The following is a 41,790-nucleotide window of genomic DNA, read 5'->3' on the forward strand; positions in this document are numbered from 1 at the left end:
TGCTCATTTAAAGCGCGATGAGTCAGTTTCGCTTCCCATGGTTCAGGGCTTTGCCAACCGATAGGTGCAAGCTCGACTCGTACCTCCGCACCAACAGGATTAATCGACAAGACCTCACAAGGTAAGTACGCTTGACTGTTCTCTTTGAGAGAAATACTCAACTCATGACTACGAACGTAAAGTGTTCCAGTTTGTTGAATCGCCCTCTGCTGAGGCGGCAAAATAAAAGCCTGATCATTTTGCCAATGGGGAGCCTGCCACTGAGCAGGAAAAACATTCACATTACCAAAAAAGTCGAACACAAAACGACTGTTCGGCTCAGCGTACAGCTGAACAGGGGTATCGACTTGTTCAATACGACCATTACTCATCACCACCACACGATCAGAAAGCTCTAAGGCCTCATCTTGATCGTGCGTAACAAAAACACTGGTAAAGCCGAGTTCATCATGCAAACTGCGTAACCAGCGACGTAACTCTTTACGTACTTTGGCATCGAGTGCACCAAACGGCTCATCCAACAACAATACTTCTGGTTGAGTGGCCAATGCTCTCGCCAATGCAATACGCTGTTTTTGTCCACCCGATAACTGCTCTGGATAGCGATCCGCCAAGTGACCAAGTTGAACGATTTCAAGCAGTTGCTTGACTCGTCGAGCGATTTCAGTCGATGTTGGCCGTTGGCGACGCTCCATCACTTGTAAACCAAAGGCTACGTTATCTGCAACGGTCATGTGCCGAAACAGAGCGTAATTTTGAAACACGAATCCAACTCGACGATCACGAACATGAACATGGGTCACGTCGCGGTCACGAAAATGAATGTGTCCCGTATCCGCACCTTCTAAACCAGCGATAATACGTAGTAAGGTAGTTTTTCCAGATCCAGAAGGGCCCAGTAAACCAATCATTTCTCCGTCATCAATATGTAAAGAGAGCGGTGATAAAGCCTGAAATGCTCCAAAGTTTTTGGAAATATTATCTAAACGAATACTCATACCGTCTCTTGCTCACTATTTGTTTTGCTTTGATTATGTTCTTGTCGCCATTCAACAATCGCTTTTAACACTAACGTCAACAAGGCGATAAATGCCAGTAATGAAGCGCTCGCGAACGCCGCTTGCGATTGATAATCTTCATATAATACTTGGACATGCAAAGGGAGTGTGTTGGTCTCACCGCGAATATTGCCAGAGACCACCGCTACCGCACCAAATTCACCAATCGCCCTAGCATTGGTTAAGATCACCCCGTAGATAAGAGCCCATTTGATATTCGGTAACGTCACTCGACGAAACAATTGCCACCACGAAGCCCCTAAAATTACCGCAGCTTCTTCATCCGAGCGGCCTTGCTGCTGCATCAGTGGGATCAGCTCTCGGGCAACAAACGGGCAAGTCACAAACACCGTGACCAATACGATCCCCGGCCAAGCAAACATCACCTGTAAATCACGGTCAAATAGCCACTGACCTAACCAGCCATTACTGCCATAGAGCAGTAAGTACAACAGACCAGCAACAACAGGTGAAACTGCAAAGGGAATATCTATGATTGTGGTCAGTACCTTACGTCCCGGAAATTCAAAACGCGTCACCGCCCAAGCGAGCAACACCCCGAAAACCAAATTAATAGGCACCGTTAATAGAGCAACGAATAACGTCAAACTGATCGCATGACGTGTATCGGGTTCGAGTAAATGACCAATATAAGCCGATAGCCCGCTCGCAAACGCTTGCTGAAAAATACTGACTAATGGGATCACTAAAAGTAAAGTAACCCAGAATAGCGCTAATCCTATCAAGCTCCATTTCACCCAAGGCGTTTCACCGACTCGTCTCGGCTGTAATCCTTTCATCGCCTTCTCCTTAACGCCCATGAATACGGCGTAAATAAGCACCTTGCCATAGATTAATCATCAGCAGTAACAACAAAGAAGCCACTAGCACCACAGAAGCAATCGCGCTCGCCGCAGGAAAATCAAACTCTTGTAAGCGTACAAAAATCATTAATGATGTGATTTCACTGACATAAGGCATGTTACCTGCGATGAAGATCACCGCACCAAACTCTCCCAAACTGCGCGTAAATGAAAGCGCGACGCCAATCAATAGAGCGGGCTTTAACGAGGGCATGATCACTCGCCAAAATACCGCTCGATCCGTCGCACCAAGGGTCATGCCAGCTTCTTCTTCCTCTTTGGAAATCTCTTCTAACACTGGCTGAACCGTACGAACGACAAAAGGCAAACTGGTAAATACCATCGCCAATACAATCCCTAAAGGGGTGTAAGCAACCTTGATACCGAGCTCACTAAGCACACTTCCTACCCATCCGTTGGTTGAGTACAGCGTCGCTAAGGTTATTCCTGCCACTGCCGTGGGGAGCGCAAAGGGTAAGTCGACTAACGCATCCAAGACCCGTTTGCCATAAAAATCATAACGAACCAAAACCCACGCCAATAAAAGCCCCAATAAACCGTTAAATAATGAGGCAATCAAAGCCGCTCCGACAGTGACTTTATAACTGGCGACGACTCTGGGATCGGCGATAACCTGCCAATACTCTGTCCAAGACATATTGCTGGTTTGAATGATTAAACCACTCGCTGGCAGCAATAAAATTAAACTAATAAAAAATAGCGAGGTCCCGAGACTAACCCCAAAGCCGGGCAATACTCTTTTATGACGTGGTCGCGTGAGAGAACGGCTCATAAACCCTCTGCAAAAAACTTAAGCGTAAGATAGCCACTTATCGAAATAAGTGGCGAATAATCGGTTAACGACGTTGTAATTGATCCAATTTTGCGCCATTGGCAAAATGATCTTGCATGGCTTTTTCCCAACCACCTGCGATAGTCTCTACCGTTAATAGTTCGACATCAGGAAAACGATCGGCAAACTCGGCTTTCACTTTTTCATCATGAATTCGATAGCTAAAACCAGCCAGTAAACGCTGCGCTTCTTCACTGTACAAATAAGAAAGGTATTCGTGAGCAACTTCATAAGTGCCTTTACGTTTAGCGGTACGCTCGACAACCGCTACCGGAAATTCAGCCAAAATAGAAATTTTAGGCACCACGACTTGGTAATCATCCATGCCGTACTGCTGACGAATATTATTAACTTCAGATTCAAAGGTAATCAAGACGTCCCCAAGACCACGCTCAACAAAAGAAGTGGTTGCCCCTCGACCTCCGGTATCAAATACCGCAACATTGGCGAGAAACTGTCTTAAAAATCGGTCTTGTTCCGCTTGATTATCAGCGCCAAATTGTTGTTGTGCAAAACCTAGTGCAGCCAAGTAAGTATAACGCGCATTACCGGAAGTTTTCGGATTTGGAAACACCGATGACACATCGTCGCGAGCTAAATCATCCCAGTTTTGAATATTTTTCGGGTTACCTTTGCGAACTAAAAATGCGGTTGTTGAATAATAAGGTGAGCTCGCATTAGGAAATTGATCTTGCCAATTGGCGTCGATGAGCTTTCCCCGATCATGCAGAACTTGCACGTCGGTAACTTGGTTGAAGGTCACCACATCCGCAGCAAGCCCTTGTAAAATAGAACGAGCTTGGGCGGAAGAGCCACCATGAGATTGGCGTATTTCTACCGTTTGCCCAGTTTTTTCTTGCCAATGCTTAGCAAATAGCGGGTTATAAGCATTGAAAAGCTCACGAGCGATATCATACGATGAGTTAAGAATGGTTTGATCGGCGGCTGAAACATTCAATGATCCAACCATAAGTAGTGTGGCTAACGCCGACTTAATAAACTTCATATTTGATACTCCACAATTCCCGTTGCCAGCATGGCTTCCTATTGCTTAGAGTATTAGGTAAATGAATTATAACAAAGCTTATTAATAGAACTTTTTGGAATAAAATCTAGCAATAAATTGTATGTCGATTAAACCGTGAGTTTTATAATAAACAGACGACCGGAGTGTGATAAAACAGCTTAGTCTGAACGACACCTCTATCACTCAGACAACCAGCGGTGTACTGTTTCATCAAATGATCAATGACTAAGGATAAGCACGTGACTGATTTTCCAACCATCGAAGCGTATGTCGGACAAACACCATTAGTTCGTTTACAAAGATTACCTCAAGGTAACTCAAGTACCGTTTTAGTCAAACTGGAAGGAAATAATCCAGCAGGTTCAGTCAAAGACCGTCCAGCGTTGAATATGATTATTCAGGCAGAAAAGCGTGGTGATATACAACCTGGAGATAGGATCATCGAAGCCACCAGTGGTAATACTGGTATCGCTTTAGCCATGGCTGCGGCTATTAAAGGCTACAAAATGACCTTAATCATGCCAGATAACGCAACCCAAGAGCGTAAAGATTCTATGCGCGCCTATGGCTGTGAATTAATTCTGGTCAGTAAAGATCAAGGGATGGAAGGAGCACGTGATTTAGCTCTGCAAATGCAAGCTCAAGGCAAAGGGAAGGTGTTGGATCAATTTAATAATCCAGATAATCCCTTAGCGCACTTTCAGTCAACCGGCCCCGAAATTTGGCAGCAAAGCCAAGGAAAAATTACTCACTTTGTCTCTAGTATGGGAACCACTGGCACCATCATGGGGACATCTCGCTATCTAAAACAACAAAACCCGCAGATCCAAATCATCGGTCTACAACCATCTGAAGGCAGCTCGATACCTGGAATTCGCCGCTGGCCAAAGGAGTATCTACCGGGGATTTTTGAACAGTCTCGGGTCGATGTGGTGATGGACATCAGCGAGCAAGACGCTATTCAAACAGCGCGCGCGTTAGCAACTCAGGAGGGGATTTGCGCAGGTGTTAGCTCCGGAGGCTCTGTATTTGCCGCCTTACAAATCGCCAAACAAAATCCAGGCTCGGTGGTTGTCGCGATCGTCTGTGATCGTGGTGATCGTTATCTCTCTTCTGGTCTATTTTCTTGAAACCAAAAGAGTATTTTTGAATGACATGATGAGCCTGTTCATCATGTCATTCACTGCCTGCCCCATCGGTTGATTGCTCATTAATAGTGAAGTTTGTTATCCTCTGCGGCTGAGTTGTTGACGCTCAGAACAAACAACTGGCTAACCGAGTAACGAATACCATGAGTACATCCAACGCTTCTTGCATCGAGTCTTCCTCATCTCATACGCCAATGATGAGGCAATATCTTAAACTCAAAGCAGAAAACCCCGATATTTTGCTGTTTTATCGTATGGGTGATTTTTATGAGCTGTTTTATGATGATGCAAAACGCGCCTCGCAATTATTAGATATCTCACTCACTAAACGTGGAGCGTCCGCTGGTGAGCCGATTCCTATGGCTGGCGTTCCTTACCATGCCGTCGAAGGCTATTTAGCTAAGCTGGTACAACTGGGAGAATCCATTGCTATTTGCGAACAAATTGGCGATCCGGCAACCAGTAAAGGCCCCGTTGAACGTAAAGTAGTACGCATTATTACCCCTGGCACCATTACTGACGAAGCCTTATTGTCTGAGCGTAGCGATAACTTGATTGCGGCGATTTACCATCAAGACGGTAAATTTGGTTATGCGACTTTGGATGTCACTTCTGGCCGCTTCCAACTTTCTGAACCAGATTCGGTAGAATCAATGTGCGCTGAACTGCAACGCACTGCACCGCGCGAATTACTCTTTCCTGAGGATTTTGGCCCAGTACAGGTTCTGGCCAATCGTAAAGGTAACCGCCGCCGCCCGATTTGGGAATTCGAACTCGACACCGCAAAACAGCAGTTGAATCAACAATTTGGTACTCGTGACTTGGTGGGTTTTGGTGTAGAAAAAGCCAAACTCGGTTTATGTGCAGCAGGCTGCTTAATTCAATACGTAAAAGATACTCAGCGCACCGCCCTACCCCATATTCGTGCTCTGACTTTTGATCGCCAAGATCAATCGGTTATTTTAGATGCAGCGACTCGTCGTAACTTAGAATTAACCCAAAATTTAGCGGGCGGACAAGAGCACACCTTAGCGGAAGTATTAGATCACTGTGCGACCGCAATGGGTAGCCGCATGCTCAAACGCTGGATTCATCAACCTACTCGCCATATCGACACCATCAATCAACGTTTGGATGGAATCACTGAGTTAAAACAAGAAGCTCTCTTTGCTGAACTTTCCCCAATACTAAAACAAATTGGCGATATTGAGCGTATCTTGGCTCGTTTAGCACTGCGCTCTGCTCGTCCACGTGATTTGGCTCGCCTGCGAAATGCGCTACAGCAGTTACCTGAACTCAACCAGCAAATGGCATCACTGAAACACCCTTATTTATGTCAACTACGTCAAGATGCCCAGCCTATTGAATCCCTTTCTCTATTGCTAGAACGTGCAATAAAAGATAACCCTCCAGTGGTGATCCGTGATGGCGGAGTGATTGCCGATGGCTATGATGCTGAACTGGACGAGTGGCGAAAATTAGCGGCTGGCGCGACCGAGTATCTTGATCAATTAGAAGCCGATGAGCGTGAACGTCACGGTATTGACAGCTTGAAAGTCGGTTACAACAATGTGCACGGCTTTTATATCCAAGTCAGCCGCGGACAAAGCCAACTTGTGCCACCGCACTATGTACGTCGCCAAACCTTAAAAAATGCTGAACGCTATATTATTCCTGAGCTCAAAGCACATGAAGACAAAGTTTTAAATTCAAAATCCAAGGCGTTAGCACTAGAAAAACAGCTTTGGGAACAATTATTTGATCTGTTACTGCCCCATTTAGAGCGTTTGCAGGCGTTAGCTTCTGCACTCTCACAGTTAGACGTGTTACAAAATTTAGCCGAAAGAGCAGAAAGCTTGGATTATTGTCGGCCAACTTTAACCGAGAGTATTGGTTTACAGATTCAAGCCGGTCGACATCCAGTGGTTGAGCAAGTGATGAACGATCCCTTTATTGCCAACCCAATCACACTCCACCAACAGCGCAAAATGTTGATCATTACTGGTCCGAACATGGGGGGTAAATCGACTTATATGCGCCAAACCGCCTTGATCGCCCTGATGGCGCATATGGGCAGTTACGTCCCAGCGCAATCAGCGACGATTGGTTTGTTAGATCGGATTTTCACGCGGATTGGTGCTTCTGATGATCTGGCTTCAGGACGATCCACGTTTATGGTTGAAATGACCGAAACCGCGAATATTCTGCATAATGCAACACAGCATAGTTTGGTATTGATGGATGAGATTGGCCGGGGCACCAGCACTTATGATGGGCTCTCTTTAGCATGGGCCAGTGCCGAATGGTTAGCCACTAAAATTGGGGCGATGACTCTATTTGCTACTCACTATTTTGAGTTAACTGAACTGCCCAACACTTTGCCACATTTGGCGAATGTTCATCTCGATGCGGTTGAGCATGGTGAAAACATCGCCTTCATGCACGCCGTACAAGAAGGGGCGGCCAGTAAATCTTACGGTTTAGCCGTCGCGAGCTTAGCGGGCGTACCTAAGGCTGTGATTACCAATGCCAAAAATAAACTCGCGCAGCTTGAGCAACAGCGAGAGACGACGAAGAAACCTGCAGCATCACTGGCTATAACTGATCAAATGAGCTTGATTCCTGAGCCAAGTGAAGTTGAACAACTACTCGCCGATATTGATCCCGATGAGCTGACACCACGCCAAGCATTAGAAGCCTTATATCGTTTAAAAAAACATTTATAAACACCTAACTATTAAAGCAAAAAGGCACCGTAACGGTGCCTTTACTCGCTCATTAAAACCAATTAATAGTCATTATCAACATTAAACAAAGCTTCCATATTCAGCCCTTGTTTAACGAGGATCTCACGCAATCGGCGTAAGCCTTCCACTTGGATCTGTCTGACTCGTTCACGAGTAAGGTTAATTTCTCGCCCAACTTCTTCCAGTGTTGATGGTTCATAACCCAGTAATCCAAAACGGCGTGCTAAGACTTCTTTTTGCTTTGGATTGAGCTCATCAAGCCAATTAAGCAAAGATAAACGAATATCGTCATCTTGAGTCGATACTTCCGGATCAGAGTGGTTAGAGTCTGGCAGAATATCCAACAATGCTTTATCGCCATCGCCACCAATCGGAGTATCAACAGAACTGATTCGCTCATTCAAACGTAGCATTTTGTTGACATCTTCAACTGGCTTGTCCAGCTCAGCAGCAATCTCTTCTGCCGTAGGTTCATGGTCTAAACGCTGTGAAAGCTCACGAGCGGTGCGCAAATAGATATTGAGTTCTTTAACAACATGAATCGGTAGACGAATGGTACGAGTTTGATTCATCAGCGCCCGTTCGATGGTTTGACGAATCCACCACGTGGCATAAGTCGAAAAACGAAAGCCTCGTTCTGGGTCAAACTTCTCAACCGCTCTGATCAAACCTAGATTGCCTTCTTCAATCAAATCGAGCAAGGCTAGACCACGGTTACTGTAACGACGAGAGATTTTCACAACCAAGCGTAGGTTACTTTCAATCATTCGCTTGCGCGCGACCTCATCACCACGTAACGCACGTCGAGCATAAAGAACTTATTCTTCGGCGGTTAAAAGGGGTGAGAAACCAATTTCACTCAAATACATCTGTGTTGCATCTAAGCTTTTGCTCGATGCATCGTATTCTTCTTTGAGGTTAATGGCGGATAGTTGCTCAACGTCAGACTCCGCTGCGCTGATAACTTCAGGATCAAAATCAAAATCTTCGACTTTAGTGACTGAATTGCTGATACTCATAACGCCTCCCCTGGCGAGCTAGCAAGACATTACAACTTCAAATGTCGGCTACATAACTCATCACAAGCATGTTTATGGTAAGTAGCGTTGTGGATTCACTGGCTTACCTTGGTAACGAATTTCAAAATGTAAGCGAACACTGGTGGTTCCTGAGCTGCCCATGGTCGCGATTTTTTGACCGGCAGTTACATTCTGACCTTCTTGAACCAGCAGTTGATCATTATGAGCATAGGCACTTAGATAGTCATCATTGTGCTTAATAATGATCAAATTGCCGTAGCCGCGTAGCGCATTACCTGAATACACCACTGTCCCAGCCGCGGTAGAAACAATCGATTGACCTCGCTGACCTGCAATATCAATACCTTTGTTTCCTTGATCTCCTGCGGAGAAACCTTTAATTACTCTCCCTTTGGTTGGCCATAGCCACTTAGCGATTTTATCGTTATTTTGTGTCGGTTTAGTGACAGGCTGATTAGTAACATTCACTTTAGGTGTAGATTCAACATACCTGTTTGTTTTCGGTTGTTCAATAGGTGGCGTAGGTGCTTTCCTATCAGTTGTAGGCGTTTTCTTACCATTTTGAGAGATCGATACAGGATTAGAGTCTTTGCTCTTCACAGACACCGACGGAGTCACGACAACGGGCGTAGGCGCAGTGACAGGAGTCGATGCTGAAGCAACACTCCCTACCGAGCTAACATTAGCTCTAGGTCGAGGACCAGCGCCCGTTCCAGCATAAGCAGGAGGCGTATAAACCGGCCCCCATAAACGCAACTTTTGCCCAGGATGAATCACATAAGGCGCTTGCAGGCGATTAAAACGGATAATATCGTTAACATCTTTATCAGTGATGTAAGAGATAAAATATAAAGTATCGCCTTTTTTTACCTCATAATAACTGCCTCGATAGCTGCCACGAGGTATTGAATTATAGTCTTTGTTCAGCCCCGAAACTGGCGCAGGAGTGTTAACCGCACAACCAAATAGTAAGCAGCACAAACCAATCAACCATCCATTTCGACACTGTAGCTTTTTCATTAAGCTAATTCACCTGCTACTAAAGGTACGAAACGTACCGTTTCTACGCTTTGAGTCATCCATTCATCACCTTGGCGACAAATACACAGTAGTTGCTGCTCTTCTTCCCCTACAGGAATAACTAAACGCCCACCATCGGTTAGTTGATTAAGTAAAGCCTGAGGCACCACTGGTGCGGCCGCAGTAACGATAATCGCATCAAACGGTGCTTTAGCCGTCCACCCTTGCCAGCCATCACCGTGTTTAGTTGAGACATTATAAATATCCAATTGTTTCAAACGGCGTTTCGCTTCCCATTGTAAAAATTTAATACGCTCAATTGAAAATACGTGATCAACCAGTTGAGCGAGTACCGCCGTTTGATATCCCGACCCCGTCCCCACTTCTAAAACTCGGCTATGTGGTTTTAAAGACAATAGCTGCGTCATTTTGGCCACAATATAAGGTTGGGAAATCGTCTGTCCAAGACCAATAGGTAACGCGTTGTTATCGTAAGCTTGGTGCATCATCGCTTGCGATACAAAGCGCTCTCTTGGCAATCCATGAATGGCTGAAAGTACCGCTTGATCATCAATACCTTGCTGCACTAAATATTCAATCAATTTGTCCGCTTTAGGGTTACTCATTTTTTATACCTTTAACCACGTCGCCATCGCTCCTAGCGACTCGTGTGCAGTTAAATCAACCAGTATCGGCGTGACTGACACATACTTTTGCTCAATAGCAAAAAAGTCGGTGCCTTCACCCGCGTCTTGCTCTCTTCCCGGAGGCCCCAACCAGTAGATATCATGCCCTCGTGGATCTTTTTGTTTGATCATGTTCTCAGCATGATGACGAGCGCCAAGTCGGGTGACTTGAGTCCCTGTTAGCTGCTCGAAAGGCACGTCTGGAATATTAATATTAATCAATCGATTCGTTGGAATTGGAGAAGATAAGTGCTGCAAAACAATTTGACGAGCAATCTTACCCGCCGTTGCAAAATGGGTTTTACCAACCAAAGAGAAAGCGATAGATTGCACACCAAGAAAATGCCCTTCCATAGCAGCAGCAACCGTACCAGAATAAAGCACATCATCGCCTAAGTTAGCACCATGATTGATACCACTTAATACCAGATCCGGCAAATCATGTTTGAGTAATTCATTAAGAGCAAAATGAACGCAATCGGTGGGTGTACCCTGTACGGAATAGGTATTCGGCTCAATTTTAGTGACTCGCAATGGCTGCTCTAACGTCAAAGAATTTGAGGCACCTGAACGATTTCTATCCGGAGCAACAATGATAATCTCAGCCAAGTCGGCTAATGCATAGGCCAGCGCTCGAATACCCTCGGCATAAACACCATCATCATTACTCAATAAAATTTTTAATTTTTTATTAGTCATAAACTCGTTCAACTGGAATTTCTTCAATTAACTCACGGACGATAGAGGTCGCAAAACTGCCCGCATCCAAAGTAAAGCTAAGCACTATATTATTATTGTCGACTTGCCACTGAAGCTGCTGAGGATGTAAGGCAATCACTCGCCTGTCGTGACGCATCCGGTTGCCGCGGATCAGTTTCATTAGATCGGGTTCGGCATCGAGCGCTTGTTGCTCCAAGGCTTGCGCAGCACTTTGAGTCGGCAGAGCATTATCTCCTGCCAATGCCGCAGTAATTTGTACTTTCTGATCGGCTAACTGTTGGTTAAACTCCATCAGTTGCTCACCACTAACCAGTTCTGATGCTCCGTTTTTTAAGGCGATATCCCCCTCAATAAAAGATTCAAAACACCCTGACTGAATGCGAGCAGAAACAATATGATTAAAAATCCACGAACGGGCAGCAGATAAATACAAACTGCGCTGATTTTGATTACGAGAGCGCACATTGTCACGTCCCCAGCGACGGGCTTCATGAAGGTTATTACCATCTTTACCAAAGCGCTGTTGACCAAAATAGTTAGGGACTCCCTGCTCAGCAAGCACCTGCAAACGTTGCACAACATTATCGATATCGGTCACTTCGCTCAGGGTCAGTTCAAAGTGATTGCCCTGCAAATCACCGGGACGTAACTTTTTATGATGGCGAGTCATCGCCAATACTTGAATACTTGGGTATTGCTTTTCAAATGCGGCCAAATTCGGCAATTTACCATCAGGAAGATAGACACTGAGCCACTGTTCCGTCACAGCATGACGATCTTTAAGCCCGGCCCAGCCGACATCTTTGGATTTTACACCACACGCCTTAGCCAGCTCGTTCGCGACAAAACTGGTATTTTCTCCGGTTTTTCTAATGCACACCATGACATGCTCACCTTCACCAGAGAAGGTATAGCCCAAATCTTCGATGACCTTAAAATGCTCTGGTCGTGCTTTAATTTTTGCTTTCGCCGTCGGCTGACCACATAAATACGCCAACGAAGAGAGAAGATCAGTCATTTTTTATTCCAATATCTGCCTACTCACACTCGTTAACGAAAATTTGAGTTTATGGTAAGCAGTGAATGTATCCCATCGCTATCGTTCGATAACAATCGAGGAGTAAGATAAACGGACGGCGTACCGCTCCACATACCATCATGCAAAGCGTTCACCAAGTACTAAGCTTTGATTAATAATACCACGGCCTCACAAGCGATCCCTTCTTTACGGCCAGTAAAGCCGAGCTGTTCGGTGGTGGTTGCTTTGACATTAATGTTACTGATTGCTGTTTGTAAGTCCTCAGCAATCACTTGACACATTGATTCAATATAAGGAGCCATCTTCGGTGCTTGAGCAATCAGGGTAATATCAGCATTACCCAACTGATACCCTTGTTTGAGAACGCGTTGATACACATCGCGCAGTAAGGCTCGACTATCAGCACCTTTCCATTGTTCATCCGTATCGGGAAAATGGCGGCCAATATCACCGGCGGCAATCGCGCCTAACAGTGCATCACACAAAGCATGCAGCGCCACATCACCATCAGAGTGAGCTATCAGGCCCTGCTCATAAGGGATAGAAACACCACCAATTATCACTGGGCCTTCACCGCCAAATTTATGCACATCAAAACCGTGACCAATACGTATCATGCTGTTTCCTTTTTCTGACTGACATAGAACTCAGCCAATGCCAGATCTTCTGGCTGAGTAATTTTAATATTATCCGCTCGACCGCTTACCAAAGCGGGATACACACCTTGCCACTCGAAAGCAGAAGCTTCATCGGTAATGATGGCATGCTGTGCTAAGGCTTGTTGCAGAGCTTGTAACAAGGGTTGGCAACGAAACATCTGCGGCGTGAGTGCATGCCATAACGCTTGACGTTCAACAGTCTGCACAATGTTTCCATCACCATCGCCACGCTTCATCGTGTCGCGAACTGGGCTAGCGAGTATCGCTCCCACTGGGTGAGATAACGCGCGCTGAATTAACTGGCTAATATCACGCTCAGTGACGCAGGGTCTGGCCGCATCATGCACCATTACCCATTCCCCTAATTGCTGTTCATCCACCAAACGCAGCGCATTCATCACCGAATCTGCGCGCTCTTTTCCGCCATTCACCACCTTCACTCGGGGATGACTTGCTAATGATAAGGAAGAAAAGTAAGGGTCTTGCTGACTGATAGCAATGACAACCTGTCCTATCTGTGGGTGAGCCAATAACTGCTCAACCGTATGCTCTAATACCGTTTTTCCATTAAGCAGGAGATATTGCTTAGGACGATCAGCTTGCATTCGACTGCCAACCCCAGCAGCAGGGACAATTGCGGTAATTAATGGGACGATCAAGGCGTTACCTCACCGATAATCCGATAGAAGGTTTCATTATCTTTGACCATTCCTAACTCATGACGGGCACGCTCTTCAATGGCATCGAGCCCCTGCCGTAAATCATCGATTTCAGCAAACATCTCTTGGTTTCGTTGATGCAAATTACTGTTTACTTGCTCTTGCACCTTAATTTCACTCGAGACCGTTCGAAAGTCTACAATGCCATTCTTACTTAGCCATAAATGGTATTGCAGCCAGCCAAATAGCAAACATAAGGCTATTGCCAATACTCGCATCTTTTTCACCTTACTGATGGGAGCGGTACATCGTGCAGATGTACCGTCTACATTGACGATTTACTTGCGAGCTTACTTATATCATAAGAGCCAAAATCAGGCGAGTAAGCTCACCGCTTAAGTGGTTGCTACTCAACACCTATCCCAAATGATTGAAACAACGCAACACAAACATCCTGATGATACTGACTGAACCTAACCAAGCCTGAGATAACGTACAAGGCGAGCGGATCGGCTCTCATGACAAAAATATTAATTCATCGATAAAAACAGAAGTAATCCGCAACCTAAAATTAAACGATAAATGACAAAAGGAGTCATACCCATTCGAGAAATAAGTTTTAGGAAAAAGAAAATGCACAAATAAGCACTAATAAACGAAGTGAGCACGCCAGTAATTAAGAAATTCATCTGAATCGGTTCACCGCTCGTGATTAACTTAAGACCTAAATATCCACCAGCTAAGGTAATAATTGGAATCGACATTAAAAATGAAAATCGCGCCGCAGCCTCGCGGGTAAAACCTAAATACAGTGCAGCCGTAATGGTTGCTCCTGAGCGAGAGGTACCCGGAATGATCGCTAGCGCCTGCGCAAGACCAACAAAAAGAGCCTGCTTCCATCCTGCTTGATATTCATCTTGAGCAAGGCGAGCATGTCTATCCACATACCAAAGCAACAAGCCAAAAATGATCGTCGTTATGGCAATGACCCAGGCACTACGCAGATACAGTTCGACAATATCTTTCATTAATAAACCAAAAATACACGCAGGAATGGTCGCAAGAACAATCAACCAAGCCAGTTTCGCTTCTTTAGTGCGATCGCCTTTGAAAATAGACGCAAAAAATGCGCGTAATAAGCTCACCACTTCATGGCGAAAATAAATAATCACCGCAGCTAAGGTGCCAACATGTACTGCGACATCAAAAGCTAAGCCTTGATCTTCCCAACCTAAAATCGCCGACGGCAAAATGAGATGAGCCGAGCTAGAAATAGGTAAAAATTCAGTTAAGCCTTGGATCAACGCTAATATAAACGCTTCAAAATAAGTCATGATTATTCTCTAATTAACGGATTCACGGATGGAAAACCACAAAGGAATGGGGGTTAAAGAATCGAGATCTGGCGTTGCTTGCCACACCTCTTCAACCGTTTTCTCGCTGCCAGGGATCAGCAGTTGAGGCGACAAGTCGTACAAAGGTTGGATAACAAACGGATAATGATAAATATCGCGTCTTGGTAAGACGGGAGCCTCCGTAGAGACTTGGTTACCATAGAGTAGTAAATCTAAGTCTAAGGTACGGTCTTGGAATTTCTTTGCGTTGCTTTCTCTTCCCCAACGCTGTTCTATATGCCGTAATTTCTCTAGCAAGGCCGGTAAAGACAATGTGGTGCTAAGTTCAGCAACAAGATTATAAAAAGGATGACTATCAAAGCCGACAGACGGGCATTCATAAACCGACGATAAACGCAGCTGATCAGTTAATGTCGCTAAGTCACGACATCCTGCTTCAATATGTTGATGGCGTTGAACATTTGAACCAATACCAACATAGCAAGTTATCATGCCTGTCCTCGTTCAATTACCACACCAACCCCTCTCGCTTGTGCCACTGCTCCCGGTTTTGTTAAGCGAATCTTCACCCAAGGCACAGAAAAACGCTGTATAATCAACTCAGCCACTTCTTCAGCAACTCGCTCTACCAATAAAAAACGTCCCTGCTCAATATGCTCTATCACCGCTTGACTGACTTGCGCATAATCTAATGCATCAGCCACATCATCACTTTTTCCAGCGGGTTGATTGTTATGCGCCATCTCCAAATCAAGCACTAATTTTTGCTTAATGGTCTGCTCCCAGTCATAAACACCAATGGTTGTCACCACGGTTAACTGCTCGATAAAAACTTTATCCATGGCGATATTGCCTCCTTTTTGCTGGTCGGATATCCAAATTGAGTAAAAAAACGGACTATTTTTGCTTATCACGATATCATATACCCAAATCACCTATTGATGCGAAACTCCGAATAGTTTTTTTGTTTCTCAACACAATTGAACGATCTCTTTTATGCTATTTAACAATCGCTTGGAATACAGTCGACGTTCTTTATCCATTGTCAAAGAGCAGTCAAGTTACGCTGTTTTATAAGCATGGCAACGTAATTAAATTGAGCGATACGATGCTTATCCGGTGTATATCACGTTAAAAATAAAGAAATCCTGAGACTATATACCCAAACGACTTGGAGTAGCCGGTAGAGGGTAAGTGCATAATCCCCAATGAGCGTTGACCAACGATGTGATTGGACGAATGAAAGCAGCCAACACCGCAGCAGCGTCAAGTAGGAAGGGAATATTCACCGCATTAGAGAGTCCCCGCTTAAACATTGGCTCAAGGACAGACTTTGCAGCTAAACAACGACGGTAGAGGCCAGTATGACGCCACTAGCACTGATCATGATCATTTGCGCCTATTTACTGGGATCCATATCCAGTGCGGTGTTGATCTGCCGATTACTGCGGCTGCCTGATCCTCGCGGCGTTGGTTCCCATAACCCCGGAGCCACCAATGTGCTGCGCATTGCTGGTAAGAAAACCGCCCTGACCGTGCTGATTTGTGACATGCTCAAAGGAACGATCCCAGTTTGGAGTGGCTATTACCTTAACATCGATCCTTTGATGCTCGGCTTAATCGGTATCGCCGCATGCCTTGGCCATATGTATCCCTTATTTTTCCATTTCAAAGGTGGTAAAGGTGTGGCGACAGCGCTAGGCGCTATTGCACCAATAGGCTTAGAATTAACCGCCATGGTCATCGTCACTTGGTTAGTGGTGGTGTTTATTTTCCGTTATTCCTCCCTTGCTGCATTGGTGACCGTGTTATTGACGCCTTTTTATACCTGGATGATCAAACCGCACTACACGTTACCCGTCGCCATGCTCTGCTGTTTAATCGTGCTGCGTCACCAAGAGAACATTAAGCGTCTTTTTATCGGCACTGAGCCAAAAGTGGGTGAGAAAAAACCATAAAAAAACGGCCACGACGGTGACCGTTTCCACTGAGAAGTTTTACCGTTTGATTAATTAAACGATCGGCGTCAGTTGGTCAATCGGCCAGCGAGGCCTTGCTTGAACACTGAGCTCTGTTACATCACCATTTTTTAAGCGCTGCATACCCGCATAGGCAATCATCGCGCCATTATCGGTACAAAATTCGGTACGCGGATAAAAGACTTCACCGCCAATTTTTTCGGCTAATTTGGCTAAATCAGCGCGCAGCTGCTTATTCGCACTCACCCCACCAGCAATCACAATACGCTTCATTCCGGTTTGCTCGAGTGCACGTCGACATTTAATGACTAACGTGTCACACACTGCATCTTGAAAAGCGTAAGCAATATCAGCCCGAGTTTGTTCATCGTCGCCATTGGCAGCAATGGTATTGGCCGTAAAGGTTTTTAAACCTGAAAAACTCATGTCTAAACCTGGGCGATCGGTCATAGGACGAGGAAATTTAAAGCGTCCAGGCGTGCCTTTTTCTGCTAAACGAGCCAACATCGGCCCCCCTGGATAATCGAGCCCCATCAACTTTGCGGTTTTATCAAACGCTTCGCCCGCAGCATCATCAATCGATTCGCCTAAAATCGTATAATCGCCAATCCCCTTGACCTCAACCATCATCGAATGACCACCAGAAACCAGTACCGCAACAAAAGGAAACGGCGGTGGATTGTCTTCCAGCATCGGGGCCAATAAATGCCCTTCCATATGATGGACCGCTACCGCAGGGATATTCCAAGCGTATGCCAAACTGCGGCCGATCGTCGCGCCAACCAATAAAGCGCCCACTAAACCGGGGCCAGCGGTATAAGCTATGCCATCGATATCGGCAGGAGTGAGCTTCGCCTCGGCCATAGCGGCTTTAATCAGTGGAATGGTTTTTTTCACGTGATCACGTGAAGCCAGCTCCGGTACCACACCACCATAATCGGCGTGCAATTTTACTTGGCTATACAATTGATGAGATAAAAGGCCTTTCTCATCATCATAAATCGCGATTCCAGTCTCATCGCAAGAAGTTTCAATTCCAATAATGCGCATAGTATTCTCAGCATGCTGTCAGCTAACGGTTATTACCTTGCTCAGTGAACAACCGCCAATAATCAAAATTCCGCTCATGTTACCTCGGCTTGGCATGACAAACAAACTTTGTACAGACAGTAAACAACAAAGTACTTTACAAAGCGGTCACGATGGGATTAAAATTCCGCACCATTTTTGATCAAGCTGGTTATCGCTCTAGTCAACAAAGTATCTTGTTACTTGAGCCACAAAATACCAGCGTTAACGAATTAACCCCTGAGGTGAAAGGCATATGCCAATAGTTAAAGTACGTGAAAACGAACCGTTCGACGTAGCATTACGTCGTTTCAAGCGCTCTTGCGAAAAAGCAGGTATCCTTTCTGAAGTGCGTCGTCGAGAGCACTACGAAAAACCAACTACTGTTCGCAAACGTGCTAAAGCAGCTGCTCAAAAGCGTCACGCTAAGAAGCTAGCTCGCGAAAACGCTCGTCGCGTTCGCCTGTACTAATAACTGATTCCAGAAAAGGAATAAAGTTATGGCTCTGATTGACACTCTCAAAGAAGAGCAAAAATTAGCGATGAAAGCCAAGGACAAAGCGCGCCTTGGCACTATCCGTTTGGCCTTAGCCGCCATTAAGCAACGTGAAGTCGACGAGCAGATTACTCTGAGCGATGACGATATTCTAGCTGTGCTGATAAAAATGGTTAAACAACGTCGCGACTCTGTTGCGCAGTATGAAGCTGCTAATCGTCAAGATTTAGCGGATGTGGAAAAAGCGGAAATCACCGTTCTTGAGGAATTTATGCCTCAACCATTGAGTGAAGAAGACGTTATCGCCTTGATTGACAGCGCGGTGGCCGAATCTCAAGCCAGTGGCATGCAAGACATGGGTAAAGTGATGGCACTGATTAAACCACAAATTCAAGGGCGTGCAGATATGGGTAGAGTAAGCAGTTTAGTTCGCGCTAAACTCGTTTAATCCCACACCCAAATTGCATCAAGCCGTGCTATCCTCTGGTAGGCACGGCTTGTTCGTATCTACACTTTTGGTTTCTCTCTCTTTCTTTTAGGTTGTATGGCAGGACAAATTCCTCGTAGTTTCATTGATGATCTCCTTGCTCGACTTGATATTGTCGACATCATTGACGCACGTGTAAAACTTAAAAAAAAGGGCAAAAACTACGGCGCTTGTTGTCCATTTCATAATGAGAAAACGCCCTCGTTTAGTGTTAGCCAAGAAAAGCAGTTTTATCACTGTTTTGGTTGTGGCGTACATGGCAACGCAATTGATTTCCTTATGGAATATGAACGACTGGAATTCCCTGAAGCCATTGAAGAACTTGCTTCTTATCTAGGATTAGAGGTTCCACGTGAAGAACGCTACAACAACAGTCAGTCAGCCTCAAATTCAACACCGCGCGTTAATAGTGATGAAAAACGCACACTGTATGATTTACTGGGCAACATCGCACAGTTTTATCGTCAGCAATTAAAAACGCCAGCCGGACGAGGCGCGATCGAATATCTCAAAGATCGAGGCTTATCCGGTGATATAGCACAACAGTTTGGCATTGGTTACGTACCTGACGAGTGGGACTTAGTACGCCGTAATTTTGGCCAACATCCACAAACTCAAGAGATGCTGGTAACTGGCGGGATGCTGATAGAAAACGAAAGTGGCAAACGCTACGACCGTTTTCGTGGTCGAGTCATGTTTCCGATTAGAGATCGCCGAGGTCGCGTGATTGGCTTTGGTGGTCGAGTCATTGGTAATGGCACACCTAAGTACCTAAACTCACCAGAAACACCGATCTTCCATAAGGGTAAAGAGCTTTACGGCTTGTATGAAGTGATGCAAGCCCATCGTGACCCGACACAGATACTGGTCGTTGAAGGCTATATGGACGTGGTCGCTTTGGCTCAATATGGTGTTGATTATGCAGTTGCCTCACTGGGTACCGCGACCACAGGCGATCATTTACAACTGTTGTTTCGTCAAACCAATACCGTTGTCTGTTGCTATGATGGTGACCGAGCTGGTAGAGAAGCGGCCTGGCGAGCTTTAGAAAATGCACTAAGCTATCTTAAAAGTGGCAATATTCTTAAGTTTCTTTTCTTGCCCGATGGTGAAGATCCTGACAGCTACATCAGAAAGCACGGTAAAGAAAATTTTGAACACGCTGTACAGCATGCGAAGCCTCTCTCTAGTTATCTGTTTGAAAACCTGATTGAGACCCACAAACTCAACTTAGGCACCGTTGAGGGGAAATCAACCCTACGCACCCTAGCGAATGACTTGATTAACAAAATTCCAGATATTGGTTTTCAACAAGAGTTGGATGAAAAACTCGATAAACTCACTGGCTTTATGAGCCATGGAAAACAACGTCGAACTCAACCAACAAGTGAACGACCACAACCGCACAAAGAGCTAAAGCGCACCCCAATGCGTGAAGTTATCGCTTTGCTTGTGCAAAATCCGAGCTATGCTGAAATGGTGCCGGAGCTGTCGAGTGTCAAACACTTAGCCATTCCCGGTTTAAGTTTGCTGGTCAATGTGGTTGAAAATTGTCAGCAACAACCTCATATCACTACCGGCCAATTGCTCGAGCATTGGCGTAATAATGAACATGAGGCACTGCTGTCTCGTCTGGCAAGTTGGGAAATCCCTCTTGTCGAAGACAATCAAGAAGAACTATTTTTAGACTCATTGGACAAAATTCTTGCCCAGTGTGTAGAAAAACAAATTGAAAACTTGCAGGCGAAAGAAAGAAGCGTCGGTTTATCAACCGATGAAAAAAGGGAGCTAATAGCATTAATGCTAGAATTGAAAGCGTAACCCAGTTTAAATAGTCAGCAACGAATAAATTTGTTAATATACATGGTTTGCATTTCGCACACTATTCTTTCACCAGATACGAAGTTGGATACCGTCTATGGATCAAAGTCCGCAGTCACAGCTAAAATTACTTGTCATCAAGGGCAAGGAACAAGGCTATCTGACCTACGCCGAAGTAAATGACCACCTACCTGCTGAGATCGTCGATTCTGAGCAAGTGGAAGATATTATTCAGATGATCAATGACATGGGTATCAAGGTAGTAGAAACTGCTCCTGATGCCGATGATCTCGCGTTAAGCGATGATAACACGATCACTGATGAAGATGCCGCTGAAGCCGCTGCCGCAGCGCTTTCAAGCGTAGAAAGCGAGATTGGTCGAACTACCGATCCTGTGCGCATGTATATGCGTGAAATGGGAACCGTAGAGCTGCTAACTCGTGAAGGTGAAATTGATATCGCTAAACGCATTGAAGAAGGTATTAACCAAGTTCAAAGCGCCGTTGCTGAATATCCAGGTACGATTCCTTATATTCTTGAGCAGTTCGATAGAGTTCAAGCAGAAGAGTTACGCCTAACCGATCTCATTTCCGGTTTTGTTGACCCGAATGAAGATGAAACTACTGCGCCAACGGCAACGCACATCGGCTCAGAGCTGACTGGTGCTGATCTCGATGACGAAGACAGTAAAGACATCGATGACGACGAAGACGAAGATGAAGATGGTGACAGCACCGACGATGCCGAAGAAGATACTGGTATCGATCCTGAGCTCGCACTAGAAAAATTCACTGAGTTACGTAATAAATATCAAAACTTACAGTTAGCGATCAACGAACACGGCAATGACAGCTCAACAACTCAGCAAGCTTCTGAGTTGGTACTAGATATCTTCCGTGAGTTTCGTCTAACGCCTAAGCAGTTTGATCATTTGGTTACCACACTACGTAACTCAATGGAACGTGTTCGTACTCAAGAACGCTTGATCATGAAAACCGTGGTCGAAGTCGCTAAAATGCCGAAAAAGTCATTCATTGCCCTATTTACTGGTAATGAATCGAGTGAAGCATGGTTGGATCAAGTCCTAGCGACCGATAAGCCTTACGTTGAAAAAATTCGCGCCAATGAAGAAATGATCCGTCGTTCTATTCAAAAGCTGCGTATTATTGAACAAGAAACCTCACTTGATGTGAACCGCATCAAAGACATTAGCCGTCGCATGTCAATTGGTGAAGCGAAAGCTCGCCGAGCGAAAAAAGAGATGGTAGAAGCCAACCTACGTTTGGTTATTTCAATTGCTAAGAAATACACCAACCGTGGCCTACAATTTTTGGATCTGATCCAAGAAGGTAACATTGGCCTAATGAAAGCGGTGGATAAATTTGAATATCGCCGCGGTTATAAGTTCTCAACCTATGCAACATGGTGGATTCGTCAAGCCATCACCCGTTCTATTGCCGATCAAGCGCGCACCATTCGTATTCCAGTTCATATGATCGAAACGATCAATAAACTGAACCGAATTTCGCGCCAGATGCTACAAGAAATGGGTCGTGAGCCTCTGCCTGAAGAATTAGCGGAACGCATGCAAATGCCGGAAGATAAAATTCGCAAAGTGCTCAAAATCGCCAAAGAGCCAATCTCAATGGAAACGCCAATAGGTGATGATGAAGATTCACATCTAGGTGATTTTATTGAAGATACTACGCTTGAACTGCCTCTAGACTCAGCCACGGCAACGAGCCTAAGAGCCGCAACAAGAGACGTTCTGGCTGGCTTAACACCACGTGAAGCTAAAGTGTTACGGATGCGTTTTGGTATTGATATGAATACAGACCACACTCTTGAAGAAGTGGGCAAACAGTTCGATGTTACTCGCGAACGTATTCGTCAAATCGAAGCCAAAGCACTGCGTAAACTTCGTCACCCAAGTCGCTCAGAAACCCTGCGCAGCTTCCTTGATGAGTAAATCAAACTAACGTGTTTAAAAGGTGAGCAAATGCTCGCCTTTTTTATTACCCCAAATGCTAAGTGAATAAAAACTAAGCGCTATTACCCTATTTTCCGGCTAGACAGACACCCAGCCTTCCCCTATAATCACACACCTATCGGCCCCTTAGCTCAGTGGTTAGAGCAGTCGACTCATAATCGATTGGTCCGCAGTTCAAGTCTGCGAGGGGCCACCAAATTCTAGAAGGTTAGTAAGCGTAGTGTTTACTAACCTTTTTTTGTACCTGACGATTTTGGGTCAGGTAATGGGTCAGGTAAGCCCCGATCACTCACTCTTCTCTGTCTTCTCCCAATATTAATCCGAATACTACGCTGTTGCCAAATGTGTCCTTCTGGCTGATAAAACTCTCTCATAGAGAACAAAGAGAGGTATTAAACTCGCAAACCAACCATAAGTAACTTAAATTGCACTTATAGATAATTTCTTATACATTCACTACAAAAGTGAGTTATAGTGAACTTATATATTAAGACGAACCCAATAGTGACAAAAGTACATTAAAAGGCACTTATGAAAAAAGGTAAGATGGTAAAGGCACAACCTATGCCTGATTTGAATACCGAGTTCAGTATGGAAACGCTGGGGAGCGCCATTCGCTCAAAGCGTACAGATAGAGGCTGGCGTATTGATGATCTCGCTTCAAAAGCCAACTTATCTCGTAGAACAGTCATGAAAGTAGAAAAAGGCGATACCAGTGTCACCTTTGCCAATGTACTCGTCCTCATGGACATCTTAGGGCTATCTTTACGCCTTATCGATTTAAACCTATTTGTTCGTCCACATAGCCAAATAACCTCCCAAGCTGAAAACAGCGTGAGAAGCAATGAGGACGGTTGGTATGAGTAAGTTACAACAGTTAGACGTGTTTATCGGTACGAATACCAAAATTGGTCGTTTGATTCTTCCTGTCGGAACAGAAACAGAGTTTTCATTCATCTATGAAGATGAATGGAAACACACTGGTTTCCCAATTTCGCCACACATCCCTTTCGATGATAAGGCTTCGCCACGTAGTATTGAGAACTACCTCAGAAATCTCCTTCCTGAAGGAGAAGCCTTTGAGGAGATGATACAAAACACCACTATCTCCAAAAGCAACACGTTCGGGCTGATTCGTAAGCTTGGTGCGGAAACATCTGGCGCATTATCTTTTCGAGTTCCAGAATCAGAACCTCAAGAAACTAGTTTTAGACCTGTACCTGATGATGAACTAATAGAACGACTAGAGAGAAATCTAGCGCCATTAGTATATTGGGACGGTAAGGTTCGCCTTTCGGTTGCTGGTGTGCAAAACAAATTAAACTTACTTAAGCGCGGTGATGAATGGGGGTTTGGTGAAGGCAAATTAAGTTCGAACTACATTCTGAAGTTTGAAAGCGGTAGAGCACCGTGTATTGCTGTTAATGAGTTCTTTTGCATGACATTAGCCAAGCTAGCAGGTTTGGACGTCGCTAATGTTGAGTTAACTCGCATTGGGAACACTAGGACACTGATCATAGAGCGGTTCGATCGTGCCTATATCGAGGCTCGTGATGTCGTTCAACGAAGACATGTGATTGATGGCTGTCAGGCAACTGACTTACCTCCAGGTTACAAATACGAGCGTCAGAATGGGGATGAAGGCGATGGCGTATATATGCGTGATGGCGTTTCTTTCCCACGCCTACTGAGCGTCAAAACTATAGACACGGTAATCACCAACCTAAAGCTCACCCAATGGATGCTCTTTAATCTAGCAACGCTAAACTACGATGCCCATGGTAAAAATATTAGCTTCTTCGTCACCCCTAAAGGGCTGGAACTGACCCCTTTTTATGATTTAGTAAACATAGAAGCAATCGCTCAAGAGGGAGCAAAACGCAACTCACGAAGCGGTAAATTGTCTGCTGATGAGGGCCGTGCCGCCAGCATCCCTCAATATTTTGCAATGTCGATTGGAGATTGGGAAAGTGAAGACTTTCAAAATCCGCCGAAAGGTAACTTCAAACGCCCTATCACCAGCTATGATCTCGCTGAATTCGGCGCTCTGCTGGGTTATTCAGGCACCAAAATGGCTTCCATAATGGTAGAAACCGTTGGTGCTATAAAAAACACCCTGAAGGAAGCGATTGAACTTACCGAAGCTCAAGGAATCGAGGATCGAGAACGTGAACACATAGAACTATGTGTCTCACTAATCCAAACAGAGTGCGAATACTTGCTAGCGCAAGCCGACAGCGTGCCAGAAATGAGTGGGCTTCTTTAATGGCTAATACAGGGGCTATAGCAAGCAATTTATAAATTATTTTTGGAGAAGGTCAGACTATAAAGTAGTAGTTAATAGTATTAACCCCTCGTCACGTTCATTTTTACTTCTAACTGTTGAAGTAGTCCTTCCTCTTGTCTCTTCATTTCGTCGATAACTAAGTAACTAATTCTTTTTGAATGAGAATTAGGGATATCCAAAACAAACTGCGGGTATTTAACGAGTAATAATTCAGCCACGCCTCTCGATAAACCGATTTTAATTAACTTAATTGTTTCATCATCGGTCGTACCATATTTTACTTTTTTATAGAAATTTAAATTAATCTTATTAAGATCATTAAGAATCTCAATAAATTTCAGTAACTCATGTTCGAGAAAGTCTTCTTCTTCCTTGATTCGTACAATCGCCAGATTAATTTTTTCAGCTCTAGTTTTGCCACCTATTTGAGTGTAGTGAGTTTTATGTCCACCAGAGCGTTTAACTTCATCCCCCCACTTACCAACGTAAATTTGAAAATTAGGCATTCGTTGAATCAAATCATCCCAATATTTAATGAATAAGCGAATCATTAATTTGAATGGCTTTTTATCTATTTTCCAATCCAATAGCATTGCATAAAAGGTTTTTGCTTCTTGATTTTCAAGTCGAAGTAAAGGCGAATCATCACCTTCAGTTTCTTCAACAAAACACACAAAACAATTATAAATAACATCCATTAATTGATTGGTGTTTGTTATAGATTTATCTTCTATACTTTCTATTGTTTGATGTATTTCTAGCTCTTTATCAAAAACTTCAATTTCGCTAACACTATTTGCTATAAGCAAATTGCCTACTTCTGTTTTCGTGTATTTGTATTGATAATCATTAACAACACCGTTCTCTAAGTTTTCCAACCTAGTTATGGCATCTTTATATTCCTTTTTATTACCATCTACAATATCAACAACTTCTAACAGCACATTTTCTGGATTGTCTTTAAGCTCTTTTCTTACATTAACTCTATTTTGTAAAAATTTATGAAAATTAGCTTTTGCAGCCGAATATTTATCAGTCCCAATTAAGTGAATCTCAGGCGTTAGCTTTTTGATATTGTTAGAATTAGATTCATTAAATATTTCTGAAAAACGATTTACTCTACCAACTAAGTTTTTAAAATGAGCAGCAGTTAAATTTCCAATTCCCTTTTTTGTGCACATTAAAAATAGTCGCTCTATAGGCATATTAATACCTTCAAGCAAGGTTGAACTAGAAACTAAATACTTTAACTCTGCACACTCCCTAAAGAGATGCTCAACATAATTTCTAACTGGCTCAGTCATGGAGCCATGATGATATACAACCCCTCTTTTAAGACTTTCCACGATAAGATATTCAGGCGAAAATCCCTCTGATAATTCATCTATTGCTGAATTAATCTGCTCATTTTGAATAATGGGTAAAGAAATAATCATTTCTTTAACAAAAGATTCAATACTAGTGGGCTTATTGAAATAAATGATATTTTTATTTGCAGAATTCTGGAACAGATAATCAAAATAGTCTTGGACATTAGCATTGTTTTCTATAAAGCTGTTGGTAAATTGATCGTAAAACGAAAGTTCCTTTTTCTCGCATCTAAAGTCAGCTATAAAATAGAACTCTGATTTTACATATTCATCTATTGAAAACTTTAAATCTGAAGGAGGTGTAAACTTCAGCTTTATACTTTCAACTTCATTTATAAATGGAGTCAAATACTTAACAGCGGTATTACTATTTCGAAATTGCAAAATAGTTATGACTGATGCTAATAAACGGCTTCGACTATCTTTATTAAGTAAGTTATGGGCTTCATCAACAAAAACTGTGTCGAAAGCTAAATCTCTATATTGGGAAAGTAGCCTAGATAATCGCTCTTGTGTTAACAGAAAAATCTTAGCATTTGGGTTTTCTTCATACATCTCAGGGTGAGTAATTATAAAATCGACACCTTTAATACCTGCATCAAATATTCTCTTTTTAGTTTGAGCAAGCAGTGACTTTGAGGGGACAAGTATACAAGTTTTTGTGTTTCCGCTACTTATCTCATTTATAATCAAGTCTGACTTACCATAGGATGTAGGAGCAACCACATACAACGATTTATTCTTATTTACTTTCACAAAGTCACTTAAAGCATACTGTTGCTCCGTTCTATACAAACCGTTAGTTTCAAATGAATCAATAAAACTTAAACTAAACTCATTCACAAAACTAGATCTTGAGATAGCTGTAGGATTGTCAATAAGTTGACCAATCATTCTAGCTACAGGAATTAGTCCATTGTTTAACGAAAAGTCATACAAAGGGATATAGTCCCCTGTATTTAATGAATACTTTAGAACAATTCGATAGGCTAATCGTTTTAGCGAAACTTCATCTTGATTCGTCAGTACAATAGCTATAGAAAGCAATTTCAAATAATCACTTGGCTCTATTTTTTCATTCAATAATAAAGAATTATATAGCTCATTAAAAGAGGTGTTTAGTAATCTTAATAACGTTAATTGTTTTGGGTTATTTCCTTCAACCATCTAACTCTTCCTCAAATAAAAAGTGAGCTACTTTCTCATATGTACTTTTCTGAATAGATAGGGTAAAAACCTTATTAAAAATGGCTTCTTCTTTTATTTTTGAGCATGTTTCTATAACAGTATCTGATTTAAAAGGGTTATTTACATCAGAATACAAAATAGAAACTAATATCACATTGTTGTCTTCCGAATTCGCCTTCTCGTCAGCCGCAGCAACTAGCTCATCATCGAGAATTTTTATGATTACATCTTTGTAATCTCGGCAATCAAGAATTGAGTTGTTTGTCGAGTTAATTGCATTTTGCCAAAAGGTCATTTCGCTTTCATTTAACCTTCGGTTTAAATCGCTTTTAGCTGTATTTAAAAATCCGCGTGTTGAATTATCTGGACATCCTGTTTGGTTTAATGCACCAGATTTTACTTCTGTTATCCAAACATCTTTTCCACTTGCTTCTGCTAGAATCAAGTCAAACCCTTTCCTTTGACTTTTTTCTTCCATGTTAAAAAAGGGTGAGACAACTTCTAAGTTTTCGAATAATTCAAAAATTATGACATGAGTAAGAAGCTCCCCAATCATTCCTTTCTTAATATTATCAGTTTTTGAGGTGTATCGACTCCGAAACGCTTTCAATGTTCTTTGATATGTTTGACCGCTAAGGCCTCTCTCAGCTAAAGCAGTACCGTAGCAAATATTCTGTAAATGATTCCTAATGCAATTTTTAATTTCATGGGTTAATAACTGGACATGACAAGTCAGGTAATCGGCTCCTGAATTAATTATTAGTCCTTCAATAGTTTTCAATCCAGCTTCCTCGCTTATCCTCGGGTAAGTCATTGAAATCATAAACTTAACCATTTTATAACTTCTACTCTGAACCAATAAAAGTCAGTGGTCAAGTATTAGGCATATTTAAAATCGTGATAGGGAAAAAGTGTTTCAGAGCTTACGTTCATTACCCCATTGGTTCTGACAAACCCACTTATGAAGATAATGTGTAGCACATTTTTCACCAAAGATTTCTGCACCAGGAGCGATTTTTTATCTATTAATTAAATGACCAAACTTTAGTTTTTGATGATTTGAGCGAGAACAGTGTTCTCGCAGTAGCATTCTTCTCTGACAGCTAGACTCAATAGGTTAACTTTTATGTTCTGAGAACCCCCTTCTATACGGTTAGACTGCTTGAATCCTCACTCACATTCAACAGTCGCAAGTGTAGCGACACTTAGGATACGCAGAGCAACCATAGAAACTTTTACCCGCATTACGGCCTTTTCTAGCAACATGAATCACAAGGCTAGACTGGCAGTTTGGGCAAACCTTGAAATGAGGATCGAGTGTAGGCTCATCAATGACTGGCTTATTCATAAAGCTGCGTCCATCTTCAATCATGTGGACTAGCTCGCTACCATTAACCAACCACATGCGCTTCTCTTGAGCAAAGGCGATGGCTTCAGAAGTAAAATCTCCCGATGTTACGATGATCATTTTGCTAGCACGATTGTCGATCATCACACCATACATTTCTCTTAAGACTTGAACTCCGACTTTTCTAGCTTTCCAGTGCTTACATTGTACAAGACTCAACTCACCGTCTTTAGTTAACCAAATATCTACCCCACCATCGGGCTGCTTTGAGAAAGATTGTTTAACGTCGTAGCCTTGCTGCTTAAAGTACTCGCCAATGTAGCTTTCAAATTCAATCCAGCTGAGGGAATTAAGCGGAGTCGTGTTTTTGTTTGCTCTGATTTGAGACGTCGTCGCAAGATAATTATGCTTTCTCTGATACTGCTTAAAGAATGCAATGGGAGCAGGAATTAAAAACAAAAAAGCAAAATACGGTGCCATTTGCGGAAGATTCGGCCCAATGGCATTGAAGATGAAGTTATCACTGCGAGCCGCTAAGCCTGGCAATAGGAAGGATAAACCAACATAAATGCCTGCTGAGAACAAGATACTCACCCACCACGGCGCATCCATCAAATGCCAAATAATTCCATCATTTTTCCGAGCCATAACTCCTCCTAATAAGCATCAAAATGCATTAAAGCACAATTGCCAGACCTAATACATAGAGTTAAATCATGTATTTAGTGGGAGAACAAACAGCTAGAACATAGTTCTAGCAAGAGCATTTTTTATTTATTAATTAAATGACCAAACTTTAGTTTTTGATGATGTGAGCGAGAACAGTGTTCTCGCAGTAGCGTTTGAAAGCTATCAGCCTTTGCCTGAGATACCCAAACACTAGTCGGATAATACCTAACTCTGTCTTTCGTCATTCGGAGAACATCGTTCTCCGTTCAACTGATGAAGATTTAAGAAGAAATTAGCCCCCTGAGATAGACAAAAGCAGGAACAAGGTTCCTGCAAGAGCATTTTTTATTCGTGTTATTAATCATGCAAACAATGACTTACTTTATATTTACGAAGGTTAAGCGAGAACACTGTTCTCGCAGTAACAAGTTGCATCTATTTTTGTTCTTCTAGCCATCGCTCAATGTCTTTTCTCTGCCAGCCCACTACCCTAGAACTAAGCGTAACAACGGGTGGCATTTTTCCATCCCGACGCCAACGCCACAAAGTACTTACGCTTACCCCGATTTCTTTCGCTAACTGCTCTTGTCTTACAAACATTTTATTACCTTTATTTCTCTATTATTTAGTCGCATCTTAGATTCTCATCACCTGACTCATAATATAGAATAAGCAACAAACCATATTGACATGATAACTAATGAGCTTAGATCAAAAACGCAATGCATTGAGAGTACAGCTAGAAACAGCAATTAATGACTTAAAAAACCAGGCCGAATCTCAAGGTTGTAAAATTGCTCAGCGACGTCGTTCTGGGTATTTATACGCTGTCGATACCTTTCGGAACATTGTTCTCGAACCATGGTTTAACACGTTACTCAGTCAACATGGTTCTGTACTCCAAAAGCACCGTAGCTCCAACGCTATCAAGCTTGCAGATATCGTAGAAATTTATGGCGGATTAAATAAAACCATTAAACTTATTGAAACGGTGCTAGCTTTACGTGGATTCGGGCTTCATACTCAACGACGCGTCAATTATGTAGATCAAGTACTGTTGGGCTTAAAGGATCTGCGTTCACTCACTCCACAGCATCAAGAGGAAGAGGTTCGTTGGAACAGTGTTCTACCTTACTGCGCACTATGCTGGCGTCTACGCAGCCGATCTCACTACTACTGCAAAAAACATCATCCCATCAAGTCCACTAAACTTTATAAACAGCAAAAATACGCAGCTATCACTGCATTGAAACATCTGCCCAACCAGAACAGCACTGCTTACGAAAAGTACCTAGTACAACCTAACAAACAGAAAAATCTGGGACGACAACTGTATGACCTGGTCAGCGGCTATGCGCCGCATCCACGAGTATTTCTGCGCCACTGTAAAGATAGCGCGAAGGCAGGAGACTGGCTCTCGCTATCAAAGAACATTGTTCAGACATGTAAAGTAAACTACCCAGCGAGCTATAAAAAAATAAATCAGATCAAGTCAGATGATTTTAGTCAATGGTCATCATGGTGTATCGCGATAGTGAGATGTTTAGATCCTAAAGAACCAAACGCGTGGAGTGATAAAGAGTGCCTAACGCTTTTCAATGAGTTGAATACTTGGCCCACACTGATTGGGATCTTGCATCGCTTCGAATGTGTAGAACGAATCAATAACATTGAAACTAAGCGTGGCCCAGACGTTGGATATGGAGCTAATCTAGAACAACACCAGTTGATCAAAGAGCTGTTAAAACAACAACTAGCCACGAATAGCAAAACTAACTTAAGTGATATCGCCAGAACGCTTGGGCTTAGCAGACAACGCATACACCAGATCATTAAAAAACATCAATTGCTCTCCTAAACAGCAAAGTAACTGTGCAAAAAATAATCTAATTTATTTTACATTTTTAATTATTAAATCAAATAAAAATCATAAATATAATTACGAATAATTTAATTATTAAATTGAACCAAGATAATTATGGTAATAAAATAGTTTTTACTTATTGACTTTTTCATGTTATAACTATTATAACTGTTATAACTATTATAAAGTTATAATTCTAATATAAGGATACATTATTTAAAATCACTTAATAAAAGGTAGAACATCGTTTTTTCTGCTAAATTTCTTCTGCCACACTTGGCACATTCACTGCCAATCCTGACACTTACTCTGCCACTACTGGCAGTCTCGTTGCCAATCTTGGCAAAAAAATGTGCCACTCAATTTTGGTTTAAAAAACTTAGGCAAACATACAGTGCATTATTTTAATAAATAAAAAGTAAAACTTTGTGTTTATTATTTTCTATATATTATACTCAAGGTAAAGAAAAACATTTATTTGAATAATACTACAGTTCAGGTGTATATTATTCATAATATCGTTATTGAGAATATTCTTATGAGTAGATTTGTACTCTCCGCAGACTTACACCTAGGACATGATAATATATTGAAATATCGTTCAGGATTCGATTCTCCTGAAGAGCACCATAATATTCTATTTGATAACCTTGCATCATTTGTACAACGTCGTGACACGTTAATCCTGCTAGGAGATATTGCAACGACCCCGTTTTGGCTAGAGAAGGTTGCAAGTATTGAATGTACGAAGAAAGTACTCGTACTTGGCAATCATTGTACAAACATGAAGGTCAACGGCAAGATGCTCGCACTCGCAGATGGCTTCGATGAGATTCACTCGATGCTATCTAAACGAAATACCTGGTTTACACACTGCCCTATACATCCTCAGGAATTACATGGAAAGATCAATGTTCACGGGCATTTACATGACAGTATCATTCTAGATGATGCAGGCAAACCAGATCCCCGCTATATCAATGTATCAGTAGATCAGACTCAATTTAGACCAGTCTTGTTCGGTGACGTCGTTAGTCAAATCACTCGCTAAGTGGCTCTTGCCAACACTCTGTTTGATAAACGAGACAAAACCATATAGCAAAAAGGCTCACTGGTAATGGAAAGGCTAACAGCATATATGAACAACGAGCTTGTCGGGACTCTAGCAAAGTATCCAGACAACAGACTCAGCTTTAAATATGATTCTTCCTGGCTGAACAATGACAACGCTCGGCCTTTATCTCTGTCTCTTAAAATGCAGAAAAACACTATATCTTCTGAAGCGGTCTTCAATTACTTTGACAATCTTCTCCCAGACTCACCTGATACAAGAAGCCGTTTAGCCGCCAGATTTAAAACCTCCACTAAACAACCTTTCGATTTGCTCACAGCAGTTGGTCGTGATGTTGTAGGTGCTCTTACTCTACTGCCACCTGGTACAAAAAATGATAAGCCAGACTTGGAGTATGAAATCCTAGATGAAAAAACGCTCGAACTCATATTGTCAGCACTACAGGCAGGAACACCACATGGAATGATTGAAGAATCTGATGATTTCCGTATAGCCATTGCTGGCGCACAAGCTAAAACTGCGTTACTGAAAGTGGATAGCCATTGGTGTTTACCAAGTGGCAATACTCCGACAACTCACATCATCAAACTCCCAATGGGAATTCTCCAACAACCAAACTGCACGTTAGACCTAACGGATAGCGTTGAGAATGAATATCTCTGTGTCGAACTCGCACGAGAGCTAGGGTTTGATGTACCTAATATTGAAATTATTCAAACTCTGAACTTCAAAGCATTGGCTGTTGAACGTTTTGACCGAAAATGGACGAATGAGAAGACTCACATTCAACGTTTACCACAAGAGGATATGTGTCAAGCAGCTTCGCTGCCAGCATCAATCAAGTACGAATCTAGTGGCGGTATTGGAATCTTGGAAATTATGGACTTGTTATCTGGGTCTTCAAATGCCTTTGCCGACCGATACAATTTTATGAAATTCCAGGTGTATCAATGGGTCATTGGAGCGACTGATGGTCATGCGAAAAACTATTCGCTCACAATTGAGCAATCGGGGAGCTACCGCTTAACACCTTTCTATGACATTTTGTCCGCTTACCCTTTATTAGGTAAAAAAGGGCTTAACATCAGGCAGTTAAAGCTAGCCATGGGGCTAAGAGCATCAAGGGGTAAAAAATACGAAATCAACAAGATTTACTCTCGCCATTTTCTGGCAACCGCACAGCATGCCGCTTTGAACAGGACATAATGCAGGAAATTCTCGACACAATGAAAACCGAGCTTCCAAATGCTATTGACCGTGTAAATATGAGGTTGCCAAATGACTTTCCAGAACATATCTCTAGCCCTATTTTCGACAATGCATTGAAAATGCTTAAAAGACTCTCCTTACAGGCATCCGAGTAGAGTACAAGCAGTATGTCAAAAGCGGCTTACCCCTTCATCATTAAACTTTTTTGGAAAACCTATGGCATTCACATTTAAATTAGATTCCCCTATCCATGAGATTCAAGCATCTACAGCACTTCTAGTTCCAAACGTTCCAGAGCAGAATCTAGTTGATCAATTAGTTGAACTTGCAGCAAAAGAATATATTTCTTCATTAGAAAAAGGGAAAAATGGGGAGTTCGGCTTACTAATTCATGACAGCAACGGAGAGGAAGTAATTCATCTTGCTTATCGTAGTGACGTAACTTATCTAACGCAATTTGATAAAACAAAAACTCACATTATTAAATATGCTAGCGAAAAAAACATACCTACTAAGGAATTAGTTCTACCTAACGGTGAAGTATTAGTTATGTGCAAAAACAATGCTGACTCTGACGCTTGGTGCCAGTTGTTAATGAATTTTTCCGTGCAGAAAGTGGCTCAGATTGAGAGATTAGATTTACACCCTACTCTGCAAAGGCAAGGTTTTTTCACTAAGTTAGTAAACCAATTACTCTGCATTGCTGATACAGAGTATGTATTAGTGACTAACATCATCAATGACGAATGGTTTGAGTATTTAAAAGATGTAGCAGATGAAATAGTTGAAAATCGTTTTCAATGTAATGCTTTGTTTAACCAAAAATAACCCCTACTAGCTCTAGGTACTGGTGTACATCGCAAGACCAAGCATCAAAGCGCCCACATACAGCACACTTCTGGACAAAAACGCGTTTGTTCTGCTCCCTATCCTACATAACTCAGATTTGTGAGAGTTCTACATCACTCAAACTATGTAAGCGATTTACACAAAAATAAAAGTATATTAAACTTGTTTCGTTACCACTTAGGTAATTCTCCAGCCTACTGAACCGAAGTAGCTTATTACATTGTGTGATGAGGCTGCCTGTGGCAAGCACAGGCACTCAGTGGAGATTTTGCCGATGAGACCGAAAATTGTTGATGTACGTCAGTACGTTCGATTTCGTCTAGGCAAGCTTGAGGTAGTGTGTAAGCACCGCCGAGCGCTGCCAAGACGCTAAGTTGATTGAATACCTCAGTGGTAACCACTATATCTCCATCATACAGTTGTAATGTTCCTCGTCTTGACTCTTAGTAAATATAGACTTGAATCGTTCCAAATATGCTTGAGGTTCAACTTCGACCATCAAACCAATGTTCGTAGGATCAGAGTGTGAACTCCTATTAATGTAGCGATAAAATGCCTTATGTCCTTGTTCTGGCTCTTTTTCTGCTAACTCATTTAGTATGTCAGATAGCTTGTCTCTCTTGTGTACAAAGCCGAAATAATACTCAATGATATTTCGCATTACATTAGGTAAAACAACAGGGTTAGCACTCCCCTCAATGACATCTTTGATTATCTGCCATAAAGACTGATAATCATTTTTTAGCTCATCCTTATTCATTGACTGCAGATTAGTGTATTGCTTTTTGTTTAAGCGATATAGTGAGTATTTATCATTGAACTTGTCTTTACCTTGTGGCGCCAACTTCAGTAGCTCTTGATAAAAAAACAAACTATGAGTTAGCACAATAACCTTTTTGAACCTATTACCTTTAATGATTTTGGTGTGAGTAAGAGAGGCTATATCATAGATATAGTTTTGAGAGAGGCTAGAAATTGGATCATCAATAACGACTAGTTTTTCTTTATCGGCAATATCTGAGTCCTTACTCATACTGCCGTTGCATTTCTCGATAAAGTACAAGAAGGTTATCAGTGTTTTTTCTCCTTCACTGAGGGATTCAAACACTTCTTTCCCTTCTGTGGCCTTTTCACCTCGGCTAAGTACAAAGTAATTTGGTAGTTCTGGGTCAGTTGATGCAACAATTTCAAAGCTTGTTAGACCTAGACTCTTTAAATTTACATTAATTCTTTCAATAGTATCGTCGATATTTGACGTTTTGGATCGAAGGTAGCTGATTCTGCTAGCAACTTTTTGACCAACCTGTTTTACTCTTTCTAAATATGCATTTAGTTGTTTTATCTCATTAGCTTTTTCATCTATTAAACGCTTCTCCAATGAGAAAATAGAATCAGTATGGTATCTAAGTGAGTTCCACATCCTGTTTTGGATGTCTTGCTTGCTTTCCTTGAATTTTTTTGCCTTGGTCACTACCGATTTTACAACTGCATTGATCTCGTCAGATATTTTCATTAAAGGATCTGATTTTTCTTTATAGTCAATGAGTTCAATGGATAAGCTTGGCTTTTCTACCTTAGATTTAATCAGGATGAGATTATCTTGATAGGCACGATCTAGCAGTGCAATAACAGGGTCAATTTTGTGTAAGCTTGGCTCATATAGCGAGCAACTCACAAACGCATCTTTGATGGCGGTAATATAGTTAGTGACAGCATCAGCATAAGTCTTCGAGATAGCTTCTACTTTTTGAACGTTGGCGTCGTATGTTTTGTCAAATAGTGCTGCAAGCTCAGAGCGAAAGGTGTCATCTATAGTATCTTTTTGACAAAAAGGGCATTTTGTTTGAGTTTCCGCTAAGTAATTGTCTTTACCATTTTTAACCCAATTTAAATTGTTGAGTTCAGTAATAAACTCAGTGAGCTGACTACTTGATGAGCCTACAATTGGTTCGGAAAGTATGGTTGATTCTGCAACGCTCAGGCTTGGTGGAGGAGGCAGAGTAATTAGCGTCGGTAGAGTTTTATCAGACTGAGTTAGTGAATTGTACTCATCTTGAAGGCTAACAATTGAGTCTTGGGACGTTCCTTTTTGAGACTTTACTTTGTCGTAAAATTTACTTTTAGACTTTTTATACCCCTCAAGAAACGGTTCAAGGGAAGTTTTCTCGATGATATGCTTTTGTTTGAATACTTCTTCGATAGCTGAATCAGTTGCCTTTTTTTGATCCATTTTGGCGGCTGACATCTTAGTTCTGATACCGCTGTATAAGTCTAACAGTTTTCCCCTAAGTTTTGATTTTTCAGTAATTCTAGCTTCAAGATCTCCATTGTCTTTACTTAATGTGAATACACCTTCCTGCATTGAGCTTTTTACAAAGTTCTGATCTACAAAGGCTTGGTTGTACACAATAGGTGTAAAATGTCCTTCAACATTAAGGCTGCAACTATCGAACTTTTCTCTATCATACAAAAAATTAGAAATTGTAGACTTACCTGTTCCATTTAAACCGAAAATTAACGTATTTTGCTTTGATATATCGATAATTTGTGGTGTAGTCGGATGGTAACTAGTAACCCCTTTTATTGTTATAGAATCGTTCACTTTATCCTCGCTAGTTTTGACTAAATGCAGCAAACTTTTAGTAGCTAATCTAAGCTCTAAATAGTCAATTAATTACATAATCATACATGAGAAAAACTTGGTCAAGTTATGTCTGTAGGCTTGGTGAATTGGAACAACACTAACTCATAATGGGGCAGAACTGATTTAGCACCCCTACGATTCTGATGAGTATGAAGACCCAGACGATTTTGATGAAGATTAAAAGTGAGAATTTATGAGAGCCTTGCCACATGGCAAGGCGTTTGGTTAATGTGTTGCTAATATGTTGACATAATCAATAAAAGCCCCTATATACAGTATGTTATGGTTGTATATGGGGGCTTTTTTGTGAGTAAAAAATCTTTCTCAGACACTTTAATACTCCCTGCACCAAGTGGTGGCATCAGGTCAATTTCTGCAAGAACCCTTTTTGCAGTAACTTCGCTGCACAGCCATTATTCTCAAATCCGATGATATAAGGTTGGCAGCATTGGTTTCCAATGCCAGCCTGCATGGTATTGATAGATTCTTCATGCAGGCTAGACGTAGAGTAAGCGTGTTTGAACGACCATTTTCCAGTGGCACGAATAGCAGGAGGGTATGGTATGGATACAGTCCATATAAGACCGACATGTATATTAAACTTGCTGATTTGTATAGATTATTTTACAACTTTGTCCTTAGGGGAAAGATGGAAAAACGCCAGCTATGAGATTAGGTATAGCAAAAGGCGCAGTTTCTATAGAAAAAATCATTTATCACAATGATGTGAAAGAAAGCTTGGGCTACATCAAATATTGGTATAGTATTCATATCAGTTGGTTGGGTTATACGACGACTATTTGATCAAAGTAACTCTCTGATAGATATGGCTTAAAAGTGCTTGGCAGCAGTGGCTACGAGTACTAAAGTATAAGTGTAGATTGTGGCGGTAGGAACATCCCCACGTAAAAAACACCAAATTCCTTGTTTGTTGTGGCGGTAGGAACATCCCCACGTAAAAAACCTAAATTCCTTGTATTATCTACAAAAAAACCCTGACTCGAGTCAGGGTTTTTTTGTATATGGGATCGGATATGGAACTAAAAAAATTAGATCAATCTTTCTATGTAGACAACCCCAAAGTAGAACAAGCTTTGGATTTTGATAGTCAGTTAGGCACATGGAATAGCAGTAAAACCAGAGGTCATGGCATTGTTAAAATCACCATTAACGGATTAACATTCGCCATTCCTGTAAGATCATATATCAAGCACAATGCCTCATATATCTTAGAGGTGAACCGCCAAGATCGAACCATCAAAGGCATGGGGCTGGATTACTCAAAGGCACTCTTAATCAGAGATGATAGCCATGTTACTGATGATGTATTTGTCTTACGAAATAAGAAGTCTGGTAAAAAACTCATCGGCAAAGAAGAACATATAACCAGTCAATTTCAGAAGTATGTTGAAAAATATATTGATGCAGTAAAGCGCAACATGCCCCCATCAGCACACCTTTGGGCAAAGACGTGCTAGCTAAGATCGTGCTGCCACGTCTATGGACATAAATGAGCTACGCTGACCTCCCTAATGATCGGAATTGACATGAGGAAATGTATGGTAAACCTTAGTTGGAACGCTAAATATTTATCTAAGACTATTGGTGGAACGTTTTCCTCCATCGGTTGGGGGTCACCTCATAACGCTCCTTAAATTTATCTCTGAAAATGAGAACAGAGCTAAACCCAGTTTTTGCGACAATCTGTTCAATAGACAAATCTGTAGATTCAAGTAGATCCTGAGCCAAGTTTAGTCGCTCAGCCGTCAGCCACTCTCCAAATGACATACCTGTTGCTCTATTAAATTTTCTCGTAAAAGTTCGGCGGGTCATCATCACTGAATCTGCTAGCTCATCCAGTGAATATTTTTGATTGATATTGCGCCTGATATTGTCCATTAATGCATTGATACGTAAATCAGATGTCGTCACAGGTATAGGTTGATCTATAAACTGAGCTTGCCCACCATCTCTGTATGGAGGCACAACCATTCTTCTTGCTACTCGATTCGCAATAGTACTGCTGTAGTATTTTCGGAAAATATACAAACAGCAATCGATACCTGCGGCAGTACCTGCTGATGTGATCACCCCGCTATCTTCAACATACAAGGCATTAGTATCGAGCAAAACTTCTGGAAAGCGTTGACTAAAATCCTGTTCTAATTCCCAATGTGTCGCAGCTCGTTTTCCCGCTAATAAGCCAGCATAAGCGAGAACATAACCACCAAGACATAAACCGACAACCAATGCGCCTCGGGCATGAGCACGACAGAGAGCATTGAGCAGTTTTTCATTAGGCCGCTCATCAATTGTTCTCCAATAAGGAACAACGATAATGTCGCAATACTCTAAGAAATCCAACTGCGCCTCGGTATGAATTTCCATACCGATATCAGATAAAATCGGCTCTTGCTCTCCTGCGACAAATTTAAGCTCGAAAAAAGTTTCATTTAGGGTATCTCGCCCAAACACAATGCTCGGGACAGAAATATGAAACGGACTAAAGTGATTAAAGACGACAACAGCAACGGAAGGAATTGTATTTTTTTCAGTAAGATACATAGGGCATTTCCAAAGTAAAATGCACAGAGCAATGTCAATGAATCACTCTGTGCCGTTATCAACTCTAACTCTGTAGTTGCTTCATAATATCAACCTCATTGAAGTGCGCTCGTTTTTCGATGATTTTGCCGTCTTTAATCTTTAGCTGCATCATCAATGAAAATCGAACCTTCTTCCCTGTTGGCTGCAAATTATGCATAGGTGCCGAATGAACGCCTTCAAATATCATATAACAAGCTACTTTATCATCATGAGCGAAGATGTCATGTATACGGAAAACAAAGCCAGGAAAACCGTCCATATTTCCCTTTTCCTGAGTAAGGAAACCGTTGATATCTAATGGTGTATCGACTTGTGAGTAGAAAGTGAATTGCTCATGGCACATTGAAGCCACTGCATCATAATCATTGCCCTCTATAGCCCTGTAGAAAGACTTCACTAGCTCAATATTTGTCTCAGATGTCATTACCAGCATACTCCTAACATCAAACTAAAGTGTTACTGTTTCACCATCTTCTGGAACAAACACAAAATCGCTAATCATATTTGCAACTGCGTATTCGCGCATTTCTTGAGTCGTTACCAATACATGGTTAACTGCGCCCATATGAGTCGCAACGATTTTTGCTTTAGGAAGTACTTGGTGTGTTTTTAGTACATCTTCTTTACCCATGATAATAGGTCCAAAGCCCAGTACATGCGCCCAGCCAGTATTGAGAATAACGACACCAGGTTGTTCTTTTTTCATGGTTTCTTCTACACTTGGGATCCAAATCGTATCACCAACCACGTACAATTTTTCTTCATCGGCATGAGAGAAGATAACGCCCGTCACTTCACCCAAAATTTCTGCCATTTGTTCATGCTGGAAAGCAGCTTCTGGGCCATGCTGGCAGACTGTACGTGTAAATGAAATACCGTGATATTCAGTCTCTTCAGAGAAAATTTTAACGTTGGTAAAACCTTGTGATAGAAGAATAGCTTCATCACCTTCGTGTTGTACAAAAATCAATTTATCTTTAGGTATCACATTTACTGCTGTTTCATCCCAGTGGTCTGGGTGAGTATGAGTTAGTAAAACTGCGTCCACATTGATGATGCTTTCAATAGGCAAAGGCAATTCAACTGTTGGATTGCGTAAGTGGGAATTTGCTGTTCCTTCAAATCCAGGGTAAGTGCCTTTTGGCGCTAACATTGGGTCAATAAGGAATGTTTTACCTGCATAATCGATGACTTGTGTTGCATTGCGAATTTGTGTGATTTTCATAATTGTGCTCCAGTATTGCTGTGTTTTGCTGTAATGGAGTCATTTTATGCAATAGGATAGACGCTCAAAAGTGGCTTAAAGGACACATAAGGATACTATTGGGACAAAAATTTGTTCTTGGAATTAGTTGTTATTAGATAAATTGAGGGAAACTAATAGAAACCATTTTAGTGTTCATTAACTGACGTAACACTGTTTGGGGCAGAAACGAGTTATAGTCGGCGCTCAAAATCGTGCACTTCGGATAAGTTGAATAGGGTAAAACCAAGTAAACGAGTCTAACTGAAGCATGTCTATCAAGTCGGTGGCTATTCAAAGTTCTATCGTTGTTTTGCTTGATCTCTAAGATGCATTATTGAATCTTACCCAACGGTGTTTATGAACGGTCAAAGGTTATCTCGAAGCCAGACTGATTTAATCTTTTAATTTCACAACCTTAGATTGAAAAAGATTGGTTTTTATATCGTTGTTTTCCATGATCACTGACTGCAAAAAGTGAAAGAAGCTCTATCGTTGTTTTGCTTGACCTCTAATATGCATTGTTGAATCTTACCCAACGATGTTTATGAACGGTCAAAGGTTATCTCGAAGCCAGACTGATTTAATCTCTTTAATTTCATAATCTTAGAGTTAAAAAGATTGGTTTTTGTATCGTTGTTTTCCATGATCACTGACTGCAAAAAGTGAAAGAAGCTATATCGTTGTTTTGCTTGATCTCTAAGATGCATTGTTGAATCTTCCCC

General features: G+C 42.0%; 39 protein-coding genes, 1 tRNA gene and 2 pseudogenes (1 of these 42 cut by a window edge). 16 read left to right on the top strand and 26 right to left on the bottom strand.

The window, feature by feature from the left end:
• From BSR11_RS02515 to cysP, 4 genes are all read right to left on the bottom strand, one after another.
• Window positions 1–998, bottom strand: partial view of a sulfate/molybdate ABC transporter ATP-binding protein gene (locus BSR11_RS02515; protein WP_072668911.1) — the 5' portion only. Its footprint begins 130 nt before the window's first position; 998 of the gene's 1,128 nt are visible here — the first part of the coding sequence; the start codon lies at window positions 996–998; its stop codon lies off the left edge, out of view.
• Window positions 995–1,858, bottom strand: coding sequence for a sulfate ABC transporter permease subunit CysW (gene cysW / locus BSR11_RS02520; protein WP_072668912.1), 864 nt, complete (start codon window positions 1,856–1,858; stop codon window positions 995–997). The genes BSR11_RS02515 and cysW overlap by 4 nt, the downstream gene beginning before the upstream one ends.
• Before the next feature lie 10 nt (window positions 1,859–1,868).
• The gene (cysT, locus tag BSR11_RS02525) at window positions 1,869–2,714 is read right to left on the bottom strand and encodes a sulfate/thiosulfate ABC transporter permease CysT (RefSeq protein ID WP_072668913.1); all 846 of its coding nucleotides are present in this window, start codon (window positions 2,712–2,714) and stop codon (window positions 1,869–1,871) included.
• A gap of 64 nt (window positions 2,715–2,778) precedes the next feature.
• Window positions 2,779–3,780, bottom strand: coding sequence for a thiosulfate ABC transporter substrate-binding protein CysP (gene cysP, locus BSR11_RS02530; RefSeq protein WP_072668914.1), 1,002 nt, complete (start codon window positions 3,778–3,780; stop codon window positions 2,779–2,781).
• Window positions 3,781–4,040: 260 nt separating this feature from the next.
• On the opposite strand from cysP, the gene cysM reads away from it, so the two are divergent.
• Together cysM and mutS are read left to right on the top strand one after the other, a co-directional pair.
• A complete protein-coding gene (cysM, locus tag BSR11_RS02535; protein WP_072668915.1) occupies window positions 4,041–4,931 on the top strand; it encodes a cysteine synthase CysM in 891 nt (296 codons plus the stop codon).
• A 161-nt stretch (window positions 4,932–5,092) separates the two neighbouring features.
• Window positions 5,093–7,675, top strand: a complete 2,583-nt coding sequence (mutS, locus tag BSR11_RS02540) for a DNA mismatch repair protein MutS (RefSeq protein ID WP_072668916.1) — start codon at window positions 5,093–5,095, stop codon at window positions 7,673–7,675.
• Between the two features lie 62 nt (window positions 7,676–7,737).
• Here the strand turns inward: mutS and rpoS are convergent.
• The 11 genes and pseudogenes from rpoS to folB form a co-directional block, all read right to left on the bottom strand.
• Window positions 7,738–8,715: pseudogene (gene rpoS / locus BSR11_RS02545) on the bottom strand (RNA polymerase sigma factor RpoS).
• A 72-nt stretch (window positions 8,716–8,787) separates the two neighbouring features.
• On the bottom strand, window positions 8,788–9,756 hold the full coding sequence (nlpD, locus tag BSR11_RS02550) for a murein hydrolase activator NlpD (protein WP_072668917.1): 969 nt from the start codon (window positions 9,754–9,756) through the stop codon (window positions 8,788–8,790).
• Window positions 9,756–10,382 (bottom strand): protein-L-isoaspartate(D-aspartate) O-methyltransferase, encoded by a 627-nt coding sequence (locus BSR11_RS02555; protein ID WP_072668918.1) that lies wholly within the window; start codon window positions 10,380–10,382, stop codon window positions 9,756–9,758. The genes nlpD and BSR11_RS02555 overlap by 1 nt, the downstream gene beginning before the upstream one ends.
• Window positions 10,383–10,385: 3 nt before the next feature.
• Window positions 10,386–11,141 (bottom strand): 5'/3'-nucleotidase SurE, encoded by a 756-nt coding sequence (gene surE, locus BSR11_RS02560; protein WP_072668919.1) that lies wholly within the window; start codon window positions 11,139–11,141, stop codon window positions 10,386–10,388.
• Window positions 11,134–12,180: a tRNA pseudouridine(13) synthase TruD gene (truD, locus tag BSR11_RS02565; RefSeq protein ID WP_072668920.1), complete on the bottom strand. Its 1,047-nt coding sequence runs from the start codon at window positions 12,178–12,180 to the stop codon at window positions 11,134–11,136. Before truD ends, surE begins: the two co-directional genes overlap by 8 nt.
• A 161-nt stretch (window positions 12,181–12,341) precedes the next feature.
• Window positions 12,342–12,818 (bottom strand): 2-C-methyl-D-erythritol 2,4-cyclodiphosphate synthase, encoded by a 477-nt coding sequence (ispF, locus tag BSR11_RS02570; RefSeq protein ID WP_072668921.1) that lies wholly within the window; start codon window positions 12,816–12,818, stop codon window positions 12,342–12,344.
• Window positions 12,815–13,516 (bottom strand): 2-C-methyl-D-erythritol 4-phosphate cytidylyltransferase, encoded by a 702-nt coding sequence (gene ispD, locus BSR11_RS02575; RefSeq protein WP_110167666.1) that lies wholly within the window; start codon window positions 13,514–13,516, stop codon window positions 12,815–12,817. The genes ispF and ispD overlap by 4 nt, the downstream gene beginning before the upstream one ends.
• Window positions 13,516–13,797, bottom strand: a complete 282-nt coding sequence (ftsB, locus tag BSR11_RS02580) for a cell division protein FtsB (protein ID WP_072668922.1) — start codon at window positions 13,795–13,797, stop codon at window positions 13,516–13,518. Before ftsB ends, ispD begins: the two co-directional genes overlap by 1 nt.
• Before the next feature lie 252 nt (window positions 13,798–14,049).
• On the bottom strand, window positions 14,050–14,853 hold the full coding sequence (locus tag BSR11_RS02585; RefSeq protein ID WP_072668923.1) for an undecaprenyl-diphosphate phosphatase: 804 nt from the start codon (window positions 14,851–14,853) through the stop codon (window positions 14,050–14,052).
• Between the two features lie 9 nt (window positions 14,854–14,862).
• Window positions 14,863–15,366 carry a 2-amino-4-hydroxy-6-hydroxymethyldihydropteridine diphosphokinase gene (gene folK, locus BSR11_RS02590; RefSeq protein WP_072668924.1) on the bottom strand — a complete coding sequence of 168 codons (504 nt, stop codon included), beginning with the start codon at window positions 15,364–15,366 and terminating at the stop codon, window positions 14,863–14,865.
• Window positions 15,363–15,716 carry a bifunctional dihydroneopterin aldolase/7,8-dihydroneopterin epimerase gene (gene folB / locus BSR11_RS02595; protein ID WP_072668925.1) on the bottom strand — a complete coding sequence of 118 codons (354 nt, stop codon included), beginning with the start codon at window positions 15,714–15,716 and terminating at the stop codon, window positions 15,363–15,365. The genes folK and folB overlap by 4 nt, the downstream gene beginning before the upstream one ends.
• Before the next feature lie 522 nt (window positions 15,717–16,238).
• Between folB and plsY the strand changes: the two genes are divergently transcribed.
• Window positions 16,239–16,832: a glycerol-3-phosphate 1-O-acyltransferase PlsY gene (gene plsY, locus BSR11_RS02600; RefSeq protein ID WP_072668926.1), complete on the top strand. Its 594-nt coding sequence runs from the start codon at window positions 16,239–16,241 to the stop codon at window positions 16,830–16,832.
• A 54-nt stretch (window positions 16,833–16,886) separates the two neighbouring features.
• Here plsY and tsaD read toward each other — a convergent pair whose 3' ends face one another.
• Complete coding sequence (gene tsaD / locus BSR11_RS02605; RefSeq protein ID WP_072668927.1) at window positions 16,887–17,903, bottom strand: tRNA (adenosine(37)-N6)-threonylcarbamoyltransferase complex transferase subunit TsaD; 1,017 nt, start codon at window positions 17,901–17,903, stop codon at window positions 16,887–16,889.
• A gap of 152 nt (window positions 17,904–18,055) precedes the next feature.
• Here tsaD and BSR11_RS17515 point away from each other — a divergent pair, with 152 nt between their 5' ends.
• The 8 genes from BSR11_RS17515 (at window position 18,056) to BSR11_RS02645 (ending at window position 24,981) form a co-directional block, all read left to right on the top strand.
• The gene (locus tag BSR11_RS17515) at window positions 18,056–18,187 is read left to right on the top strand and encodes a hypothetical protein (protein WP_258306865.1); all 132 of its coding nucleotides are present in this window, start codon (window positions 18,056–18,058) and stop codon (window positions 18,185–18,187) included.
• The gene (rpsU, locus tag BSR11_RS02615; RefSeq protein ID WP_004396009.1) at window positions 18,178–18,393 is read left to right on the top strand and encodes a 30S ribosomal protein S21; all 216 of its coding nucleotides are present in this window, start codon (window positions 18,178–18,180) and stop codon (window positions 18,391–18,393) included. Before BSR11_RS17515 ends, rpsU begins: the two co-directional genes overlap by 10 nt.
• A gap of 28 nt (window positions 18,394–18,421) precedes the next feature.
• Window positions 18,422–18,865: a GatB/YqeY domain-containing protein gene (locus BSR11_RS02620; protein ID WP_072668928.1), complete on the top strand. Its 444-nt coding sequence runs from the start codon at window positions 18,422–18,424 to the stop codon at window positions 18,863–18,865.
• 96 nt (window positions 18,866–18,961) lie between these two features.
• Window positions 18,962–20,725, top strand: a complete 1,764-nt coding sequence (dnaG, locus tag BSR11_RS02625; RefSeq protein WP_072668929.1) for a DNA primase — start codon at window positions 18,962–18,964, stop codon at window positions 20,723–20,725.
• Between the two features lie 97 nt (window positions 20,726–20,822).
• A complete protein-coding gene (rpoD, locus tag BSR11_RS02630) occupies window positions 20,823–22,694 on the top strand; it encodes an RNA polymerase sigma factor RpoD (RefSeq protein WP_072668930.1) in 1,872 nt (623 codons plus the stop codon).
• Between the two features lie 141 nt (window positions 22,695–22,835).
• Window positions 22,836–22,911: transfer RNA gene (locus tag BSR11_RS02635), tRNA-Ile, on the top strand.
• Between the two features lie 335 nt (window positions 22,912–23,246).
• On the top strand, window positions 23,247–23,582 hold the full coding sequence (locus tag BSR11_RS02640) for a helix-turn-helix domain-containing protein (RefSeq protein WP_020904247.1): 336 nt from the start codon (window positions 23,247–23,249) through the stop codon (window positions 23,580–23,582).
• Complete coding sequence (locus tag BSR11_RS02645; protein WP_072668931.1) at window positions 23,575–24,981, top strand: HipA domain-containing protein; 1,407 nt, start codon at window positions 23,575–23,577, stop codon at window positions 24,979–24,981. Before BSR11_RS02640 ends, BSR11_RS02645 begins: the two co-directional genes overlap by 8 nt.
• An 80-nt stretch (window positions 24,982–25,061) precedes the next feature.
• Here BSR11_RS02645 and BSR11_RS02650 read toward each other — a convergent pair whose 3' ends face one another.
• From BSR11_RS02650 to BSR11_RS02665, 4 genes are all read right to left on the bottom strand, one after another.
• A complete protein-coding gene (locus BSR11_RS02650) occupies window positions 25,062–27,539 on the bottom strand; it encodes a DEAD/DEAH box helicase (RefSeq protein ID WP_072668932.1) in 2,478 nt (825 codons plus the stop codon).
• On the bottom strand, window positions 27,532–28,383 hold the full coding sequence (locus BSR11_RS02655; RefSeq protein ID WP_167363640.1) for a Hachiman antiphage defense system protein HamA: 852 nt from the start codon (window positions 28,381–28,383) through the stop codon (window positions 27,532–27,534). Before BSR11_RS02655 ends, BSR11_RS02650 begins: the two co-directional genes overlap by 8 nt.
• A gap of 357 nt (window positions 28,384–28,740) precedes the next feature.
• Entirely contained in the window at window positions 28,741–29,556 is an 816-nt protein-coding gene (locus BSR11_RS02660) for a restriction endonuclease (RefSeq protein ID WP_072668933.1), read from the bottom strand.
• Between the two features lie 456 nt (window positions 29,557–30,012).
• A complete protein-coding gene (locus BSR11_RS02665; RefSeq protein WP_005480576.1) occupies window positions 30,013–30,177 on the bottom strand; it encodes a helix-turn-helix transcriptional regulator in 165 nt (54 codons plus the stop codon).
• 100 nt (window positions 30,178–30,277) lie between these two features.
• Here BSR11_RS02665 and BSR11_RS02670 point away from each other — a divergent pair, with 100 nt between their 5' ends.
• The 4 genes and pseudogenes from BSR11_RS02670 to BSR11_RS02685 all read left to right on the top strand — a co-directional run bounded on the left by BSR11_RS02670 (window position 30,278) and on the right by BSR11_RS02685 (window position 34,550).
• On the top strand, window positions 30,278–31,435 hold the full coding sequence (locus BSR11_RS02670; protein WP_072668934.1) for a MarR family transcriptional regulator: 1,158 nt from the start codon (window positions 30,278–30,280) through the stop codon (window positions 31,433–31,435).
• A gap of 484 nt (window positions 31,436–31,919) precedes the next feature.
• Complete coding sequence (locus tag BSR11_RS02675) at window positions 31,920–32,492, top strand: metallophosphoesterase family protein (RefSeq protein WP_139299786.1); 573 nt, start codon at window positions 31,920–31,922, stop codon at window positions 32,490–32,492.
• A 66-nt stretch (window positions 32,493–32,558) separates the two neighbouring features.
• A pseudogene (locus BSR11_RS02680) lies at window positions 32,559–33,877 on the top strand (type II toxin-antitoxin system HipA family toxin).
• A gap of 61 nt (window positions 33,878–33,938) precedes the next feature.
• Window positions 33,939–34,550: a hypothetical protein gene (locus tag BSR11_RS02685; RefSeq protein ID WP_072668936.1), complete on the top strand. Its 612-nt coding sequence runs from the start codon at window positions 33,939–33,941 to the stop codon at window positions 34,548–34,550.
• A 236-nt stretch (window positions 34,551–34,786) separates the two neighbouring features.
• Here the strand turns inward: BSR11_RS02685 and BSR11_RS17245 are convergent, their stop codons facing one another.
• The gene (locus BSR11_RS17245) at window positions 34,787–34,972 is read right to left on the bottom strand and encodes a hypothetical protein (protein WP_167363641.1); all 186 of its coding nucleotides are present in this window, start codon (window positions 34,970–34,972) and stop codon (window positions 34,787–34,789) included.
• The gene (locus BSR11_RS02690) at window positions 34,972–37,173 is read right to left on the bottom strand and encodes an AAA family ATPase (protein ID WP_072668937.1); all 2,202 of its coding nucleotides are present in this window, start codon (window positions 37,171–37,173) and stop codon (window positions 34,972–34,974) included. Before BSR11_RS02690 ends, BSR11_RS17245 begins: the two co-directional genes overlap by 1 nt.
• Window positions 37,174–38,249: 1,076 nt before the next feature.
• On the opposite strand from BSR11_RS02690, the gene tenpIN reads away from it, so the two are divergent.
• On the top strand, window positions 38,250–38,693 hold the full coding sequence (gene tenpIN, locus BSR11_RS02695) for a type III toxin-antitoxin system TenpIN family toxin (RefSeq protein WP_072668938.1): 444 nt from the start codon (window positions 38,250–38,252) through the stop codon (window positions 38,691–38,693).
• A 121-nt stretch (window positions 38,694–38,814) separates the two neighbouring features.
• On the opposite strand, the gene BSR11_RS02700 is transcribed toward tenpIN, so the two are convergent.
• The 4 genes from BSR11_RS02700 to BSR11_RS17350 form a co-directional block, all read right to left on the bottom strand.
• Window positions 38,815–39,780 carry a GlxA family transcriptional regulator gene (locus tag BSR11_RS02700; RefSeq protein ID WP_072668939.1) on the bottom strand — a complete coding sequence of 322 codons (966 nt, stop codon included), beginning with the start codon at window positions 39,778–39,780 and terminating at the stop codon, window positions 38,815–38,817.
• Between the two features lie 64 nt (window positions 39,781–39,844).
• On the bottom strand, window positions 39,845–40,246 hold the full coding sequence (locus BSR11_RS02705) for an ester cyclase (protein ID WP_000200174.1): 402 nt from the start codon (window positions 40,244–40,246) through the stop codon (window positions 39,845–39,847).
• A gap of 24 nt (window positions 40,247–40,270) precedes the next feature.
• A complete protein-coding gene (locus BSR11_RS02710; protein ID WP_072668940.1) occupies window positions 40,271–41,047 on the bottom strand; it encodes an MBL fold metallo-hydrolase in 777 nt (258 codons plus the stop codon).
• A 563-nt stretch (window positions 41,048–41,610) separates the two neighbouring features.
• A partial coding sequence (locus BSR11_RS17350) for a hypothetical protein (RefSeq protein WP_208604764.1) occupies window positions 41,611–41,790 on the bottom strand: 180 nt, incomplete at its 5' end.

Source organism: Vibrio injensis (assembly GCF_001895205.1).
Taxonomy (GTDB): domain Bacteria; phylum Pseudomonadota; class Gammaproteobacteria; order Enterobacterales; family Vibrionaceae; genus Vibrio; species Vibrio injensis.

Coding starts and splice junctions, on each gene's coding strand:
- cysW (WP_072668912.1), bottom strand. CDS start 1,858: ATGAAAGGATTACAGCCGAGACGAGTCGGTGAAACGCCTTGGGTGAAA.
- cysT (WP_072668913.1), bottom strand. CDS start 2,714: ATGAGCCGTTCTCTCACGCGACCACGTCATAAAAGAGTATTGCCCGGC.
- cysP (WP_072668914.1), bottom strand. CDS start 3,780: ATGAAGTTTATTAAGTCGGCGTTAGCCACACTACTTATGGTTGGATCA.
- mutS (WP_072668916.1), top strand. CDS start 5,093: ATGAGTACATCCAACGCTTCTTGCATCGAGTCTTCCTCATCTCATACG.
- nlpD (WP_072668917.1), bottom strand. CDS start 9,756: ATGAAAAAGCTACAGTGTCGAAATGGATGGTTGATTGGTTTGTGCTGC.
- BSR11_RS02555 (WP_072668918.1), bottom strand. CDS start 10,382: ATGAGTAACCCTAAAGCGGACAAATTGATTGAATATTTAGTGCAGCAA.
- surE (WP_072668919.1), bottom strand. CDS start 11,141: ATGACTAATAAAAAATTAAAAATTTTATTGAGTAATGATGATGGTGTT.
- truD (WP_072668920.1), bottom strand. CDS start 12,180: ATGACTGATCTTCTCTCTTCGTTGGCGTATTTATGTGGTCAGCCGACG.
- ispF (WP_072668921.1), bottom strand. CDS start 12,818: ATGATACGTATTGGTCACGGTTTTGATGTGCATAAATTTGGCGGTGAA.
- ftsB (WP_072668922.1), bottom strand. CDS start 13,797: ATGCGAGTATTGGCAATAGCCTTATGTTTGCTATTTGGCTGGCTGCAA.
- BSR11_RS02585 (WP_072668923.1), bottom strand. CDS start 14,853: ATGACTTATTTTGAAGCGTTTATATTAGCGTTGATCCAAGGCTTAACT.
- folK (WP_072668924.1), bottom strand. CDS start 15,366: ATGATAACTTGCTATGTTGGTATTGGTTCAAATGTTCAACGCCATCAA.
- folB (WP_072668925.1), bottom strand. CDS start 15,716: ATGGATAAAGTTTTTATCGAGCAGTTAACCGTGGTGACAACCATTGGT.
- plsY (WP_072668926.1), top strand. CDS start 16,239: ATGACGCCACTAGCACTGATCATGATCATTTGCGCCTATTTACTGGGA.
- tsaD (WP_072668927.1), bottom strand. CDS start 17,903: ATGCGCATTATTGGAATTGAAACTTCTTGCGATGAGACTGGAATCGCG.
- BSR11_RS17515 (WP_258306865.1), top strand. CDS start 18,056: ATGGGATTAAAATTCCGCACCATTTTTGATCAAGCTGGTTATCGCTCT.
- rpsU (WP_004396009.1), top strand. CDS start 18,178: ATGCCAATAGTTAAAGTACGTGAAAACGAACCGTTCGACGTAGCATTA.
- BSR11_RS02620 (WP_072668928.1), top strand. CDS start 18,422: ATGGCTCTGATTGACACTCTCAAAGAAGAGCAAAAATTAGCGATGAAA.
- dnaG (WP_072668929.1), top strand. CDS start 18,962: ATGGCAGGACAAATTCCTCGTAGTTTCATTGATGATCTCCTTGCTCGA.
- rpoD (WP_072668930.1), top strand. CDS start 20,823: ATGGATCAAAGTCCGCAGTCACAGCTAAAATTACTTGTCATCAAGGGC.
- BSR11_RS02640 (WP_020904247.1), top strand. CDS start 23,247: ATGAAAAAAGGTAAGATGGTAAAGGCACAACCTATGCCTGATTTGAAT.
- BSR11_RS02645 (WP_072668931.1), top strand. CDS start 23,575: ATGAGTAAGTTACAACAGTTAGACGTGTTTATCGGTACGAATACCAAA.
- BSR11_RS02650 (WP_072668932.1), bottom strand. CDS start 27,539: ATGGTTGAAGGAAATAACCCAAAACAATTAACGTTATTAAGATTACTA.
- BSR11_RS02655 (WP_167363640.1), bottom strand. CDS start 28,383: ATGATTTCAATGACTTACCCGAGGATAAGCGAGGAAGCTGGATTGAAA.
- BSR11_RS02660 (WP_072668933.1), bottom strand. CDS start 29,556: ATGGCTCGGAAAAATGATGGAATTATTTGGCATTTGATGGATGCGCCG.
- BSR11_RS02665 (WP_005480576.1), bottom strand. CDS start 30,177: ATGTTTGTAAGACAAGAGCAGTTAGCGAAAGAAATCGGGGTAAGCGTA.
- BSR11_RS02670 (WP_072668934.1), top strand. CDS start 30,278: ATGAGCTTAGATCAAAAACGCAATGCATTGAGAGTACAGCTAGAAACA.
- BSR11_RS02685 (WP_072668936.1), top strand. CDS start 33,939: ATGGCATTCACATTTAAATTAGATTCCCCTATCCATGAGATTCAAGCA.
- tenpIN (WP_072668938.1), top strand. CDS start 38,250: ATGGAACTAAAAAAATTAGATCAATCTTTCTATGTAGACAACCCCAAA.
- BSR11_RS02700 (WP_072668939.1), bottom strand. CDS start 39,780: ATGTATCTTACTGAAAAAAATACAATTCCTTCCGTTGCTGTTGTCGTC.
- BSR11_RS02705 (WP_000200174.1), bottom strand. CDS start 40,246: ATGACATCTGAGACAAATATTGAGCTAGTGAAGTCTTTCTACAGGGCT.
- BSR11_RS02710 (WP_072668940.1), bottom strand. CDS start 41,047: ATGAAAATCACACAAATTCGCAATGCAACACAAGTCATCGATTATGCA.